Annotated in this window: 49 protein-coding genes; 29 read left to right on the top strand and 20 right to left on the bottom strand. The window is 39.9% G+C overall.

Going from position 1 to position 55881, the window contains the following annotated elements:
- Window positions 1–220: 220 nt before the first annotated feature.
- The 3 genes from JWR87_RS10235 to recF form a co-directional block, all read right to left on the bottom strand.
- Window positions 221–1117 carry a sulfite exporter TauE/SafE family protein gene (locus JWR87_RS10235; protein WP_297819237.1) on the bottom strand — a complete coding sequence of 299 codons (897 nt, stop codon included), beginning with the start codon at window positions 1115–1117 and terminating at the stop codon, window positions 221–223.
- 7 nt (window positions 1118–1124) lie between these two features.
- Window positions 1125–1862: a DUF2490 domain-containing protein gene (locus tag JWR87_RS10230; protein ID WP_297819234.1), complete on the bottom strand. Its 738-nt coding sequence runs from the start codon at window positions 1860–1862 to the stop codon at window positions 1125–1127.
- A 205-nt stretch (window positions 1863–2067) separates the two neighbouring features.
- Window positions 2068–3150, bottom strand: a complete 1083-nt coding sequence (gene recF, locus JWR87_RS10225) for a DNA replication and repair protein RecF (protein WP_297819231.1) — start codon at window positions 3148–3150, stop codon at window positions 2068–2070.
- Window positions 3151–3316: 166 nt separating this feature from the next.
- Between recF and pdhA the strand changes: the two genes are divergently transcribed.
- From pdhA to JWR87_RS10175, 10 genes are all read left to right on the top strand, one after another.
- Window positions 3317–4312, top strand: coding sequence for a pyruvate dehydrogenase (acetyl-transferring) E1 component subunit alpha (pdhA, locus tag JWR87_RS10220; RefSeq protein WP_297819228.1), 996 nt, complete (start codon window positions 3317–3319; stop codon window positions 4310–4312).
- Between the two features lie 98 nt (window positions 4313–4410).
- Window positions 4411–5106: a tetratricopeptide repeat protein gene (locus JWR87_RS10215; protein ID WP_297819225.1), complete on the top strand. Its 696-nt coding sequence runs from the start codon at window positions 4411–4413 to the stop codon at window positions 5104–5106.
- 1 nt (window position 5107) lies between these two features.
- Window positions 5108–5587, top strand: a complete 480-nt coding sequence (gene ribH, locus JWR87_RS10210) for a 6,7-dimethyl-8-ribityllumazine synthase (RefSeq protein ID WP_297819221.1) — start codon at window positions 5108–5110, stop codon at window positions 5585–5587.
- Window positions 5588–5733: 146 nt separating this feature from the next.
- On the top strand, window positions 5734–6453 hold the full coding sequence (locus JWR87_RS10205; RefSeq protein WP_297819218.1) for a (Fe-S)-binding protein: 720 nt from the start codon (window positions 5734–5736) through the stop codon (window positions 6451–6453).
- A 95-nt stretch (window positions 6454–6548) separates the two neighbouring features.
- On the top strand, window positions 6549–6959 hold the full coding sequence (locus tag JWR87_RS10200; protein WP_297819216.1) for an EVE domain-containing protein: 411 nt from the start codon (window positions 6549–6551) through the stop codon (window positions 6957–6959).
- Window positions 6960–7012: 53 nt separating this feature from the next.
- Complete coding sequence (locus tag JWR87_RS10195; RefSeq protein ID WP_297819213.1) at window positions 7013–7705, top strand: Sir2 family NAD-dependent protein deacetylase; 693 nt, start codon at window positions 7013–7015, stop codon at window positions 7703–7705.
- A 243-nt stretch (window positions 7706–7948) separates the two neighbouring features.
- On the top strand, window positions 7949–8707 hold the full coding sequence (locus JWR87_RS10190; RefSeq protein WP_297819210.1) for an ABC transporter ATP-binding protein: 759 nt from the start codon (window positions 7949–7951) through the stop codon (window positions 8705–8707).
- 31 nt (window positions 8708–8738) lie between these two features.
- Window positions 8739–9464 (top strand): FKBP-type peptidyl-prolyl cis-trans isomerase, encoded by a 726-nt coding sequence (locus tag JWR87_RS10185; RefSeq protein WP_297819207.1) that lies wholly within the window; start codon window positions 8739–8741, stop codon window positions 9462–9464.
- A 10-nt stretch (window positions 9465–9474) separates the two neighbouring features.
- Entirely contained in the window at window positions 9475–10014 is a 540-nt protein-coding gene (locus tag JWR87_RS10180) for a YfiT family bacillithiol transferase (protein ID WP_297819204.1), read from the top strand.
- An 8-nt stretch (window positions 10015–10022) separates the two neighbouring features.
- Window positions 10023–10589: an NUDIX hydrolase gene (locus JWR87_RS10175; RefSeq protein ID WP_297819201.1), complete on the top strand. Its 567-nt coding sequence runs from the start codon at window positions 10023–10025 to the stop codon at window positions 10587–10589.
- A gap of 162 nt (window positions 10590–10751) precedes the next feature.
- On the opposite strand, the gene JWR87_RS10170 is transcribed toward JWR87_RS10175, so the two are convergent.
- Window positions 10752–13718 (bottom strand): FAD-binding and (Fe-S)-binding domain-containing protein, encoded by a 2967-nt coding sequence (locus JWR87_RS10170; RefSeq protein ID WP_297819198.1) that lies wholly within the window; start codon window positions 13716–13718, stop codon window positions 10752–10754.
- 291 nt (window positions 13719–14009) lie between these two features.
- Between JWR87_RS10170 and JWR87_RS10165 the strand changes: the two genes are divergently transcribed.
- Complete coding sequence (locus tag JWR87_RS10165) at window positions 14010–14507, top strand: YetF domain-containing protein (RefSeq protein ID WP_297819195.1); 498 nt, start codon at window positions 14010–14012, stop codon at window positions 14505–14507.
- Window positions 14508–14766: 259 nt separating this feature from the next.
- Here JWR87_RS10165 and JWR87_RS10160 read toward each other — a convergent pair whose 3' ends face one another.
- On the bottom strand, window positions 14767–16233 hold the full coding sequence (locus JWR87_RS10160; protein WP_297819192.1) for an alpha-L-fucosidase: 1467 nt from the start codon (window positions 16231–16233) through the stop codon (window positions 14767–14769).
- Window positions 16234–16480: 247 nt separating this feature from the next.
- On the opposite strand from JWR87_RS10160, the gene JWR87_RS10155 reads away from it, so the two are divergent.
- Together JWR87_RS10155 and JWR87_RS10150 are read left to right on the top strand one after the other, a co-directional pair.
- The gene (locus JWR87_RS10155; RefSeq protein ID WP_297819189.1) at window positions 16481–16909 is read left to right on the top strand and encodes a hypothetical protein; all 429 of its coding nucleotides are present in this window, start codon (window positions 16481–16483) and stop codon (window positions 16907–16909) included.
- Between the two features lie 65 nt (window positions 16910–16974).
- Window positions 16975–17142, top strand: coding sequence for a hypothetical protein (locus JWR87_RS10150; protein ID WP_297819186.1), 168 nt, complete (start codon window positions 16975–16977; stop codon window positions 17140–17142).
- An 83-nt stretch (window positions 17143–17225) separates the two neighbouring features.
- Here the strand turns inward: JWR87_RS10150 and JWR87_RS10145 are convergent, their stop codons facing one another.
- The gene (locus JWR87_RS10145) at window positions 17226–18080 is read right to left on the bottom strand and encodes an AraC family transcriptional regulator (protein WP_297819182.1); all 855 of its coding nucleotides are present in this window, start codon (window positions 18078–18080) and stop codon (window positions 17226–17228) included.
- Window positions 18081–18292: 212 nt separating this feature from the next.
- Between JWR87_RS10145 and JWR87_RS10140 the strand changes: the two genes are divergently transcribed.
- The 11 genes from JWR87_RS10140 to JWR87_RS10090 all read left to right on the top strand — a co-directional run bounded on the left by JWR87_RS10140 (window position 18293) and on the right by JWR87_RS10090 (window position 33511).
- On the top strand, window positions 18293–19801 hold the full coding sequence (locus JWR87_RS10140) for an FGGY family carbohydrate kinase (protein ID WP_297819180.1): 1509 nt from the start codon (window positions 18293–18295) through the stop codon (window positions 19799–19801).
- Window positions 19802–20351: 550 nt separating this feature from the next.
- The gene (gene xylA / locus JWR87_RS10135) at window positions 20352–21680 is read left to right on the top strand and encodes a xylose isomerase (RefSeq protein WP_297819177.1); all 1329 of its coding nucleotides are present in this window, start codon (window positions 20352–20354) and stop codon (window positions 21678–21680) included.
- Between the two features lie 280 nt (window positions 21681–21960).
- Window positions 21961–22947, top strand: coding sequence for an arabinan endo-1,5-alpha-L-arabinosidase (locus tag JWR87_RS10130; RefSeq protein ID WP_297819174.1), 987 nt, complete (start codon window positions 21961–21963; stop codon window positions 22945–22947).
- 203 nt (window positions 22948–23150) lie between these two features.
- Window positions 23151–23801 carry a fructose-6-phosphate aldolase gene (fsa, locus tag JWR87_RS10125; protein WP_297819172.1) on the top strand — a complete coding sequence of 217 codons (651 nt, stop codon included), beginning with the start codon at window positions 23151–23153 and terminating at the stop codon, window positions 23799–23801.
- 8 nt (window positions 23802–23809) lie between these two features.
- Window positions 23810–24676, top strand: a complete 867-nt coding sequence (locus JWR87_RS10120) for a transketolase (RefSeq protein WP_297819169.1) — start codon at window positions 23810–23812, stop codon at window positions 24674–24676.
- Window positions 24677–24756: 80 nt separating this feature from the next.
- Entirely contained in the window at window positions 24757–25710 is a 954-nt protein-coding gene (locus JWR87_RS10115; RefSeq protein WP_297819167.1) for a transketolase family protein, read from the top strand.
- Between the two features lie 189 nt (window positions 25711–25899).
- Window positions 25900–27585 (top strand): ribulokinase, encoded by a 1686-nt coding sequence (locus JWR87_RS10110; protein ID WP_297819164.1) that lies wholly within the window; start codon window positions 25900–25902, stop codon window positions 27583–27585.
- Between the two features lie 380 nt (window positions 27586–27965).
- On the top strand, window positions 27966–28661 hold the full coding sequence (locus tag JWR87_RS10105; protein WP_297819161.1) for an L-ribulose-5-phosphate 4-epimerase: 696 nt from the start codon (window positions 27966–27968) through the stop codon (window positions 28659–28661).
- Window positions 28662–28932: 271 nt separating this feature from the next.
- Entirely contained in the window at window positions 28933–30435 is a 1503-nt protein-coding gene (araA, locus tag JWR87_RS10100; protein WP_297819158.1) for an L-arabinose isomerase, read from the top strand.
- Between the two features lie 70 nt (window positions 30436–30505).
- A complete protein-coding gene (locus tag JWR87_RS10095; protein ID WP_297819155.1) occupies window positions 30506–32194 on the top strand; it encodes a sodium/sugar symporter in 1689 nt (562 codons plus the stop codon).
- Between the two features lie 423 nt (window positions 32195–32617).
- Entirely contained in the window at window positions 32618–33511 is an 894-nt protein-coding gene (locus JWR87_RS10090; protein ID WP_297819152.1) for an SDR family oxidoreductase, read from the top strand.
- Window positions 33512–33656: 145 nt separating this feature from the next.
- Here the strand turns inward: JWR87_RS10090 and JWR87_RS10085 are convergent, their stop codons facing one another.
- Window positions 33657–36032 (bottom strand): M1 family metallopeptidase, encoded by a 2376-nt coding sequence (locus tag JWR87_RS10085; protein ID WP_297819148.1) that lies wholly within the window; start codon window positions 36030–36032, stop codon window positions 33657–33659.
- A gap of 21 nt (window positions 36033–36053) precedes the next feature.
- Entirely contained in the window at window positions 36054–36632 is a 579-nt protein-coding gene (locus JWR87_RS10080) for a HupE/UreJ family protein (protein WP_297819145.1), read from the bottom strand.
- A gap of 75 nt (window positions 36633–36707) precedes the next feature.
- Between JWR87_RS10080 and JWR87_RS10075 the strand changes: the two genes are divergently transcribed.
- Window positions 36708–37229 (top strand): DUF6702 family protein, encoded by a 522-nt coding sequence (locus JWR87_RS10075; protein ID WP_297819142.1) that lies wholly within the window; start codon window positions 36708–36710, stop codon window positions 37227–37229.
- Window positions 37230–37365: 136 nt separating this feature from the next.
- On the opposite strand, the gene JWR87_RS10070 is transcribed toward JWR87_RS10075, so the two are convergent.
- The 4 genes from JWR87_RS10070 to JWR87_RS10055 all read right to left on the bottom strand — a co-directional run bounded on the left by JWR87_RS10070 (window position 37366) and on the right by JWR87_RS10055 (window position 40864).
- Complete coding sequence (locus tag JWR87_RS10070) at window positions 37366–38175, bottom strand: hypothetical protein (protein ID WP_297819139.1); 810 nt, start codon at window positions 38173–38175, stop codon at window positions 37366–37368.
- Between the two features lie 48 nt (window positions 38176–38223).
- On the bottom strand, window positions 38224–38712 hold the full coding sequence (locus JWR87_RS10065) for a heavy-metal-associated domain-containing protein (protein WP_297819136.1): 489 nt from the start codon (window positions 38710–38712) through the stop codon (window positions 38224–38226).
- 79 nt (window positions 38713–38791) lie between these two features.
- Entirely contained in the window at window positions 38792–39169 is a 378-nt protein-coding gene (locus JWR87_RS10060; protein WP_297819135.1) for a hypothetical protein, read from the bottom strand.
- Window positions 39170–39682: 513 nt separating this feature from the next.
- On the bottom strand, window positions 39683–40864 hold the full coding sequence (locus JWR87_RS10055) for an ATP-binding protein (protein ID WP_297819134.1): 1182 nt from the start codon (window positions 40862–40864) through the stop codon (window positions 39683–39685).
- 108 nt (window positions 40865–40972) lie between these two features.
- On the opposite strand from JWR87_RS10055, the gene JWR87_RS10050 reads away from it, so the two are divergent.
- The gene (locus tag JWR87_RS10050; protein ID WP_297819133.1) at window positions 40973–41206 is read left to right on the top strand and encodes a hypothetical protein; all 234 of its coding nucleotides are present in this window, start codon (window positions 40973–40975) and stop codon (window positions 41204–41206) included.
- Window positions 41207–41421: 215 nt separating this feature from the next.
- Here the strand turns inward: JWR87_RS10050 and JWR87_RS10045 are convergent, their stop codons facing one another.
- A complete protein-coding gene (locus JWR87_RS10045) occupies window positions 41422–42627 on the bottom strand; it encodes an META domain-containing protein (RefSeq protein WP_297819132.1) in 1206 nt (401 codons plus the stop codon).
- A gap of 416 nt (window positions 42628–43043) precedes the next feature.
- On the opposite strand from JWR87_RS10045, the gene JWR87_RS10040 reads away from it, so the two are divergent.
- On the top strand, window positions 43044–43613 hold the full coding sequence (locus tag JWR87_RS10040) for a DUF922 domain-containing protein (RefSeq protein WP_297819131.1): 570 nt from the start codon (window positions 43044–43046) through the stop codon (window positions 43611–43613).
- Between the two features lie 43 nt (window positions 43614–43656).
- On the opposite strand, the gene JWR87_RS10035 is transcribed toward JWR87_RS10040, so the two are convergent.
- The 7 genes from JWR87_RS10035 to queG all read right to left on the bottom strand — a co-directional run bounded on the left by JWR87_RS10035 (window position 43657) and on the right by queG (window position 51250).
- Window positions 43657–44760 (bottom strand): Gfo/Idh/MocA family oxidoreductase, encoded by a 1104-nt coding sequence (locus JWR87_RS10035; protein WP_297819130.1) that lies wholly within the window; start codon window positions 44758–44760, stop codon window positions 43657–43659.
- A 138-nt stretch (window positions 44761–44898) separates the two neighbouring features.
- Window positions 44899–45768 (bottom strand): pirin family protein, encoded by an 870-nt coding sequence (locus JWR87_RS10030; protein WP_297819129.1) that lies wholly within the window; start codon window positions 45766–45768, stop codon window positions 44899–44901.
- Window positions 45769–45936: 168 nt separating this feature from the next.
- Window positions 45937–47844 carry a DUF294 nucleotidyltransferase-like domain-containing protein gene (locus tag JWR87_RS10025; RefSeq protein WP_297819128.1) on the bottom strand — a complete coding sequence of 636 codons (1908 nt, stop codon included), beginning with the start codon at window positions 47842–47844 and terminating at the stop codon, window positions 45937–45939.
- The gene (locus tag JWR87_RS10020) at window positions 47841–48536 is read right to left on the bottom strand and encodes a 3'-5' exonuclease (protein WP_297819127.1); all 696 of its coding nucleotides are present in this window, start codon (window positions 48534–48536) and stop codon (window positions 47841–47843) included. The genes JWR87_RS10025 and JWR87_RS10020 overlap by 4 nt, the downstream gene beginning before the upstream one ends.
- Before the next feature lie 197 nt (window positions 48537–48733).
- Window positions 48734–49408, bottom strand: a complete 675-nt coding sequence (locus JWR87_RS10015) for an HAD family phosphatase (RefSeq protein ID WP_297819126.1) — start codon at window positions 49406–49408, stop codon at window positions 48734–48736.
- Between the two features lie 169 nt (window positions 49409–49577).
- Window positions 49578–49829: a hypothetical protein gene (locus tag JWR87_RS10010; RefSeq protein ID WP_297819122.1), complete on the bottom strand. Its 252-nt coding sequence runs from the start codon at window positions 49827–49829 to the stop codon at window positions 49578–49580.
- Between the two features lie 497 nt (window positions 49830–50326).
- Window positions 50327–51250, bottom strand: a complete 924-nt coding sequence (gene queG / locus JWR87_RS10005) for a tRNA epoxyqueuosine(34) reductase QueG (protein ID WP_297819119.1) — start codon at window positions 51248–51250, stop codon at window positions 50327–50329.
- Window positions 51251–51342: 92 nt separating this feature from the next.
- On the opposite strand from queG, the gene JWR87_RS10000 reads away from it, so the two are divergent.
- Together JWR87_RS10000 and JWR87_RS09995 are read left to right on the top strand one after the other, a co-directional pair.
- Window positions 51343–53355 carry a transglutaminase domain-containing protein gene (locus JWR87_RS10000; protein ID WP_297819116.1) on the top strand — a complete coding sequence of 671 codons (2013 nt, stop codon included), beginning with the start codon at window positions 51343–51345 and terminating at the stop codon, window positions 53353–53355.
- Between the two features lie 2 nt (window positions 53356–53357).
- A complete protein-coding gene (locus JWR87_RS09995; RefSeq protein WP_297819113.1) occupies window positions 53358–55268 on the top strand; it encodes a DUF3857 domain-containing protein in 1911 nt (636 codons plus the stop codon).
- Window positions 55269–55881 lie beyond the last annotated feature (613 nt).

The following is a 55881-nucleotide window of genomic DNA, read 5'->3' as shown; positions in this document are numbered from 1 at the left end:
CAGCGAAAAAAGAAACTGGCAGAGGAACTGGTTGGTGAAGATGACGGATTTATTAAAACGCTCAGCGAAGAAGATATAACCTACCTGTTTAGTTAGAATTTTTATTTGTAGCAAGCATAATAACTTTTGTCAACATCGTTGTGTCACACACTTGTACTTTCAAAAAAATATCAGCTGGCTTGCATCATGCTTAAGAAGAATAAGTACCCGTGTCGCTAAGCTATTTTAAAAGAGTTCTTAAGCTTAAAAATATAAGTAACAAGCCAACTAAAATTGTTATCGGTTTTCTCGGTATTTTATTCACCAGATATGCGCTCAAGGGAGCGCCAATCAGGCCGCCTATAACCAAACCTGCAATTACCCGCCACCCGCTAATTCCGCCAAAGAGTATAAAAGTAATTCCACTTGCAAACGAAATGGCGAACTCTGCAGTATTTACCGAACCAATCGTATACCTCGCATTTCGTCCCTGACCTAAAAGAGTGGAGGTTACAATCGGTCCCCAACCTCCTCCGCCAATAGAGTCCATAAAGCCGCCAAAAACAGCAAGAAGTCCAAGCCGTTTTGTTTTTTTCTTAATCAAATTTTTTCTTAATCCTTTAATGATTATAATAACAGCCAAAACAATCATATAAACAGCTATATAAGGTTTTATGACTTTTCCGTCTATTACATCAGCGAGAAGATAAGCTCCTACTACCGAGCCAATAACACCGGGAATAACCAGGTTAAGAACCAGCTTTTTATTAATGTTCTTAAACTTGTAGTGAGACAATGCAGAGGCGCCGGTTGTAAACATTTCAGCAACATGTACACCCATACTACTGGTAGCAGGATTTACACCAAATGAAAGAAGAAATGAAGTAGAAGTGGCCCCATATCCCATTCCTAGTGTTCCATCTACCAACTGGGCAAAGACCCCAATGAGCAGGAAAACGATAAACTCGTAGTTAAGGCCCGTCTTCACTTTTTCTATTGTAAAAAGTTCATGATAATTAATTAGTAAAACCAACAATAGTCCTGTTAACAATACTATTGGAATTAGATACCATAAATATTTTTTTGGTTTTGGTTGTGCTGGCGAAACTTGTATTCGTTCTAAATGCTCCGTACTCATATAAACTCTATAATTTAATTTTTTGAAAAATAGTTAAGCGAATTATATCTCTTTCAAAGAAATGGTAAGCGGCCGGCCGCTGTTGATACAAGTACATATATCCCAACTCTACCGAAAAGCTTTGGCTTAAACCTTGTTCCAATGCAGCATATATTCTGTTTTGATCAAAGGTGTTGTAGATGATTTTTTTTCCTGTGTTTAGCATTATCTCATCAGCAACTTTTAGCGTTGTTGATTTTTCAATTTCCTCTTTATTTATTCTAAATGCAGCTTGCATCCTGTATCTGAACCTAAAATTGAAATCATACCCGTCCGTTAGATTGTGGCCGTCGTTCTTGCGAAAAAAACGTTCATCAATTCTAAATCTTTGTTGAAGTTTCCATCTTTTTGAAATTGAATTACTATAACTAATCTCCTGGTTAGGCCTTAGTTCGGGAATGTCGAGCGTTGACATTAAATTGGGATCCTTATTCTTCTGTAGCGAGTACGTAAAGCCTGCACCTAATTCAACCTTTGGAAGAATTTTATAATGCACGCGTGAATGGGCGATTATATGTAGATGCTCGTTATTTTTAAAAAACCTTCGCTCATCAATTTCGTTGTGCCACGTCCATCTATCACCGAAAGCTATTTGATTATAGTATCTTGTCCAATAGAAACTTTCGTGTGTTATTTGCTTCGTTTGCGCTTTTAAAGTAACAGCCACAAAGCCTAAAAAAAATAAAATAATTATCTTCTCTTGCACATTTACTTTTTTTCGAGAGGCGAAAGTAAAGGTTTTTTATCAGTCTATTGATCTAATAGACTTTTTTTGCAAAAGCTTGTCTTCTCAATGGACGTAACAATAGGAGGCGGCTCAAATGGGATGGACGAAATCGGGATTTACAGAAGGAGCCTCCAGGTAATTCACACCAGTGTGTTAATTTTTCCTGAGATGCTTATTACAAAAACTATAACTCCACCAGCTGGTATCGCACACCTAGTTTCCCCAATGCCTGTTCAAGTCTTTCTTTGTGGGTGTCTGTGATAAACACCTGGCTTCGATTTTCCACACAAACATGTTGTAGCAGGTTTTGCATACGGCCCGCATCCAGCTTTTCAAAAACATCGTCAAGCAATAGGATAGGGGCAAACCCTTTAGCTGATTTAAGTTCATCAAACTCTTTTAGCTTTAAAGCAAAAAGCAAACTTTTTCTTTGCCCTTGTGAAGCAATGTTTTTAAAATTTTCGTTGTTTAATTTCAGCTCTATATCGTCTCTGTGTATACCAATAGTAGTTCTTTGCAACATCAGGTCCTTCTGACGGAATGTAGCTAAAAGGCTTTCAAAAGAGTTTTCAAACAAAGGACTATAATAGGCTAGAATAACCCGTTCATGTGTCCCGGCGATTTTTAGGTAGCTTTCTGCTACCTCGGGTAAATAGCTTAAAAGAAACTTTTTACGACAGTCAAAAATGTAATTGCCCGGTTTTATTAATTGCTGTGATAGAATATCAAGAAGTGAATCGTCAAGATATCCACGTTCTCCCACCGACTTTAATAAACTATTTCTTTGCTGCAACACCTTGTTATAGTCAATGAGGTTCTGTAGGTAATTTGAATCCAACTGGCTTAGAAGAGTATCGAGGTATTTTCTCCTTGTTTCGCTGGTGCCGGTAATTAACTCAACATCGTCGGGCGCAATGACCACTGCAGGAAACTGGCCTATATGAGCGCTGAATCTTTTGTAATCTTCTCCATTCCGCTGTATTTCCTTCTTATTATTTTCGCGCAAAATGCATACAACTTTTTCCGTTTCTCCGTTCCTCGTAAAGTTTCCCTCTATACGCAACCCCTGCAGGCCATGATGCACACTTGCATTGTCAGTCTTGCTAAAATAGCTTTTGGTGAAACATAAAAAATAGATTGCATCCAGCAGATTTGTCTTGCCCAGGCCGTTATTGCCACAAATGCCAACAATATTTTCTTTAAACTGCAAGCTTTGTTGCCGGTAGTTTTTAAACTGGTAGAGGGAAATATTGTTTAGCTGCAGCATCTGGGCGCAAGATAATTGTAAAGCCGAAATACTACTGGAAGTTCTAAACCTCGTGTTGTATGCGATACCCCTAACTAAGCATCTTAATATAACGAGTGCTTGTTGTAGCAACCCTGTAATGTGTACATTACTTTTCCCTATATTTGCCGCTCAAAATTTTAGACAAGTGCCAACTAGATTTTCAAAGGAAACATATTTGTACTGGTATGAGTTGATGCAGATGATTCGCCAGTTTGAATTGAAGGCAGAAGAGAAATATAAAATGGCAGGAAAGATCCGCGGATTTTTTCATGCATACGTAGGCCAGGAAGCATTAGCAGCTGGCTGTATGACTGCAACCCGCCAGGAAGATCCGTTTATCACCGCCTACCGCGATCATGGTTGGGCGCTGGCAAAAGGCGTTACTCCCAATGCATGTATGGCCGAATTGTATGGTAAAGCAACCGGCACTGCAAAGGGCAAAGGGGGAAGTATGCACTTTTTCGGTGTTAAGGAATTTTTCTTTGGCGGACATGGGATTGTTGGCGCACAAATAGGTACCGGTGCAGGATTGGCATTCGCCGAGCAATACAAAGGAACTGATAATGTGGTTCTTTGTTTTTTTGGCGATGGCGCCGCAAGGCAGGGAATTCTGCATGAAACTTTTAATATGGCAATGCTCTGGAAGCTGCCCGTTGTTTTTATTTGCGAAAACAACAATTACGCAATGGGCACTTCGGTTGAAAGAACCAGTAACGTAGTGGACATTTACAAATTGGCTGACGCGTACGAAATGCCGGCAGACATGGTTGATGGAATGGATCCTGAAACTGTACACGATGCGGTGGCCCGCGCAGTTAAAAGAGCCAGGGAAAAAGGTGGTCCTACTTTACTCGAAATGAAGACTTATCGTTACAAAGGGCACTCTATCAGCGATCCCCAGAAGTACCGCCGTAAAGAAGAACTCGACGAGTACAAAACGAAAGATCCTATAACGCAAGTAATTAAGACAATACTTGATAACAAATTTGCAAGCCAGGAAGAATTGGATGCGATTGATGCAAGGATAAACGAGGTCGTTGAAGAAAGTGTTCGCTTTGCTGAAGAAAGCCCTTGGCCAGATGATAACGAATTGTTGAAAGACGTGTATGCCGATGAGAATTATCAATTTATAGTTGATTAAAAAAAATAAAAAATAAAAAGTAAAAAGAGGGGGGCTGGAAATGTAGTGTACATTTTGCCTTTTGCCTTCTACTTTTTGCTGAAAAACAAATTATAAAAATGGCTGATAATCAAGTGCAGGAAGTTGTTGATGTAAATCAGAATACTCAAAGTGTAGTAGGTTTTTGGGAAAGAAATAAAAAGATAATACTAGGTGTTTTAGTAGCACTTATAGTAGTTATCGGTGGGTGGCTGCTATATAAGAGTATGGTGGTAGGACCAAAAGAAGAGAAAGCTGCCGAAGCAATGTTTAAGGCAGAAGAATATTTTAGAAACGATAGCCTTGCAGTAGCGTTAAACGGTGATGGTCAGAATAAAGGTTTTCTAAACGTTATTAAAAATTTCGACGGAACGAAAGCGGCTAACCTTGCTCATTTTTATGCCGGTGTTATTTATTTAAAGACACATGATTTCAACAATTCAGTAAAGCATTTAAATGAGTTTCATACCAATTCAAAGCAAATTCAAATGGTAGCTTACGGTCGACTGGGAGATGCATACAGCGAGTTGGGAAAGAAGGATGAGGCAGTCGATTTTTATAAAAAAGCAGGTAAAGAATTCGAAGCCGATCAGTTCAACTCGTCTGAGTTTCTGTTTCGCGCTGGTTACCTGTTAGAAAGCATGGGTAAAAACAAAGAGGCAATAGATATCTACAAAGAAATAAAAGAGAAATATCCTAAAACCGAAAAAGGATTTTCAATCGATAAATATATTTATCGTCTTACCGTAGAAAAAAACGATTTTAGCGTAAAATAATATGGCTACAAAAGGTAATACCGAATTAAACAAAGGCATCCCGTTATTACAGGATGCCTTTGTGATTATAGTGAAAACTGAATGGAACGCACACATCATAGACAGGCTTGAAGAAGGCTGTGTAAAGGTGTTAACTGAGAGTGGGGTAAAGTCAAAAACCGTTGTTGTTCCCGGCGCTTTTGAAATTCCCTTTGCAGTTAAAATGCTCCATGCCAACAGTAGTCAAACTGCCGATGCTTTTATTGCTTTGGGTACCGTAATAAAGGGCGATACACCTCATTTTGACTATGTTTGTAAGGGTATCACCGACGGGGTAATGCAACTTAATGTATCGCTCGATGTTCCCACCATTTTCGGTGTACTAACCGTTAACACCGAACAGCAAGCCGAAGAGCGCATTGGCGGCATTCATGGCCATAAAGGAGAAGAGGCAGCTACGACGGCAATTAAAATGATTGCTTTAAAAAGAAGCATTCAATAGTGAGAAATTTCTTTGTTGGGCCAGGCAGAAGAATGCAGTTGTTGCATTGTTGCGTCGCACACTTGTACTTTTAGTCTTTTATTAATCATTTTTCTTAAGTCCTTTCTACGGATATAAGAGTTAAATTCCCTTTAAGGGTTAAGGACATGAGGGTAGATATATTTATTCCTTGCTTTGTAGACCAGCTTTATCCTGAAACAGCTTTCAATATGGTGAAAGTGCTTGAGAAGGCCGGCTGCGATGTTAATTACAACAAAGACCAAACCTGCTGCGGCCAGCCTGCCTTTAACGCCGGCTTCTGGGAAGAAAGTAAAGCAGTTTGCTCTAAATTTTTAAAAGACTTCAAAGGAGCCGACTACATCGTCGCACCCAGCGCCAGCTGTGTTGGCTTTGTAAGAAATTACTACAGCAAACTTTTCGATAATTCCTCCGATCACAATAACGTAATCAAAATAGCTGACAAGACATTTGAGTTTAGCGAGTTTTTGGTAAAGGTGCTTGGTATAGATAAGTTTGGGGCTAAGCTGGAAGGCAAAGCTACTTACCACGATAGTTGTGCTGGCCTGCGTGAATGCAAAATAAAGGAAGAGCCCAGGCGCTTGTTAAGCAACGTGAAAGGCCTGGAAATATTGGAAATGGAAGATGTAGAAACCTGCTGTGGTTTCGGTGGTACATTCTCTGTAAAGTTTGAGGCAATAAGTGTAGCAATGGCCGATCAAAAAGTGTCACATGCGTTGGCGACAGGCGCCAAATACCTCATTAGTACCGACCTGAGTTGCCTGATGCACCTTGATGGTTACATCAAAAACAAAGGGTACAATTTGCAAACCTTGCACATAGCAGATGTGCTTGCAAATGGTTGGTAGGCGTAATGTGAAAATGCCCCCGAATTTGAAGTTCGAAAGTGAAAGCGACGCCGTATCCTAATTCCTAATTTATAAATTCTTAATCCGTAATTGTTATGGCTCATTGGCTCATAAAATCAGAACCTACAAAATATAGTTGGGATAAGTTTGTTGAAGACAAACAAACCTTTTGGGATGGAGTAAGAAATTATACCGCCAGGAATAATTTAAAGGCAATGAAAAAGGGTGATGAAGTTTTCTTTTATCACAGCAACGAAGGCCTGGAAATAGTAGGTATTGCCAAAATAGTAAAAGAATCTTATCAGGATCCGACAACAGAAGATCCGAATTGGGTGGTGGTTGATTTAAAGCCAGTTAAAAAATTAAAGAAGCCCGTTACCCTTGCTACAATAAAGGCTGATATACGTTTAGAAAAAATTGCGCTCGTTAAGCTAAGTCGTTTATCCGTTTGTCCGATAACCGATGACGAGTGGAGCATAATACTTGAGCTGGGTGAAACGAAGTAATGATAGGAAGTAACGCTTTTTAATTGATTATATAAAAAGACATTAATCTAGAAATGGCTAAAAGGGAGCTTGTAGTACTTACCGGAGCGGGCATTAGTGCAGAGAGCGGCCTGAAGACTTTCCGCGACAGTGATGGCCTATGGGAAGGTTACAATGTTTACGAAGTAGCTACTCCCCGGGGGTTTGCAAAAGATCCGGAATTGGTGCTTGAGTTTTATAATATGAGGCGTAAGAATGTTGCTGAGGCGAAACCAAATGCAGCGCACTTTGGCCTGGCTGAACTTGAAAAAGATTTCAACGTCACTATTATTACCCAAAATATTGATGACTTGCATGAAAGGGCAGGCAGCAGCAATGTCTTGCATCTGCATGGCGAAATTTTTAAAATGCGTAGTGTAACTAACCCAACACTTATTTCAGAGATCAGGGGAGACATACATGTTGGTGACCTTGCAGCAGACGGGGGACAGCTTAGGCCTCATATTGTTTGGTTTGATGAACTCGTTCCGATGATTGAGGTTGCTGTAGAGGTGGTTAGTGCGGCCGAAATTTTTGTGGTAGTAGGCACATCGCTGCTTGTTTATCCTGCCGCCAGTTTGATTAATTATGCGCCAGGCCGTATTCCAAAATTTATAATTGACAAGTCTATTCCATATACAGGTAGCATACCTGGTCTTACCGCAATAGAAAAACCCGCCACTGAAGGAGTAAAGGAGTTGCAGAGACTTTTACTCGCCGGCCAGTAGAAATTGTAAAGTGATAGCAGTAGACGGTGTGGGAGGATGTGGTGATTAAGCTGTACCAACCCTTTGAGGTGTGGCACAGCTGTTTGCTTTTTCGAAAAAAGGTGCAAAAAGTTATAAAGTACACGGGTGCGACGCAACATGGGACGATATGAAAACCAATGCCTGCTACATAAAAAACATTCTATATTTCATTAAAAACCGGGGGCGTATTATAACTTTAGCCCTTTTTAAAACCTGTACTGAATGAATAAAATAATTGAGGTAGAGAAGCTGGTGAAGAAGTACGGTGATTTTACAGCAGTAAAAGGTATTAGTTTTAGCGTTAATGAAGGTGAAATTTTTGGGCTGTTAGGACCCAATGGAGCGGGAAAAAGTACCACACTTGAGATAATAGAAACGCTCAGGTTTAAAACTTCGGGGAAAGTTTTTGTAGATAAAATGGATCTGGATAAACAGCCTAACGATATAAAAAAGATAATAGGCGTTCAGTTACAAACTTCAGGGTATTACCCCGGGCTTAATTTAACGGAGTTGATAGAATTGTTTAACGGGCTATACAATAGAAATGTGGATGCGATGCAGTTGTTGCAGATGGTGAATTTGAAGGATAAAGCAAAAGCAAAATTCAAGGAATTGAGCGGAGGACAAAAGCAACGATTTTCTATAGCAACTACATTAATCAACGAACCTAAGATTATATTTTTAGACGAGCCTACTACAGGCCTCGATCCGCAGGCGCGGCACAACTTGTGGGATTTAATCAGGGACATACGCGCAAAAGGAACTACCGTTATTATTACCACTCATTATATGGATGAAGCTGAGGTGCTATGCGATAGGGTAGCGGTAATAGATTCGGGCGAAATTATTGCTATTAATTCTCCGGATAAAATGATTGATGACCTGGTGGCGTCTGGCTTTGAAAGAAAAAAAGAAGTTAAAGCTGCGACGCTTGAAGATGTTTTTATTCATCTTACCGGCAAAACTTTACGTGAAGAATAATTATTATATAAACAATCACCATTTATACAACATGAAAAAAGTGTTTTTAGTGCCTTCCGTTTTGATGCTGTGTGTTTCGTTACATGCTCAAACAAAAAAGACTACCAAAACGGTAGCCCAAACAAGAAATACTGCATCTGCAGCTGCCGCTTTAAGGACCAGTACAGATAGTATCAGTTATGCCTTCGGTCTTTCTTTAGGACAGTATATAAAAAGCCAGGGACTTACATCGCTAAACTATGCGATGTTGAATAAAGCGATTGACCAGTGTATAAAAGGTCAGAAAACAACGCTTGACATGAACCAGGCAAACCAGGTAATGCAAGGGTTGGCCGAGTCTAAAATGAAGAAAGTTTCTTCAGCTGAAAAACAAAAGGGTACTGCATTTTTAACAAAAAATAAGACTCGCAAAGAGGTGGTGCAAACCCCAAGTGGTCTGCAATATGAAGTCTTAGTGAAAGGCACCGGTCCGGTTCCAAGTAAGTCAGATACGGTTTCTGCTCATTACAGAGGATCTTTAATTGACGGTAAGGAGTTTGATAATTCTTACAAACGAGGTGAGCCTTTAACGATACCGGTGGGATCTGTAATACCGGGTTGGACGGAAGCTTTAACTATGATGCCGGTTGGCAGTAAGTGGAAATTATTTATTCCTTCTTCAATTGGTTATGGTGATGTAGGTGCAGGCCAGGATATTCCCGGCGGAGCAACATTGGTTTTTGAAGTTGAATTACTGGGAATTTCGAACAAAAAATAACACTAAGCTTATGTTTGATCCAGCAGCAGATGTTCGTTATCCCATTGGGAAATTTGAGGCTCAACAATATTCTGATGAGCTAAAAAATAAGTGGATAAACGATATCCGTTTTTTGCCAAACGATATTGAAATGACTATTCAAACGTTTGACGAGTATCAATTGGATACACCGTACCGGGAAGGGGGCTGGACGGTGAAGCAGCTGGTGCATCATATTGCTGATAGTCATATGAATGCTTATATACGCTTTAAGCTGGCACTAACAGAAGACAACCCTACTATTAAACCTTATGAAGAAGCTCAATGGGCTAAACTTCCTGATACATTCAGTGTTCCTGTAAATGTGTCTGTCACTTTGTTGCACGCGCTGCATCGTCGGTGGACGGTTATAAATGAAAACATTAGCGAAGAGCAGTTTCAGAACAGAACCGTTTATCATCCCGAGCACCAGAAGCAAATGACCTTATGGCATTTGTTGGGGATGTATGCCTGGCATGGGCGGCATCACGTTGGCCACATAAAAAATCTTAAAGAACAAAAAGGTTGGTAACTGATACAATGCAAGACAGAAGCCTGAAATGGAAAACTATTTCATCGGAATACTTATTTAATGATACCTGGCTAAAGGCGAGAAAAGATAGATGTGAAAGGCCTGATGGTAAAATTATTGATCCTTATTATGTAATGGAGTATCCTACGTGGGTAACGGGTGTAGGATTAACAACTGATGAAAAAGTAATTTTAATAAGGCAGTATCGACATGCATTGGGAGAAGAGTGTATAGAGCTGCCGGGAGGTTGTGTAGATGCATCAGACAAAGATTACGAACAAGCAGTAAGGCGCGAGTTTTTGGAAGAAACAGGCTTTACTTTTAAAACTACAGAATACCTTGGCAGAACCTCTGCAAATCCTTCTACTAATGCTAATGTATTGCATATGTTTTTACTTACAGGAGGTGAAGAATTGCAGGAGCAAGAGTTGGATCATAACGAAGAAATTGACGTGTTGGTAGTGACGTTTGATGAGTTTAAACAAATGCTGCTGGAGAACAAGTTCATTCAATCAATGCATGTTACAAACATTTTTTACGCCCTGCAGAGGCTAGGCAAATTGCACTTATTGTAGAACAACCGAACAAGCCCGTTGATTTTTATAATACCAGTTCTGCTTTTTTTGATAAAAGCGTTTATCGATACTTAACGGGTAATAAAAAGAGCGAAGGCCAAAGAAAAAATTTTCTTTGGCCTTCGCTCTTTTGTTGGTTTATTAACGCAGGTGTTTTTTTACTTACACTAAAGCTTCGTACAAAACTTCTACGGTGTGCAGTGCTTTTCTCCCGGTTCCGTCTTTTATCTGATGGCGACAACTGGTTCCGGGAGCGGCTATAATTACGTCTTCAGGTTGTTGCCTTACGGTTGGTAATAAAACCAATTCTCCTATTTGCATCGATATATCGTAATGCTCCTTTTCATATCCGAACGAGCCCGCCATTCCACAGCACCCGGATGGGATTGTTTCTACTTTATAATTTTCCGGAATAGATAACATTTTTACAGAAGCCGAAAGGGCAGACCAGGCTTTTTGCTGGCAATGACCGTGAAGCTTTATTAGCTTTTCAGCCTTTGTAAATTGTTCCTTAGCTATATTGCCTTTTGCTGCTTCTTTTGTTAAAAACTCATCTATTAAATACACATTCGACGACAATTCCTGTGCTTTTTCAAGATCTGCATCGTCGACCAAATCAACGTACTCGTCTCTGAAAGTAAGTATTGCAGAAGGTTCAATACCTATTAATGGAGTATCCCCGGTTATAATTGGACTTAGCAGAGCAACATTCTTCTGCGCAATCTTTTTTGCATCCCGCAGCAGTCCTTTTGAAAGCCATGCCCGTCCACTTTCTTCATGTTTTGGAATTTCTACTTCATACCCCAACTTCTCCAGTAATAAAATCGCTTTTATTCCAATTTCTGTATCGTTATAGTTGGTAAACTCGTCGCAAAACAGGTAAACTTTCTTCAGCGATTTAGGGTTTAAGGGGTAAGGTGTAGGGGCAGAAAGGCTTTCGGCCTTATGCCTTTTACCTTCCACCTTCCTATGTTTCTCAAACCAGCTTCTTAATGTGGTTTTATACATAGTCGGCATCGACCGTTCCGCTGCAAAACCGGAGAATTTTTTAACCAGCTTACTAATGCTTTTGTTGGTCATTACGAAGTTGTACATGCCCGGCATAATGGAACCTAGCTTAGCAGAATTGTTGAAATTTGCAATCAGTCTTGAACGAAAGGGTACCCCGTTTGCGTCGTAATAGTGCTGCAAAAACTCTGCTTTCAGCTTGGCCATATCAACATTAGAGGGGCATTCTGATTTACATCCTTTGCAGCTAATGCACAAGTCCATTACATCTTTAATCTCTTCATGATCGAACCTGTTTAGTTTAGTTGAATTGGTAAGAAATTCTCTTAAAATGTTGGCCCTTGCCCTGGTGGTATCTCTTTCACTTCTTGTAGCCATAAAAGATGGACACATAGTTCCGCCCGATAACTCAGTTTTGCGGCAATCTCCCGAACCATTGCATTGCTCCGCATGTTGCAACACATCCTGATTTTGGTAACGAAAAACAGTTTTAAAATCGGGTGTTTTCTGGCCCGGCGTATACCTGAGCATGGTATTCATCGAAGGGGTATCAACAATCTTATTAGGATTGAAAATGTTCTGCGGATCCCAGCTCTTTTTAATTTCTTTCAAAAGCTGGTAATTCTTTTTACCAACCATCTGCTCAATAAATTCGCCCCGCAACCTCCCATCACCATGCTCACCGCTTAGTGAGCCGTCGTATTTTTTCACAAGAGAGGCAATTTCTTCTGCAATTACTCTAAACAACCTGTTGCCTTCTTCTGTTTTTAAATTGATAATGGGACGCAGGTGAATCTCTCCGGAACCGGCATGAGCATAATGCACAGAATGAAGTCCGTGTTTTTTTAGTATTTCGTTAAACTCACGTATGTAAGCGGGAAGATCATTTACATCAACAGCAGTATCTTCAATCACAGGAACGGCTTTTTCATCTCCGGGTAAGTTGCTTAATAATCCCAGCCCTGCTTTTCGAAGCGTCCAAATCTTCTTTGTGTCATTGCCAAACAGTAAAGGAAAATGATAGCCGAGCCCTTCCGCCCGCATTTCAGCTTCCACCTTTTTGGCTATTTCAATCACTTCATCCTGGTTGGTTCTAGCATATTCAATCACGAGTATAGCTCCCGGGTCTCCCTTTACAAAAAAGCGGTTTTGAATTTGCTCAATGTTGTCTTTTGTGCATTCAAGTATGTAATGGTCTATCAGCTCACTTGCACTCGGGTTATATTTAAGCGCTATTAAGTTTGCTCGTAAAGCTTCATCAATACTATTAAAGTGTACACAAAGCAAACCTGCTTCTTTAGGCGGAAGCGGTACCACATTCAGCTTTATTTCTGTCATAAAAGCCAGCGTACCTTCAGAGCCTGCGATTAGTTTACAAAAATTAAAATCTTCACCACCTGCGGTAAAAGGTGCGGCCTCAAGCAACACATCAACTGCATAACCGGTATTTCGCCGCTCCACAGTTTTCTTAGGGAATTCTTTCCGGATCTCTACCTGGTTGTCGTAATTACTCAAAAGCTTTCTTACGGTTTTATAAATGCCCGCTTCTAATGTTTCTCCCTCGCACTTTGCATGGAAATCATCAATTGATAATGTCTTAAACTCAGCCTCAGATCCGTCGCTTAGCAGGGCTTTTATTTCGATCGTGTGTTCGCGGGTACTTCTATACACAACTGAGTTTGATCCGCACGAGTTGTTACCCACCATCCCTCCAATCATCGCCCTGTTAGCGGTAGAAGTTTCAGGTCCGAAAAACAGGCCATGAGGTTTTAAAAACATGTTTAGCTCATCACGTATCACGCCCGGTTGTACCCGTACCCAATTTTCGGCTGTGTTTAGTTCAAGTATTTTCGTAAAGTTTTTCGACACATCCACAACGATTCCGTTCCCTACCACCTGGCCTGCCAGCGAGGTGCCTGCTGTACGTGGTATTAGCGAAGTGCCTTCAGCACGCGCAAAAGCAATTAGTTTTTTTAAGTCTGATACTGATTTGGGTAACGTTACCGCCAACGGCATTTCCCTGTAAGCTGATGCATCTGTAGCATATAAAATCCGCATCCTTTTATCATCGTATAATTCCCCCTCCAATTCACGAGCTAATGTTTTTAACTTCTCTGTCATTAGTGTAGTTGTCGCTTTCATAAATCGCCGTAAAAATAAGCTGTTTTTAAAGAAAGGGTAAATATTGCCAGTCGTTCAATAATTAGGAAAGGATCAATGCTTACAAAAACAATTTTATTAAGCAGGGTGAAGTACTGCTATTAAGCCCCCTTGCGTCGCACTCTTGTACTTTTCGTACTAAATTCGGCTGTTAAAAACGTATAAGACATTGAATCAGGAAGATCATTGCGGGTATAACTTTTGAACTGAACGGTTAGCAGGAAATACATTAAATATTAAACAAAAGCTTAAATGATGAATATTATAACCGAAATATTCGGAGAGGGTAAAGAACTGAATGCAGTGCAGATAGGTAGTCGAACATTTGTTATGTACATAATTGCCGTTATACTTATTCGTATTGCCGGGTTAAAAACGTTTGGAAAAAGTTCTTCTTTCGATAATATCATTATAATTATGTTAGGAGCAATACTTAGCCGGGGAGTCGTAGGTGCCTCTCCATTCTTTGCCGTTGTAATATCTGGCCTTGTAATGGTTCTTATGACGCGGTTAGTTTCGTGGCTTTCTATCCAAAATAAAGACTTTGCCATTCTTATAAAAGGACAGCATAAAAGTTTGTATCAACAAGGAAGAATTGACAAAAAAAATTTGAGTGAAAGTCTTTTGAGTGAAGATGATCTTTTAGAGGGTGTAAGGCTGCAAGGTAACACCAACTCTCTCGACGATGTTGAAGAGGCCTTTTTGGAATGTAGTGGAGATATTAGTGTCATTAAAAAGAAAGCCAAGTAATAGTTTAAAGAACAAACTACGCAGATCGACTTGGGCTATGCGTATAACAAAAAAAGCTTCCTGGAAAGGAGGCTTTTCATTAGGACATTAAAAAACGTCGGGCATTAAATAGATATTGGATGTGGTTGTTAGGTTAGAACGGCCACTGGTATTACATCGCAAATATCATCCCAACCAAATACAATTATAACCCATAATAGTTTTACTGATAACCCAAAAAGACAGTAAAAGTATTTTTTTTTAATTTAAGTGGAAGCTGTTAGAATATTTCAACGTTTGATATTACAGGGCATGCCTTAGCATTTTTGATGTTTATTCTAACCTTATTCGTGCTTACCTCATTAAGCTTTAAAATACGTTTGTATCCAATTGTGGTTCCCGCTGCAACTTCTCTCCATCGATTATCGCTCAAAACTTCTACTGTAAATGATTTTACTCTCTGGCCCAACCGAATGTATTCCTGCAGCATTATATATTTTAATGGTTGTGTCTTATTCAAATTAATTTCAATCGAACCGCTCGTTACATTATCGTCCGTGGCCCAATAAGTAGCTTTTTTTCCGTCGGTTACATTCGAAGGCGAATAATTTGGATCATTACCTCTGAACGCGCTTCCTTTTACAACGGCATTCTTGGCAACGTTTGTTTTAAACTCCTGATCAAGCAATTTCTTAAATCCTTGTAAAGCCTTTACATCGTTTTCATGAAACAGCCCTCGTTGATCCGGCGGTACATTTAGCAACAGCGTTGAGCCACGGCCAACAGTTGTAAGGTAAATATTAAATAAAGTTTCCGGAGACTTTACCAGGGTATCTTCTTGAGGGTGATAAAACCATCCTTTCCTGATGGATACGTCTACTTCAGAAGGAATCCATTTAGTTCCATTTTCAGACCCTGTATTCAGTAGTTTCTCAATTCCCGGTTTGCCTGCGTAAAGCGTATCATTTGTAATGGTGTTCCAGTTGGTTTCTCCGGCAGTCCCCCTTTCATTTCCGCACCAACGCAAATCAGGACCTGCATCGCTAAAAAAAAGTACATTAGGTTGAATTGCTCTAACTACATTAAGCGTAGTAGGCCAATCATAGTAAGTGGCTCCGTTAATCTTACGTGTTTCATTGGCGCCGCCATAAAAACCATTTCCTCCATTAGCTCCGTCAAACCACATTTCGAAGACAGAACCATAGTTGGTAAACAATTCCTTCAATTGATTGCGGTAATACTCCACGTAAGCGGGCTTTCCATACTCCGGATGGTTCCTGTCCCACGGCGAAAGATAAACGCCGAACTTTAAACCTTCTTTTTTGCATGCATCAGCAACATCTTTCACAACATCTCCTTTACCATTTTTCCATGGACTATTTTTTACAGAATGTTGTGTGTATTTGCTTGGCCATAGGCAAAAACCATCGTGATGTTTGCTAGTGAGAATAACTCCTTTGAAACCGGCGTCTTTTAAAGTTCTCACCCATTGTGTCGCGTTAAGAGATGAGGGATTAAAGATGGAATTGCTTTCATTTCCAAAGCCCCATTCAAGTCCCGTAAAAGTGTTGGTGGTAAAATGAATGAAAGCGTTCATCTCCATTTCATGCCATCCCATTTGCTTTTCTGTAGGCAAAGGATAGAGCGGCGCCGGCGGACCGGCATTTTTGTTTAAATAAGGCGGGTTGAAGGCAAATAAAAAAATGGCTAATGCAATGATTACAGATGCAACGATTTCCTTTTTCATTAAACAGTTTTTGGGTAAACTCATGGTAAATATCTGTTTAATTAATGAATGAGGCTATCATTGAATTACGCATGTAATCAGGCGAAATAGCGTTCTATTGAAGTTTTTATAATTAATTATTTAAAACTATAAAACGGGTTAAGGAAGAATTACATCCGGTTCAACTAGGTAATTTTTTGGTCGATCTTTTTGTAAACGTTAGGTGCTATAAAGACTTTCTTACTTTTGTCTGAATAGCTCAACAAGAATGTTACAGAAAAAACAAGGACTTGATATCATAAACGAGGTGTTGGAAGAGTGTGTTCTTGCCTACCCGGTTTCATCGTTCGTTATTAGTTTATATAAACAATACCAGGAACGGGGAAGTCTTAGTAAAAAGCAATTACAGGGGCTGCACAGTAAAGCATCCAAAATAAAGAACATTGCGCCAGGCAAGCTCGCTACGGTGGAAGCAATCATAAATAAGATGCCGACAAGAGATAAGTCTGAGCTTCCGGCACAAAAACCAATGTTTGAAAAAGAAGAGGGTACCGGCCAAATGATCGAAGAAATTTTAGCAAAGTATCCTCAACATAAGCGGGTATTATTTTTTAAAGCGAAGTATGAAAACAATGAAGTATTATCACCCCTGGAGATTGGAGAGTTGAAAAAATTCAATCAATTAATAAAAAAGTAGTCACACTCTTTTGTTTTTTGCTGGTATGCCAATTGCACTAACTATACTTTTAAAAACAAATAAAAATGAAAAATATTTTAATTTTTGCAAGCATCGCAGGTATTGCTTCAGCTATAGCAATTTATTTTGTGTCTGAAAATACTAAACCTTCAATTAAAGACAGCTTTGTGACAAATAATGACATTGAAGCTTACGACTATATTGAGAACGTTGGGCGGCCAACAATAGTGTAATGAACTTTACAGTTATAATGATAGCCTGCAATTGTTATTGCAGGTTTTTTTATACTGTTTTTTTAAGACTCTTGCAGAAAAAACTACAGTTGACGCAGTGAAAAAACTTTTCTGTATTTGGATGGCGTCATGGCCTTCACCTTTAAAAACTGTTTATTGAAATTAGCAATCGTACTAAAGCCACTTTCATAACAGGCTCCCTCTATCGTTATACTTGTATCATTGGTTAACAGTTTGCACGCGTATCCTATTCTAACTTCATTTAAAAAGTCTATATATCGTTTCCGTGTGCTTTTTTTGAAGTAATTGCAGAAAGCAGGTATGCTCAGGTCTGCTAACCTCGCAATAGTTGATAACTGAATCGACTCTCTGAAATTTTCCATGGTAAAGTGAAATATCCGGTCTATCCGTTCCCTGTTTTTATTATTTACCTCTTTCACTTCCTGTGTTGAAAGCGTGTCAAACTCTTCTTGTTTTGCAAGCAAGTCCAGGCATTCGCATAAAGTAATAATTCTTCTAAATCCTTTCTCCTTTTCCAGCGAGGTAATTAATGCATTGAGCAGTTGTTTGCTTTTTCCTTTTATTTTCAGTCCATGTAAAGCGTTTTTCAGAAGGTGCCTGATTTCTTTGCTCTCCGGCAAATTCAAAAATTCATTTCCCCAAAACTCTTCGCGAAAATGAACAACAATGGCGCTGGTAATAACATCGCCGCTTTTTTTAAAAGTATGAGGCACATTGGCTCCCAGAAAGAAAACATCTCCCACTTCAAACTCACCTACGTAATTTCCTATGAAGCTGAGGCCTGCACCTTCTGTAAAAAGTATCAGTTCATACTCTATATGCTGATGCCAGTTCACTTCAAAATTGGGTGTACGATGGATGCGCGCAACAAAAGAGGTGTTATCGGAAAGTGGAAGTTGCTCAATTAAAGGCTTCATAATACAATATTAAGTAAGATAGGTTTTTGAAGGTGGCCTTTTAGTTAAAATAGTTTAGGTAATATATAAAAAAGTAGTAGAAGTTTTCTTTAATTGAATTTAAATTGCAGCCCGTTGCAATACTGTAAAGCTTGCCAGTTTCGATAGTTCTCCGCTTTCATATATGCAATTAATAAGTAAACAAGTTTGTTTTATTATTAATCCAGGTAACCATGCTATTATTAGGTATTGACGTTGGTACATCTTCTATTAAAGTTTCAGTGGTCGATTCTCAAACACAACAATGTGTGGCATCTGCACAGTTTCCAGAAACTGAAAGTGAGATAAAATCACTTTACCCAGGCTGGGCAGAACAATCGGCAGAAATGTGGTGGGAACACGTACAGCAGGCAATTAAGCTTGTAGGCAATAATAGTAACATAAAGCTCATTGATATTGGCGCAATCGGTATTGCGTACCAGATGCACGGGTTAGTTGTTGTAGATAAAAACCAGCAAGTGCTTCGCGATTCAATTATATGGTGCGACAGCCGTGCAGTCCCTTTTGGTGAAAAGGCTTTCGAGGCTATCGGGGAGCAGAACGCTTTATCACACCTGCTCAATTCACCCGGCAACTTCACGGCTTCTAAATTGGCGTGGGTAAAGGAAAATGAACCTGGAGTGTACGATTCCATCGACAAAGTCATGCTTCCCGGCGACTATATAGCGATGAAGCTTACAGGTCAAGTGACCACAAGCGCTTCTGCACTTTCTGAGGGCGTTTTCTGGGACTTTCAAAAAGATGGCTTATCGGATGATGTGATAAACCATTTTAAATTTGAATCATCCTTTATCCCAAATGTAAATCCGGTATTTTCTGAACATGGTTATCTTCAAAAGGAAATAGCCGTGTCATTGGGTTTAAAGCAGGGGATACCTGTAACTTACAAGGCGGGTGACCAGCCTAACAATGCATTATCATTAAATGTGCTTAATCCAGGGGAGGTAGCTGCCACTGCCGGCACTTCGGGTGTTATTTACGGTGTAAGCGATCAGCTTGCCTATGACAGACACTCACGTGTAAACACTTTTGCGCATGTAAACCATGCAAGGGATGAGAAGCGTCTTGGTGTGCTTCTGTGTATTAATGGAACCGGAATTTTAAATCGTTGGGTTCGCGATAACATCGCTCCCGATCTGTCTTATAAAAAAATTGATGAGGCGGCTTTGAAAATAGCTCCGGGAAGTAACGGACTATATATACTTCCTTTTGGAAATGGTGCGGAAAGAATGTTGAACAATAAAATAATCGGTTGTCACTTTCATGGCATCGACTTAAATATTCATACCCGTGCACACATATTTCGTGCAGCCCAGGAAGGTATTGCTTTTGCCTTTAGGTATGGTCTCGACATCATGCGCGAAAATGGAATGAACCCTACCATCATCAGGGCTGGAAAATCGAATATGTTTTTAAGTCAACTGTTTACAGAAGCTTTTGTAAATGCCACAGGTGTTCCTGTAGAGTTGTATGAAAGTGACGGAAGTATTGGTGCCGCAATTGGTGCCGGAATAGGAGCGAAGGCTTTTGCAAATGAGCAGGAAGCGTTTAGTAAAATGAAGCGTTTACAGTTAGTTGAGCCAGGCAACCAGGAAGGTTATAATAAACTCTACCAGGAATGGAAAAAAGTATTGGAGATGCATTTGCACAAGGTGGAAGAAGGCATAGGGCATAAGGCGTAAGGCATTTTAGTTAATAGGTTATTAGGTCATTAAGATTAGGAATCAGGAGTGTGCATTTAAATAATATGTCGGAAGCAGGCGGCTAGCGGCTAGAAGCTGTTTGGTTTTCAGCTATCCTTCATTAATAATATTGGGGTGCTCCCTGCTCGGTCTTGTGGGGTTAATTAGTGCAGGGTTTTGGAATTCTATTGAAAATAAAAGACAGAAAAGAAAAGGTGGAATAGTAAAATATTGGTGAAGGTGAAGGGTGATTTTTAGAGTGCTGTTAAAGATTGAAGTTAGGTGATGGGGGTTACCAAAAGCTTGAAATCAATACTGTTTCTCAATTTTCACCCCTAGCCCAAACCATGTAATTGTGGAAATAAAATAAAAAGTACAAGTGTGCGACGCAACAGATGCTTAATAGTAGCATTGAAGCTTAGTACATAAATATTATAAAGACTGAATCAATAATTCGTTGGTAAAAAATATAAATCAAAAGTTGAAAAGCTTGCAGCTAATAGCTTTCCTCACAATATTCTCTCATTAAATAAAATAAAAACAGATAGCTATGTCAGTCTTAATTGGTGAAAAAGAATTTTTTCCGGGCATCCAGCAGATTAAATATGAAGGGCCTGAAAGCGATAACCCGATGGCGTTTCGCTGGTACGATGAAAATAGAATGATTGCAGGTAAAACCATGAAAGAGTACCTGAAGTTTTCTTGTGCTTACTGGCATTCGTTCTGCTACGACGGTGCGGATCCTTTTGGAGGCCCAACGTTTTTTCATCCCTGGAATCAAAAAGGCGATGCTGTTGAAAGGGCAAAAGATAAGATGGACGCAGCATTTGAATTTATGACCAAATTGGGGGTTGACTATTATTGTTTTCATGACCTGGACGTGGTTGAGTACACAAATGACGTGGTAGAATATGAGAAGCGTTTGCAGGCAATGGTTGAGTATGCAAAACAAAAGCAGGCAAAAACAGGGGTTAAATTATTATGGGGTACAGCTAATGTGTTTTCACATCGTCGTTATATGAATGGTGCATCTACCAATCCTGATTTTCATGTGTTGGCGCATGCAGCTACACAAGTGAAGGGAGCTTTGGATGCAACTATTGCACTGGGTGGTGAAAATTATGTGTTCTGGGGTGGAAGAGAAGGTTATATGAGCCTGCTTAATACCAATATGAAAAGAGAGCAGGAACACTTAGCAAGGTTTTTACACACTGCGAAAGATTACGCAAGAAAACAAGGGTTTAAAGGCACTTTCTTTATAGAACCTAAACCTATGGAGCCTACAAAACATCAGTATGATTATGATGCTGCAACTGTTGTTGGCTTTTTACGTCATTTTGGTTTGGCTGATGACTTTAAAATCAACCTAGAGGTGAACCACGCAACTTTAGCGGGTCATACTTTTGCCCACGAGGTGCAGGTTGCAGCTGATGCGGGAATGTTAGGTTCGATGGATGCTAACCGCGGCGATTACCAAAACGGTTGGGATACAGACCAGTTTCCAAACAGCGTGGAAGAGCTAACCGAAGCGATGCTGATAGTATTGGAAGCCGGTGGATTACAAGGCGGCGGTGTAAACTTTGATGCTCGTATCCGTAGAAATTCTACTGACCCTGCAGATCTTTTTTATGGTCATATTGGTGGCATGGATGTATTTGCAAAAGCCCTGATTAGCGCAGAAACAATACTGAATAAATCAGAATATAAAAAGCTTCGTGCTGAACGCTACGCTTCGTTTGATAGCGGTAAAGGGGCCGCCTTTGAGCAAGGGCAATTGTCACTCGAAGACTTGAGACAATATGCTATCGAAAATGGCGAACCTGAAGTAAGAAGCGGAAGACAAGAGTATATGGAAAACATGGTTAACAGGTATATTTAACTTGATAGCATTTGTAAGAGCAAGATGAAAACAGAAGGCTTTCTGTCTTGCTCTTACAAATGCTTCTTTGCATTAAGATTATTTTTGTGTTTTTACTTCATAACCTGGACGCCTGACTTCCGATATTTGGTCTGCTGCTCGCTAATATAGAAAAACCTATTTCTTAAGCTCCTTGTATCACTTATCTTCAGCCTTGTTTGTTTTAGCAGATTGAAACAGAGAGGAATAACAACCAGTTAATGCCTGAACAAATAAGCAGTTGAATTAAAATATTTACATCATGAAAGGTTTTACAGGTGTTTTTGTACTACTTTTTTGGGCATCTTGTTTATATGCTCAGCAAGTGGATATTAAAATTCCTGCTCACGATCCTGTTATGATTAAGCAGGGAGATACTTATTATCTTTTTTGCACCGGTTTTGGAATTACCGTTTATTCCTCAAACGACATGAAGACCTGGAAGCGCCGGAAATCGGTTTTTTCTAAACCTCCCGACTGGGCAGTTAAGGCAGTCCCCGGGTTTAGAGGACACGTATGGGCGCCCGACATCAGTTTTCATAATGGTAAATATTACCTCTACTATGCTGTTTCTGCTTTTGGAAAAAATACCTCTTGTATTGGTGTCGCAGTAAACAATACGCTTGATAGTGCCTCTGCAGACTATGAATGGAAAGATCTTGGAAAAGTAATACAGTCAGTACCCGGACGAGACTTGTGGAATGCAATAGACCCTAATCTCATCGTAGATGAAGACAATACGCCGTGGCTGGTTTTTGGCTCGTTTTGGGAAGGAATGAAGCTGGTAAAGCTAAATGCAGACCTGGCAACTGTAGCGCAACCAGAGGTCTGGCGTACAGTTGCCCGCAGACAAAGAAACTTTTCTGTTACTGATAGTTCAGCAGGAGATGCTGCCATTGAAGGACCTTTTATTTTCAAAAAAGACAAATATTATTACCTTTTTGTATCGTGGGATTATTGTTGTCGGGCGGAGAAAAGCGACTACAAGGTGGTGGTTGGCCGAAGCGAAAGAGTTACAGGGCCTTATATTGACAAGACCGGGAAAAGTATGGTTATGGGAGGTGGCTCTTTAGTACTCGAAGGTGATAATAAGTTATGGTACGGAGCGGGCCATAACTCAGCATATACTTTTAATGAGAAGGATTATATTATTTATCACGGTTATGATGCGCAAGACAAAGGCCGGTCAAAACTTATGATAAGGGAGTTAAACTGGAGCGATGGGTGGCCTAAAGTGGCAGTTCAATAGGAACATGAATTGCGGTTTTCTTTACGCGTTGCAGAATTTTTAAATAAGGCAGTTAAAACACCATTAACACAAATACAAGGAAACCAATTAAGTAGTTGATCTATGAACAGAAAGGTTTTGTAGAACAAATAAATTTATTTGCATTATTTTGACCCTTCAGAAACCCATCAACTGCTTTCATTAATTCAGAAACAAATCATGCTATGAAATTTTTTATTGACACAGCGAATCTTGCCCAGATAAAGGAAGCCAATGAGCTAGGGATATTGGACGGAGTTACGACTAATCCATCTCTTATGGCCAAGGAAGGAATCCGGGGCGAGGAAGCAATTAACCAGCATTACAAAACCATTTGCGAAATGGTCGATGGAGACATCAGTGCCGAAGTCTTAACTACCGAATTTGCAACCATTGTTGAAGAAGGTAAAAAGTTGGCTGCACTGCATCCAAACATTGTTGTGAAAGTTCCGATGATCAAAGAAGGTATAAAAGCAATTAAATGGTTTACTGATAATGGCATAAGAACAAACTGTACACTGATATTTTCCGCCGGGCAAGCTATTCTTGCAGCAAAAGCAGGTGCCACATACATCTCCCCATTTCTTGGCCGTATAGACGACAGCGGCTGGGACGGTATGCAACTCATAGAACAAATTGTTCAGATTTTTGCAATACAGGAATATAAAACTGAAATTTTAGCAGCATCAATCAGGTCTCCAAATCATATAATTCAAGCTGCCCAGGCCGGTGCTCATGTATGCACCTGCCCCCTCGAACCAATCTTAGGTCTACTCAAACATCCGCTTACTGATATTGGACTTGCCAAATTTTTGGAAGACGCTAAAAAAATGTAATTAAACTTATGGAAATACAAGATTTAAAAAATGTAGGTGCACAGGTACGCAGAGACATTATTCGCCAGGTGCACTCATCTCAGTCCGGTCATCCGGGTGGGTCATTAGGATGCACCGATATGGTCGTTGCTCTTTATTTCAATGAAATGAAGATTAATGAAAATAAGAATGCCGAAGGATTTCTGGAGTTTGTTAGAGAAGGAATGGGTGAAGACCTTTTCTTCCTTTCAAATGGTCATATTTCACCTTTGTTTTATTCGGTATTGGCAAGAAGAGGATATTTTCCTATAAGTGAGATGAGCACTTTCAGAAAGATTAATTCCCGTCTTCAGGGCCATCCGGCTACTCATGAACATCTTCCCGGAATCCGTGTCGCATCTGGTTCTCTTGGCCAGGGCTTGTCAGTAGCCTGCGGAGCTGCCTTTGCGAAAAGATTAAGAAAAGACGATCGCTTAGTATACGTGATGATGGGCGATGGTGAGCAACAGGAAGGGCAGGTTTGGGAAGCCGTTCAGTTTGCGCCGCATCATAAACTCGATAATCTCATAGCTATTATAGATTGGAACGGTCAACAAATTGACGGACCTACAGAAAAGGTGATGAACAACCTTGATCTCAAGGCAAAATACCACGCGTTCGGCTGGGAGACTGTTGATCTTGATAATGGTAACGACATGCAACATGTTGTTGAATCTTTAAAAGAGGCAAAAGAAAAAACAGGAAAAGGAAAGCCAGTGGTTATCTTAATGAGAACCGGCATGGGCTACGGCGTAGACTATATGATGGGTACTCATAAATGGCACGGTGCTGCGCCAAATGATGATCAATTACTTGTTGCATTAAATCAATTACCTGAAACTTTAGGAGACTATTAGAGTTTAAAGTTGAAAGTATAAGGTTGAAGAACTTTACACTCAAAATTTCAAACTCGAAACTTCAAACTCAAAACTCATTCATGAAAAAATACACATACACCGATAAAAAAGATACCCGTTCAGGTTTTGGTGCAGGCATAGCAGAATTAGGAAGATCAAATCCTAAAGTAATTGCTTTATGTGCGGACCTGGTGGCTTCTTTAAAGTTAGATACGTTTATAAAAGAGAATCCTGAGCGTTTTATACAGGTCGGAATTGCTGAAGCTAATATGATTGGTGTTTCTGCCGGTCTCGCGCTCAGTGGTTACATTCCCTATGCAACTACGTTCGCAAACTTTGGTTCAGGTCGTGTGTACGACCAGATCAGGCAAAGTGTTGCTTACTCAGGCACGAATGTAAAAATCTGTGTTTCGCATGCGGGTCTAACATTGGGAGAAGACGGTGCCACCCACCAAATCCTCGAAGACCTTGCAATGATGCGTGCTATGCCTGAAATGACTGTTATCAATCCTTGCGATTATAACCAGACCAAGGCCGCCACCATCGCTATCGCTGATTATGAAGGCCCTGTTTACCTGCGTTTTGGTCGTCCTGTTATGCCGATTTTTACTGCCGATGACCAGAAGTTTGAAATTGGTAAAGCATGGACTGTTAACGAGGGAAAAGATGTAAGCATTTTCGCCACCGGTCATCTTGTTTGGGAAGCAATTCTTGCAGGAGAAATTCTGGAGAAAGAAGGGATTGATGCCGAAATCATAAACATACACACCATTAAGCCATTAGACAATGAGGCAATTCTAAAATCAGCGTCCAAAACAAGATGTGTGGTTACCGCCGAAGAACATCAATTGAATGGCGGGCTAGGCGATGCAGTTTGCCAATTACTAAGCCGAAATATTCCAATGCCGGTTGAAATGGTTGGAGTAAATAATTCTTTCGGCGAAAGTGGAACACCTGCTCAATTAATGGAAAAGTACGGTCTGAATGCAAAAAGCATTGTTGAATCTGTTCGTAAAGTGATGGCAAGAAAATAGCCCAATAAATAACCAGTTACACAAATAACCCTTTTTAAACCAAACAAATTATCAGTTGATGTTTTGGTAACCGGCAGCAGGGCTTACTCAAACATCGTTGCGTCGCACACGTCTACCGCAACAAAAAATCAGCGATTTTGAATTGAATGGTTTAAAGCCCCTTTAGGGGTCTGGGGTAAACCTTTTTATATGATTGCTTCCGAACAATATGTAATCGGTGTTGACTATGGTTCAGACTCCGTAAGAACCATCATCGTCGATGCAGCCAACGGCCGTGAAGTAGCTGCTTCCGTTTTTTACTATCCCCGCTGGAAAGAGCAGCTCTATTGCAATGCTTCCCTTAACAGGTTTCGTCAGCATCCTTTAGATTATGTTGAAGGGCTGGAAGAAACGATTAAAAGATGTATTGTACAGGCAGGACCCGAAGTTGCTGCAAAAGTAAAAGCCATCTCCGTTGATACCACCGGCTCAACGCCTGTAGCTGTAGATAAAACCGGAACACCACTTGCTTTGCTTCCAGGGTTTGAAAACAATCCAAACGCCATGTTTGTGCTTTGGAAAGATCATACATCGGTAGATGAAGCCGCAGAGATAAATGCCCATTCAATAAAATTTGAGACCAACTATCTTCAATTTGTAGGAGGCATTTATTCCTCTGAATGGTTCTGGGCAAAGCTGTTGCACATACTCCGTGAAGATGAAGAAATCAGGAGTAATATTTATTCTTTTGTCGAACACTGCGATTGGATTCCCTTCTTATTATCAGGAGGCAACAATATCCATCAAATGAAGCGAGGCGTATGCGCTGCCGGCCATAAGATATTATGGGCAAAAGAATGGGACGGACTACCACCAAATGATTGGTTTGCTGCACTTGATCCTCTTTTAGACGGTTTTACAGCCAAACTTTTTAAAGATACTTATGCCTCCGACAAGCCCGCAGGAACCATCAGCAAAGAGTGGGCTGCACGCCTCAGTTTACCTACAGATGTAGTTATAGGAGTGGGCGCTTTCGATGCACACATGGGCGCAGTTGGCGGACAAATTGAGCCTTACCATTTAAGCAAAGTGATGGGGACATCAACTTGCGACATGTTGGTTGCACCAATTGCTGAGGTGGAAGACAAACTGGTAAAAGGAATTTGTGGACAGGTTCCCGGATCTGTAATTCCCGGTATGATGGGAATGGAGGCGGGGCAATCGGCTTTTGGTGATGCTTATGCCTGGTTCAAAAACGTACTCATGTGGCCTTTACAAAATATACTTTCAAAATCATCGGTAGTAAGCGCAGCTGTAGTAAAGCAATTGGTAGATGAAACGGCTGATAAAATTATTCCTGAACTGAGCAGGCAGGCAGCCGGTTTACCCCTTCAGGAAGATGATGAGCTAGCGATAGATTGGTTCAACGGACGGCGAACACCGGATGCAAACCAGGCACTCACCGGTGCCATTTCAGGTCTGGCATTAGGAAGTGATGCTGCGAAAATTTTTCGTGCAATTGTTGAAGCAACCTGTTTCGGAGCCAAAGCAATCGTTGACCGGTTCAACCAACAAGGGGTTACTGTAAAAGGTTTGATAGGAATGGGCGGTGTAGCGAGGAAATCGCCTTTTATCATGCAGATGATGGCGGATGTAATGGACATGCCAATACGCATACACAAATCAGAACAAACATGCGCTTTAGGAGCGGCTATGTTTGCAGCAACTGCTGCGGGCATTTTTAGCAAAGTAGAAGAGGCAATGGATGCCATGGGACAGGGGTTCGATGCAGAATACCATCCTAATCATGAAAATGTGACGATTTATAAAAAGCGCTATGAAAAGTATAGGAGGCTTGGAGGGTTTTTGGAGCAGGAAGTAATGAATAATGAATAGTAAATAATGCTTCCTGGGGATGAACAATGAATAACGGAGTTCGTTAAAATGAAACGAATTTTATGGGAATTAGGGTTATTTTAAATAGCCTTAGATGAAGGAAAATATTTTAAAAATAAAAAGCTACGACTTTGCTATTAGAATTGTGAAACTCTCACAGTTCCTACAACATGAAAAAAAAGAATTTGTGTTGTAGGAGCTGTTATGAAGAAGTGGTACAGCAGTGGGAGCGTTAATTAGGAAGACCGAGTATGATTGCCACGAGTTATTGAAGTTGCTGATTGCACCGGTAAAAACCACTAAACAAGGAATACAAGATTGAATGATTAATAAAAGAATAGCCGAAATTTTTATTATTTATTATTCACTATTCATTAATTATGAAATATAAAGAAATACGCGAGGTGGCATTTGAAGCAAACATGCAGCTTCCGAAATTAGGGTTAGTACTTTTTACATTTGGAAATGTAAGCGCTGCTGATCGTAATTTAGGTGTGTTTGCTATTAAGCCGAGTGGTGTTCCTTATGAAGAATTGTCTCCCAAAAAAATGGTGATTGTCGACTTTGAAGGGGTAACTGTAGAAGGTAAACTTCGTCCATCTTCTGACACACTAACCCATGCTGTTTTGTACAAGCATTGGGAGAAGATAGGCGGCATTGTTCATACACATTCTACTTATGCTACCGCATGGGCACAAACACTTCGCAATATTCCTAATTACGGAACTACGCATGCTGATCATACCACCGCTGACATTCCCTGCGCTCCTCCAATGAGCGACGAAATGATACAGGGCAATTATGAGTATGAAACAGGGTTTCAAATAATTAATTGTCTTAAAGAAAAAGGCTATAGTTACGAGGAAGTGGAAATGATTTTAGTAGGAAATCATGCCCCTTTTACATGGGGTAAAACGCCGGGTAAAGCTGTTTATAACAGTGCGGTTCTCGAAAATGTTGCACAAATGGCTTATCTGAGTGAACAGATAAGACCAAACAATCCTAAAATGAAAGATGCATTAATAAAAAAGCATTTTGAAAGAAAGCACGGCCCTGGTTCTTATTACGGGCAATAGAACCTGGATTTATTGGATTGGAAGGATTGGGCGGAAATTAGATATTCCGCGGGTTTGGATTTGTATGAAGCAGCACTAACTGATGACGCGGAATATAAAATGCGCGGAAATGTTCCGAATTACCGCTCCTGCTCCTTAAGGAGGAGAGGTGGAGGATGAGGTGGAAAAGATGCCTTATAAAAATCGGTACAAGTGTGCGACGCAACGATGATGCTATAAAAACTAAAGCAGGGTAACAAAAAGAATTTACTAAACTATAACCGCAGTATTAATGATAGATTTAAAACAGCTGGAAATCTGGTTCGTAACCGGTAGCCAACACCTGTACGGCGAAGAAACACTACGGCAGGTTGCTGAACACTCTCGAACCATCGCTACATCTTTAAATAGCGCTACTCAAATTCCTGTAACGGTTGTTTTTAAACCAACTGTAAAAACAACCGAAGAAATTTATGGTATTTGCCAGGAGGCTAATGTGGCTACAAATTGTATCGGTATCGTTGCCTGGATGCATACATTTTCTCCTGCTAAAATGTGGATCGGCGGATTGAAAATTTTGAAGAAGCCTTTGCTGCATCTGCATACCCAATTCAACAGGGACATTCCGTGGAGCGATATTGATATGGACTTTATGAACCTGAACCAAAGCGCGCATGGCGACCGCGAGTTTGGGTTTATGATGACACGGATGCGCATTAACCGAAAAGTAGTTGTTGGACATTGGGAAGATGAGCAGGCACGTGAACAAATAGGTGTGTGGGCAAGAGCAGCAGCAGGTTGGAACGATTGGCAAGGTGCAAAATTTGTTCGCTTTGGTGATAACATGCGCTACGTGGCTGTAACCGAAGGAGATAAAGTAGAAGCTGAATTGAAATTTGGCTTTTCAGTAAATACGCATGGAATTGGTGATTTGGTAAAGGTGATAAATGCAGTAAGCGACGCCGACATAAATACTTTGATTGAAGAATATAGCGACAGGTATACACTTTCGGCAAATTTGAGAAAAGGCGCAGAAGGGCATCAATCGCTGATCGAAGCAGCCAAAATAGAAATTGGTTTGCGAACATTTTTACAGCATGGAAACTTTAAAGGTTTCTCAGACACCTTTGAAGACCTGCATGGAATGGTTCAATTACCGGGAATAGCTGCACAACGTTTAATGGCGCAAGGTTACGGGTTTGCGGGCGAGGGTGATTGGAAAACCGCCGCTCTGGTGCGGGCAATGAAGGTGATGGGAGCGGGGCTTCCGGGTGCAAATGCTTTTATGGAAGATTACACTTACCATTTTGATCCGTCTAACCCGATGGTATTAGGTTCTCATATGCTTGAAGTAGATGAAAGTCTTGCTGAAGGTGAGATCTCTATCGAAGCTCATCCATTAGGAATTGGTGGCAAGGCAGACCCCGTTCGAATGGTCTTTAACTCAGGTGCCGGTGCGGCGCTAAATGCTTCTATGGTTGATATGGGCAACCGTTTTCGGTTGATTGTAAATGAAGTGGAAGCTGTAAAAGCGCCTCATGATTTACCAAAACTTCCTGTTGCACGTGTACTTTGGAAACCGTTACCCGATATGAAGACGGGATGCGCTGCATGGATTTATGCTGGCGGCGCTCACCACACAGGTTATAGTCAGAATCTCACGGCTGAACATATGGAGGATTTTGCTTCTTTTGCAGGTATAGAATATGTTTTGATCGGAAGGGAAACTAATCTTTATCAACTGAAGAATGAGCTTCGCTGGAGCGAAGTTTATTACCAGATAAATAAATCTTAGAAATAATTAACAACGTAGTAATTTAACCTTTTTTAAAAAAATAAATAAGTTTTAACCCTGCTATCTGCTTATGAAAAATGGCTTAACAAACCTGGACATTGCCGTATTTGTGATTTACTTCATCATTGTGTCGGCTTATGGCTATAGTATCTACAGAAAACGAAAAAAAGACGAACACGATGCAAAAGCTTATTTCCTTGCTGAAGGAACGCTGACATGGTGGGCGATCGGGGCTTCTTTGATTGCCTCTAACATCTCTGCAGAACAATTTATTGGAATGAGTGGAGAGGGTTTCTTTCTCGGTATAGCCGTGGCGGCGTACGAATGGCTGGCAGCGGTAGCACTTATTATTGTGGCTGTTTGGTTTATCCCCGTTTATCTTAAGAACCATATTTATACAATGCCTCAATTTCTTAAAACGAGGTACAATGAGTCGGTTGCATTAATCATGGCGATCTTCTGGCTGTTTCTATATGTATTTGTTAACCTGACTTCTATTTTATATTTAGGGGCTGTAGCAATTAACGGACTTGCGGGTGGCGAATATCTACACGTCATTATGCTTGGTCTTGCCATATTTGCATTACTGATTTCTCTGGGGGGTATGAAAGTAGTTGCATACACCGATGTTATCCAGGTAGCGGTATTAATCGTGGGTGGACTCGTTACTTCTTATATTGCCTTGTCTGTAGTGGGCGAAACTTACAATGGTCCCGGAAGCGGCGCTATTGCAGGCTTTAAAACCCTACTTACTAATGCTCCCGAGCATTTCAAAATGATTATACCAAAGCCAACCGCTACATCTACTCAAAACGACATAAATAAATACCTTACGTTTCCCGGACTTGCATCTTACGCTGCCGGTATCTGGATTATAAATCTTAACTATTGGGGATGTAACCAATACATTACACAACGGGCGCTTGGTGCAGATTTACAGACAGCAAGAAACGGAATTTTATTTGCAGGATTTTTAAAGCTAATGATGCCTTTGATAGTAATGCTTCCTGGTATTGCTGCTTTCGTTTTATATAAGGATGGTCATTTGCCACAGTTGGTAGGCGGAAAAGATGGAGCATACTCTGCAGTACTTACTTTTCTTCCAACAGGTTTAAAAGGTTTGTCTGTTGCCGCTTTAACCGCAGCCATTGTTGCTTCTCTGGCGGGCAAAGTAAACAGTATCTCTACCATTTATACTTTAGACATACATAAAAAATATTTCGGTAAACAAGCTGATGAAAGAAAGCTCGTATACATTGGAAGAGCGGCGGTGTTCATAGCTATGATAGTAGCTGTAATATTTACCTGGGGAGACATTCTCGGCATCGGTGGAACTGGCGGATTTACCTTTATTCAGAAGTACACCGGCTTTTTCAGTCCCGGCGTATTTGCCATGTTTTTCTTAGGTATGTTCTGGAAAAGGACTACAGGCGCCGCTGCAGTTGTAGGGGTCATACTAGGCTTCCTGTTATCTGTATTCTTCAACGAACTTGCCCCCGGCATTACAGGGCCGGAAACCTTCTTATATACTGCTTATCCAAATGGTAAAGGTGGGTTCGAAATTCCTTTTCACATCTGTATGGGTTTATCATTCTTTTTTACAATGATAGCTATGATAGCTATTAGCATGGCTGGTCCTAAAGTTAATCCTAAGGCATTCGAGCTAGACACAACAATGTTTAGACTCAAGCCTCAAACGCTCGCATTAATTGTTGTTATGTTATTGTTGATTGCTACATTATATATCAGGTTCTGGTAAAAAGTAAGCATTCAAATAAGTCTGAAAGGGTTGGCAAGTTGCCAGCCCTTTTTTTATTTCATCTATATAATGGAAACAACCACTAGTGTAAGTAAGTTTTTTGATACAGACATTTAGCACCTTTCAGCTTCGGTTGCGTCGCACACTTGTACGTTTTTACAACAGCTCAACTTTCGCACGCCACCATGATTGCACTGGTACTGCGAGGCAGTCTGCCATCATTCATTTGTCAGCACATGATCTAGTATATATTCTTGTTTTTTTACAGTTTCCAGGATGTAGATCGTTTACATGTTTTGGGTACTAAATTGCAAAACAGCAACAAATAACTCCACAGGTTAAAAGACGGCAACCGGTCCGCACGTCAATGAACCCAGCTGGCATAATATATGAATTTGATTTCTCGAATTAAAAATATTTATTATGAGTTCAGCAGAAAATAGCAATATGCAAAACCCGGTAGAGCAGTACGACAAACCTCCTTTCCCTGATCAAAAGCAACAACCACCTGGTACAGAAAGTGAAATGACACCGCAAGCAGATCACGGCGAGACTTCTTATAAAGGTTCAGGCAAACTGGCCGGAAGAAAAGCCATAATTACCGGCGGAGACTCTGGCATAGGACGGGCAGTGGCCATAGCATTCGCCCGCGAAGGAGCAGATGTCCTGATCTCTTATTTAAATGAGCATGATGACGCGAAAGAAACCGCAAGGTACATTCAGGATGCAGGGCGAAAGGCGGTGTTAATGCCGGGTGATATCCAAAGCGAGGAGCATTGCAAAAGCATTGTAAATAAGGCGCTGGAAGAATTTGGACAACTAGATATTTTGGTCAATAACGCCGCTTACCAAATGTCTCACGAATCGTTGCAGGAGATCACCGCCGAGGAGATAGACCGCACTTTTAGAACCAACATTTTTGCGATGTATTATTTATGCAAGGCAGCCGAACCACATTTAAAACCTGGAAGTACAGTGGTAAATACTACCTCAGTAAATGCATATAAGCCTTCGCCTGGTTTGTTAGCTTACGCGCCCACCAAAGGAGCTATTCAAAACTTTACCGCAGCTTTAGGGCAGCTATGGGCAGAGAAAGGTATTCGTGTAAATTGCGTTGCGCCAGGCCCAATCTGGACCCCTCTGATACCTTCTACAATGCCCCCCGAAAAGGTTAAAAGCTTTGGGCAGGATGTTCCTTTAGGACGGGCAGGTCAACCGGCAGAGCTTGCACCAGCTTATGTTTTGCTTGCATCGCAGGATTCGAGCTACATGACAAGTTCCACTATCCAGGTTACAGGTGGTACACCCACTATTTAGACCTGTACAGCCAGGCGGTATCACTTTGGCTTGTTCCGTTATCAAGCGGAATATTAAGATGAGTGCTTGAAATATCGAGTATATAAAAAAGCTCTTGTAAGAATATTACAAGAGCTTTTTTATATACCATTAGAGCGTTTACCTATTACAACGATTTGTTTTCCCTTGCTTTTTGCATCGGAGTTATTCCAGACGATTGTCCACGTCCCGCGCCTTGTTTTAATTTAAATAATTCAAAGCGAGTAGGAGGTGTAGCAGTTGCCCCCCACCTATTATTCGTCTCATCAATATCTGCAGTCTCTTTTAAAGGATCTAACTGTATAGATGCAACTTCCTTATTTTTCATAAATGATTTTACCACCTGTTTTTCGTTTAACCTCCATATTTGTGCAGGTACCCGATCTGTTTCTTTGGTGCCGTCTTTATAAGTCCATTCTACTATGATTGGCATTACCAGCCCGCCCTTGTTAGTAAACGTGAGCTGGTAGAAATATTTGTTTGCAAACTTAGCTTTTGCTGCTTCATCCAACGGCTCGAACCTGCCAGGCACTGGCACCGCGTATTTCACAGAGTCATATGTTTTCATCCCACGGCCATAACTCCAATAAAAATCACGTAAAGAAGTATCTACGTCAGTATAGTAATGAATACTGGTATCCTGCCGGTTCCTGATTTTAGAAATGTCTTCGAAATCGTTAAGGATAGGCTTTGCCAACGCCGTCATCGTTGTAGAATCGCCTCCTTTTGGGATCGAGTTAATGTCTGGTCTCATAAACTTAACCGAGTCAAGAGAAATGTCAGTCACATCGGTACTGTAAAACCAGCCTCTCCAAAACCAGTCTAAATCTTCACCACTTGCGTCTTCCATTGTTCTAAAAAAGTCTGCAGGTGTTGGATGTTTAAAAGCCCAGCGCCGTGCATACTGCTGAAAAGCATAGTCAAATAATTTACGCCCCATAATAGTCTCCCGCAAAATGTTTAAACCAGTTGCAGGTTTTGCATAGGCATTAGGTCCAAACCCTATAATGTTTTCTGAGTTGGTCATTATCGGCTCCAACTGGTCTTTGGGTAGTTTCATGTAATCCGTGATTGCCCAAGCTGGCCCTCTTCTGCTAGGGAACTTATTATCAAACATTTCTTCAGTAAGATATTGAACAAAAGTGTTCAGCCCTTCGTCCAACCACGTCCATTGGCGCTCGTCGCTGTTTATGATCATCGGAAAGAAATTGTGTCCCACCTCATGAATAATAACTCCAATCATCGCGTTCTTAGTCTGCTCCGAATAGTTACCATCTTTATCAGTTCTGCCATTATTGAAACAAATCATCGGGTACTCCATACCATTACTTGCCTCTACACTCTGCGCTACCGGGTAAGTATAAGGAATACTAAAGTGAGAATAAGTTTTTATAGTGTGCGCTACCACTTTTGTCGAATACCTGCGCCACAGTGCATAAGCTTCCTTACCGTAAAAACTCATACACATAATTTTTTTACCTTCTACTGTGGTCGGCATTCCGTCCCAAACGAATTTGCGGGAGGATGTCCACGCAAAATCCCGTACATCTTTTGCTGCAAATACCCATGTTTTTGTGGCAGCAGATTTTTTGATTTCCCTTTCTTTCGCTTCTGCCAGCGTCACAATTTCTACAGGTTCTTTTGCTGTTTGTGCCTTTTGCCACCTGGCTAATTGTGCCGCAGATAATACTTGTGCATAGTTTTGACACTCACCTGTTGCACCTACTACATGATCAGCAGGAACGGTCATTTGAACTTTATAGTTACCGAACGTTAGTGCAAACTCTCCCCGCCCTGCAAACTGGTGGTTTTGCCATCCCTGGAAATCACTATAAACACATAGTCGCGGGAACCATTGCGACATCGTAAACAGATAATCTTTCGTATCGGGGAAAAACTCGTAACCTCCACGTCCTCCCTGCACCATCCTGTCGCTAATGTTATAGTTCCAATCGATTGAAAAGATAAATTTTTGACCCGCTTTTAAAGGGGTTGGCAAATCAACCCGCATCATTGTTTTATTTACCAGGTATGGCAAAGCCTTTCCTGTCGCATCTGTTATTTTAGTAATGTTTATACCAAAGCCGTTGTCTTTGTTAGGATCTTCCAAAGCAGACAATGCCTGTGTGGTAACTTGTGATGAAAGACGATTGCTGCTTTGATAGCCCGCATTTTTTATTGAGCTATGCTCATTCTCATCTAGCTGTAACCATAAGTATGACAGGACATCCGGTGAGTTATTGTAATAAGTAAGAGTTTCACTGCCGGTAAGCCGCAAATTCTTTTCATTTAGCGTTGCTTTTATATCGTAGTCACATCGCTGTTGCCAATAACGGTTGCCAGGGGCGCCGCTGGCGGTTCTGTATTCGTTAGGTGTTGGAAGAACCGTACCTAGCTGCTCAAATTTGTTAGCATGATTAGAGCCGGGGTTATTTTCTGTAATTTGAGCCTCTGCTGTACACAACCATCCTGTTGCAAAAAGGAATATGAAAAGTTTTCTCATCTGTTATTATTAAAGGTGTTTTTATAATGGAAACCTTTCGATAGCCATTTTTAGTGATACTAGTAAAACCGCTGCTGATATTGAAAGCATCCAGTACCTGCGATTCAGTTTCAAATTATCAATTAAAACATAGGCAAGCAAAAGAATAAAGATCAGTAGTACAATTTGACCCGCCTCCAGGCCCAGGTTAAACGACAGCAGCGACCATCCTAAATGCTGATCTTTAGCAAGCATGAATTTTAAAGCATTTGCAAAACCCAAGCCGTGAATAAGGCCAAAAAACAGGGCAAAAATATAGTTTAATTGTATGCCTTTTGGGGTAGAAGCAGGTTTAACAATATTTGCAGCAGCTGTAATAAAAATTGTACACGGTATAAGAAATTCAACTAAATCAGATGGAAGTGTAAAGATGTCAAGGGTACTTAGGGCGAGCGTTATAGAATGACCAATAGTAAAAGCGGTAACAAGAACTAGTACCTGCTTCCATTCTTTGAAGGTATATAGAACCGTAAGCACTAGAATAAAAAGTTGGTGATCGAGCGCGTCCCAGGCAACAATGTGTTCCCATCCAAGGGTAAAATAAAAACCAAAATTACTCATTAGTTAAAAAATATCTTTTACGATAATAGGTTCAAAATAAAACAGAGTTTTGTATACCATTAAAGAATTTTTCTGATGCACTCAATCGTTCACAAGTTTCTTTTATTCGTAAGTCTTAGTATGGTGCTTTTTCTTACTTCCGCAAATACTTACAAGTTTCATCCTTTTTACGTAAGCGTTACCGAGATGAACTACAATGAAAAGTCACAGTCGTTTGAGATAAGTTGCAAGATGTTTGCAGAAGATATAGAAGACGTTCTGAAACAAAATTACAAAACCGCTATTGATCTAAGCAACAACAAGTTGCAGTCGCAAAACAATCGTTTGATGAATGATTATATGACGAAGCACATTTCATTCAACATAAACGCAAAACCCTTGAACTTTAAATTCGTAGGATTTGAAAAAGATAAAGAATCCATTTATTGTTACCTCGAAGTGCTGAATGTGCCTGCAATAAAAAAGCTTTCTGTTACCAACTCAATTTTGCAAGATTTCAAAAAAGAGCAGATAAACATCATACACGTACTTGTAAATGGTAAGCGCGAAAGCACTAAAATAGACTATCCTCAGAACCAGGCTAACTTCAGTTTCTAAGTGAAGGGATTAGGCCTTTTTAATTAAATTTTGCTCAACTTCTCTTATTTGCAGTACGCTACTGTTCACTCCTTATAAACATAGTCTACTAACAGCCAAAAATGATCTTACTCATTTTTTCATCTTCAAAAAAGTGTCAATAAACGTTAAAGAAGTTGTATTCTAATCTTACAAACAGTCCATTCGGAGCTGTCCTTTGATAAGTGCTGTTTAATTGTTGCCTGTATCCGACATCTATTCTGGCAACGCTGTTGAAGATGAGTTGTACCGACGGAGCAACATCCATATAATATTTCCCCGATCCTACATTGTATTGATTTAAGAATTCGAGCATCAGGTTCACGTTGGTCTGCTTATAGTCTGTATACTCTTTTGGTAACATTAACTTACCAACAGAAAGTGTATAATTTAAGGCTTTACTGTTACCACTGCCATACGGATATTTATGCTTGTTTCCATTGTCTCCGGCGTTTAAAAATGATATGGCTGATGATAAAGCTACCTTATGTAGTAGTTGAGTTGCAACTACCCCCGTTTCGAACCCTGTATTGTGGCCGTACAGATTTACTTCCTCCTGGTGAATATCGCTATTGTTGAAACTGTACCTGCTAAAAGCAGCCATACGAAAATGCTTTTGAATATCATCGCTGCTAAGAAATCTATACTTCATATAAACACTGCCGCCCTCCGTTATCAACCCTCCGTTTCGATTACTTAAAAAACCGTCTACATGTATCATTATTTTTTTTGATACACCTATCATTATTTCAGGAACGGAATGGTAGGTGATACGGGAACCGATGTTTTGTTTCATCATGAAGTTATTCATCCTTAACCCTACGCTTTTAGCCGCCATGTTACTTGCAGGTTCGGTAAAAGTATACAGCTCCTGGCCGATCGCCGTTATCGATAATAACAGCATCGCTACTAATAGTTTAGTCTTCATTATAAGAATTTAAAGGGTTTTACAGAATTAGTAAAACCCTTATATGAATTAGATGGTTACGTTATACACGCCGTTGCCTGTGGCTGTAGTTGCCAGTGTATATTTTTTAAATTCCTTACCCGACACAAAACCTTTGTCAACTATTTTCACTTGTGTGTTCCCGTCTAAGGCTTGATCTTTAGCATTTATTATATAAAAAGTCTTGTCACCGACTTTGACCGGCTGATTGTTTTTTACCTGGACGTTATTGAAATTTACCGCCGCTACAAAATTTGCCACAGTAAAGCCAGCATCTTCCACCTTCTTTTTCAATTGATCAAAGTCTACTTTCGCACCTTGTTTAAAGGTTACTTCAAATGTGGAAGTTTTGATGTTTGGTTTTACATTTTCTACAAAGTCTATTGACTTTAAAGATTTGTTTATAGAATTACTGCACATACTGCAGGTAAGACCGCTTGCCTGAATAGATACTTTAGTGACTTGTGCCGTTGATGCAAATGATACAACGATGGCTATTAGAAAAAAAACTGTTTTCATTATATTTTGTTGAATTATTAATAAGAATGGTGATTAAAAGCCATGGAATTACCCATGCCTCACAATTAATAATTCAGTTCTATATTCTAAAAACACAGTTTAATATGCACAGGGAAGTGCCGGAAGCATTTGGGGGAGAGTTATTATAAGTTCTTGAAGCTGCGGCTATACCCGAAAGATCGGGTTCAGCAAGTTTATACTGCCTTTTTAAGATGGCAGAAGCTGGAGCAAAGCTTATTTCATTGCTTGTATGCTGATGATTGTCGTTTACTTTAATAACCTTAAGCTCATCTGAGCAGCAATCCTCGCCAGGCTGCGTTCCACATTTACTACAGCCGTCTTCTTTAACAAGATTCACAGAAGAGGCCTTACCCATACAATAATGGGTATAAACCGTAGCCCCTGTTGTAGTGGCTAAATAAATAAAGGTTAATATGGTAACAAGAAACTTTTTCAAAACCGATGCTCTAATTTATAGAACTATTTTTTGCTGCTGATATTGCTTTTCGTAGCTTATTGAGGCACGTTAGCATACGCGAAGTTAATATTTATGAAGGGAAATGAACGTCCCCTCATCTTTATAACATTTCTTTTTTGTGAGCTACAAAGTTATCCCGCCAGGTTTGTTCTGGGGTGCTCGTTTAAAATCTCTCAGTTTACAAAACCGGCGAACTATTACCTGAAAAAGCAATCGCAGAAGCTCTAAAGCGTAAATAATATTCTATTTTACCAATGTTCAACTGCGAAATAAATCGTGTTAGCCTTTTGTAGTGTAAAGCCTTCTATGTTTAATAAAGAACAGAAGAAAGTTTTGGGAATTGAGCATCAGCGCTACTATAAACCTTTGTTGCGTCGCATACTTCTACGGTTGTAGTCGCATTAGCAGCCTAACTTCTATTTATTAACTCGCCATCAATTTTATGATACCACCCGGTTTAAATTTTTGAACCGAAAGGGATAGGTGTATCACTTAATCAATAGGGAGAAGCGCTTTAAAACTTGCTCCTTCCCCTGGTTGGCTTTCCGCCCAAATACATCCCCTATGATTTTCGACTACTCTTTGTACAATGCTCAGTCCAACTCCTGTACCCGGGTAGTCGGAGGTATTGTGTAAACGGGTAAATACTTTAAAGATTTCTTCAGCATATTCCTGCTCAAATCCAATTCCATTATCTTGTAATTGAATCAGGTGATACTTTTTATCTGCCTCTGCAAGTGGCTGACTTGCCTTTACTTCACTGCCACTTACTTCATCTGACGAAATCTGTAAAAGCGGGGGCAAATCCGGCTTTGTGTACTTTATTGAGTTACTTATTAAATTCTGAAAAAATTGATGCATTTGTCGGCTATTCCCGCGCACCTTGGGTAGACTTGCAACCGAAATTTTTGCAGCTTTTTCTGCGATCTCCAGCTCCAGGTCTTCTAATACGTCTTTGACCAACTGATTCAAATCGATCTCCGACATTTCCCCCGTGCCCTCACTAATATTCGACAGGGTTAATAAATCTTCTATCAGCTTTTCCATCCTGCTGGTCGAATTTTCAATACGTGTAATAAACTCCAAAGGCTTCCCGTTAAGTTGTTCCCCCAACTCCGTTTTTAGTTGGTCGATAAAATAATTTATCTTTCTTAAAGGTGCCTGCAGGTCGTGCGACGAGGCGTAGGCAAACTCCTCGAAACTTGAGTTTGATCTTCTCAGTTCATTATTAAGATCGCGAAGCTTTAAATTAATATTGTTTAATTCTTCCATCTTGCTTTTTAGCTGGTCCTCGTAGTTTTTCTTGTCAGTCTGATCCTGCGTTATTTTTACAAATCCTACCAGGTTTCCTTGCTCATCCGTAATTCTTGTTAAAACGACAAACGCCCAAAACAAGTCCCCGTTCTTTTTTCTTCGCCAGTTTTCAGATTCATATCTGCCTGTTTCTTTTGCCAGTTGTACCTCTTTTTCAGGCAGGTTTTGTTCTCGTAAGAACTGAGGAAAAAGAATGCTGAAATTTTCTCCTATCGCTTCCGCTTCAGTATAACCTTTCATTAATTCGCAGCCTTTATTCCATGTTCGAATAATTGCATTAGTATCAATCATAAAAACCGCAAATCCTTTGATTTCTGCTACTACCTTCGGAAAATAAGTTTCCAATGACCTCTCAATCATATTTGTTACAGGTTTACTTTACATAGGTTGAATAAATTTGCATGCCAGTAACAAAAAACATTGTATGCTATCAATGATGAACCTTCTCTCCAAATTTAAAATGGTATTGTGTTTTTGTCACTACAACTGGTAGCATGTAGACAGGAAGATGAAAAAGATGAAAAAGGAGAAAAAGGAGAAAAAGGTTATGTCGTATACATTTTTCCCGGTAACATAAGATTTGTGGAAACAAAGGATTCTTCTGACGCTAACAATAAAAAGAACTTTATAACAATAATTTTTCACGGGCATTTTCATTTACCCCTGAAAATGCATTTTGGAACGAATACTAACAAAAATTAGTTCGGACAAGTACTGTTAAAAGTCTTCGGCGCAGGTAAGAGGCAGCGCAAGATTGCGCCGAAGCAAGAATTGTTGTCAAACTTATGAGTAAACCAAAGACAGGTTCAGGTTAAAACCATTTTGGTATAGTTACGTTACAACGTAAAAAGAGGTCGCCTCAACCTTAGTTTTGAGACGACCTCTATCTATTTATAATTCCTATATCCTTTGCTTATTTATAATGCATTTTTCGAAAAAATCATTAACACCTGGTCACCTTGTTTAATACGGAATTGATTATTAGTGACGTCGTATGAATCTGCACGACGTAAACGATCCATAAATGCAGCCTGGTCGAAGCCACCTATACATTCAACATTTGTAGAAGGAGTCGTCTCGTCGAAATGTAACTGGCTTCCATTAACCACGATACTTCCAACTGCACTGTTGCAACCTGTATATGCTGTGAAGCTTCCATTATCGATGTACATATTTAAGGTTGGCAACATAAAATTGTTACCGTTAACTGCAGTTAAGGCAAATGGAATAGTTACATTACTATTTGCCCCTGCTTCGGTTCCTACCGTTGAGTCAGTGGCTGTTGTTGTGGTAGCTGCTGTACCTCCTGTACCAACTGTTCCGGTTGTACCTGAGCCTGATGCCACGGCAGTAGCATTAGTTGCTGCTGTCATTCCCTCTGACCCTGGTGCTCCTGTCGGTGTTCTTCTTCCCGTGCTACCTGTTGTGCCGGTATTGATGTTCGCTGTTGCATTTAATGCTGCAATAGAATCTTGTGTCCTTGCTGCTGCTGCCATGTTAGCTTGATAACGGGCCATAACTGCTTCGGGAGTCCAAAAACTTGCATATGTTTCAGGCCTTCTTGTATCTGGCAACCAATTAGCCGCTACTTCTGGTGTTAAAACTAACTGCCATTGGCCTACGGCTTCAGGTGTAAAGTTTGTATTGCGACGCCAGTCTTTGTTGTAAGTCCATCCACCCGCTTTAGTCATTTGATCGGGGCGCAAATACTTCTCAGGGTTTTGCATGTAGTTGTTTGGATCATACACGTCCCAATTAATTGCGCCTGGCTTAGATGTGCTGCTATTGTTCCAGCTAGCGGAAGCCATACCCGACTTAGATCCTGAATTTGCCGAACCTGAAGCAGATGTCGTCGTCGAAGAAGAAGCAGACATGCCGCTATTATCGGTTGTTGAAGTGCCTGCCGCTGTGGTTGAGGCTGAACCGGTAGTAGTAGCTGTACCTGACGATGATGCTACGGAGCCCGAAGTTGTTGCATCAGCAGTAGTGCCGGTACCTGTTGTAGATGCAGAAGCATTTATCCCTGAATTTGCAGATGTACCGGAGGTGCTACTTGTGTTCCGTGTGCTGCTACAATTTACCAATAGGATGGCAAGAGGTAACGCTAAAAATGTCTTTTTCATAAAGTGGTCTTTTTATTACTTGCATCCCATACAAAATGGTGCCAAAAATGAAAGAAAATGTTAAGGAGTTTAATTCGAGGGGAAAAACTGGCAGGAAAAATTTTGTATAGTAGGTAAAGCGCTTTTGTTTTTAAAAAGCTAGCGGAATGTTAAAGCTATTTTGCATCGTCAAAAGCAACGTTCTAATACTCTCTTTTATCATGATTGCCGGTTCTTTCGCTGTTGGTAATGGCCGTTGCCTTCTTTTATTTTTTGCAGGAGCTTTCTAAAACATTAAAATATTATTAAGGTCTGTTTACAATACTGGTAATTTAGTATTATGCATAATAATCAGGTTGAAAAGATTAAGACGCGCGGAAGTTGTTAGACTTCATTTTGTAACGATAGCATTAATAATTAGATTTAAGGAGGGGCAAATGAGACTTGTTCTAATCGCTGTTATTTTATTTATCACAACGGGAGTTTTCGCCCAGGAGGGCATTCGATGGAGGGACAGCCAGCAATTGACCTGGGATGACTTCCTCGGTAAGGTTAATGATACAAGTAGATATGATGCCGAATGTTACGCCGAGATTCGTTACAACTATAAATTCTATACTGAAGGAGATTTTGAATTTGAGGTTTATGCCAGCTTCGACAAAAATAGCTCGTGGAGCCGTAGACAGAAACAGTGTGAGGCTTTACTAAAACATGAGCAGCTTCATTTCGATATCGCTGAGCTCTTCGCTCAAAAATTGAAAAGGGAGTTTGACTCGTATAGTTTTACTGCTACTGATAGTTACGATACCCAAATCCTTGAACTTTTTAACCAGAAGAAATCTGAGTACCAGGCAATGCAACTTCAATACGATGAGGAAACAAACCACTCCTTAAACAAGGCTAAGCAAAAACAGTGGGATGATTTTATTTATCTAGAACTAAGAAAACTCAGGCTTTCACTACAGCTTGCCCAAAATAATAAAAAGGATACAGGAAAAGCTGAATAATGCCTTTTCTATATCCTTTCAATCTTCTTGCCGCTTAGAACTCCTATAATTTAATATCCACCTTTTTACCGGTTCTTGCTGCTAAATATAAGGCATCAATTATTTTCAAGTCTTTTAAACCTTCTGAACCATCTACAGGCACAACAGGTTGTTTTCCATTAAGAATAATATCTGACATCTCATCCATTTGTACTGTCTGGTGAGTAACATGAGGAAAGTTTAATTCGCCTTTGTTGGTACGGCCTTTAATAGGACCATAGCCAGTAGATGGATTTAACTCAGCAAATCCTTTTGTACCATTTAAGAAAAATCGATCAAGATTGTTCATACTATAAGTTGATAAACAAGAGGCTACAGCTCCGCCCGGGAAGCCTAACTGAAATTGAATTGTTTCATCAACTCCCTCTTTAAACTTTACGGGATCCGTTTTGGTTTCCTCTGCTGTCACCCAAATCGGGTCTTCTCCAATCATATATCTCGCTCCGTTAATGGAGTAGACGCCAATATCCATCATAGCTCCGCCACCGGCTAGTTGCTTATTTAATCTCCACTGCGTTGGGTCTCCTATGGTAAAGCCTGATAACCCCTGGAAAAACATAATTTTCCCAAAATCACCCGCATTGCGCATCCTGATGATCTCCAAAGTATTCGGTTCAAAATGCATACGATACCCCACCAACAATTTTACATTTGCCTTTTTACAAGCATCTACCATCTCCTGTCCGTCTTTAGCATTTACCGACATTGGTTTTTCGCAAATCACCTGCTTGCCCGCTTTAGCTGCCCGGATAACAAAATCTTTGTGCAATGAATTCGGTGTAATGACATAAATAGCATCGATGTCAGGATTGTTTTTAACCTGGTCAAAGTTTTGGTAGCTATAGCAGTTCTTTTCTGGTATGTTGTACTTGCTTTGCCAGTTTGTAAGCTTTGAAGGCGTTCCACTGATAGCTCCAACCAACTTCGCTTTTTTGCATGTTTGCATAGCATCAGCAACCCGTGTGCCATAGCTTCCAAGGCCAAGTATGGCAACCCGAAGCAACGGTCCCTGGTACACTTCAGTGCTTGCTTCCACTGCTTTCGGAAAAAAAGGTACAACAATAGACGCAGCGGCAATTTTTTGTAAAAAGTCCCGACGTGAGTTCATAATGGAAGTTTTTTTAATGTTGAAGTGAGTAAAGGGTACAAGTTATGTCTAAAAATAAATATGCGTTGTAAATAAATGCCACATTTCGGAAGCCCTATTAATCGGCTCTAGACGAAAAATTAAACCCCGATACCACTACTAATCCAATAACGCCTGCTCATCTCCGAATTTGCCGTTTTTCATGTCATCATAAGCCTGCATAATTTCCTCTCGCGTATTCATAACAAAGGGACCGTAGGCAAAAAAAGGTTCATTAAAAGGAGTGGCATACCCAAATAAAATAATTGAGTCTGCTGTTGCCTTCATTTCAACGGTTTGTCCATCACGGTTAAATTCTACAAGATGATGTAGTCTTGCGATGTCACCATTTACTTTCATTTCACCTTTAACAATGTATAAAAAAATGTTTTGTTCTTTCGGTACCTGCGTGGTGTATTTACCTCCTACCTTAAAATACATATACGAAAGGTGGATATCTGTTAATGTGTTGAATGGTCCTTTTACATCATTCCATTCTCCTGAAACAATATGGGCTGCTACTTTTCCATTGTCATATTCAGCGACTGGTATTTCAGTTTTTTGTAATCCAATGTACTTTGGCTCTGTCATTTTATATTTAGCAGGCAAGTTTACCCAGAGCTGTAAAATTTCGAGCGGTCCGCCTTCAGTTTTAAATTCAGGAGAAGATATTTCAGCATGTATCAAACCTTTGCCGGCCGTCATCCACTGTACACCGCCTTCTTTAATTACACTTACAACACCTGTTGTGTCTTTATGAGTCAAGTCGCCTTCTAAAATAAAAGTAATCGTTTCAAAACCCCGATGTGGATGAGGGCCAAAAGGCAAACCGTTGTTATTTGGTTCGTACTGCTGCCACCCATGATGATTTAAAAAGATAAAAGGATCTATTAGGTTCATAGGTACAGTATGGGTAGGCATTGCCCTATATGTAACAAGATCACCTATTGGCTCACAGACTGCTTTGTGTTGGGCTTTGATTGTTTTCATGATTTCTTATTTATAAATTGATTAAGAAACTGCTGCTTTTATTAAGTCCGGATTATCAACCTTAAAATTAGTTAAAGATATTTTTATAGTTGAACTGGAACGGGCTGTTGCTCATGATGCAAAAAAGATCGAAATAAAAAAGTAGTGATTAATAATTATTGAAAAATATTATCCGAACAGATTATTAGTAAAATAAATGCGAATCCTTGACTGGAAGTTTGTTATTGTCTTAAAGATCTCTATTAATGTTCCCTGCTCAATCTTCGTCAAGGCGTTCAAGTCAATATAATTGTCAGGATCTTTTTTATCATTCATAATTTGGTTTGCCTGGCTTTTCAAACGCATGCTCATCAAAAAATAATAAGACTGCTTCAGTTCATTAAAGGCAGTTTCCGTAAATACATTAATTTCTTTAAGCGCTTTAAGTCGTTCCCCGGTATTCACTTCAAAAATTCTGTTTTGAAGTGAATATACTCTCACCAGGTCTACAATTGGGGTCATTGCTTTTTTAATGTCAAAAACTTCCTGAGAGCCAACAGTGGTGGTACGAATGTTTTTAAAAAATGTTAATGGAGGCTCATATTGCAACGCATTTTTTGCCATGAAGTAAAACAGCTTTTCCAACGGTTTTTGTAACTCCTCGTCCAGGAACGTTTTAAGTTCGTCCATCAACGATGCTTCACCATATATATACCGGCAATCAAAGAATGTAGAAAATTTTATGGCTGTTTCGGCTAATGCGTCTTCTATCCAACTAGCGTAATTTCTTTTCCAATGCGAAAGGGAGTGCGTCCAACCAGGATTTTTTGCCATAAATCCACCTTCGCAAAAACTAAATCCAATATCATTTAATCTTCCCGACACCTTATCTGCAAATTGTAAAAAGTACGCTCTTACTTCTTCGCGGTGTTCATTCGCTTTGTCTTCATAAATAATGGCATTGTCCTGGTCGGTTTTAAGTGTTTGCTCTTTTCTACCCTCACTTCCCAGTACCATAAAAACAAATTTTGCCGGTGGCATTCCCAGCTCATCTATTACTCCTTCTATAACTTTTATTGCTATGGTATCGGCCACTGTTGTTATTACCTGGTTAGCTATTTCTGCATTCACACCTCTTTCAAGCAACTGGGTCACTATCTCAGGTACTTTTTCCCATTTTCTCTTCAGTTCGTTTACTGTAGACGCCGATTTAACTGACTGTATAAATATCAATGGTGACTGCGCCTGTTCACTCAATAACTTATTACGACTTTGAAACCCTACATATTCACCCTTATTTTTTATTAATAGATATCTTGTCTTTGTTCTAAACATCATAAGTATCGCCTCGTAAACATACGCGTCTGTACTTATCGAAACGATCGGTTTATCTATAATACTTACAACCGGGCTAGTGGCATCTGACATATTTGCTACAACCTTATCACGTATTGTAATGTCTGTAACAAAGCCGGCTATTTTACCACTCTCATCGGTTACAAACAGGCAGCTAACCTTATTTTTCGCCATCAATTTCGCCCCTTGATAAATGGGAGTGGAGCCGGGGCAGGAAACAATGTCGCGATATTGAATGCTTTCAATCTTTTTCGAATACAATTGGTCCGCTGCTATATAACTCTCTTCGAAAAATGTTGGGCGTTTTACAAAATGAGCAAATTCGTCATCCAACATCCTCTTTCCAAATTGAGCAGTAAAGTAGTGGAAGAATTTTTCGAACGTCATGCACAACTCAACAAAATCCTTACGTCCTAAAGCATACACAACGGTCCCTTTTTTTGCTACCGCGGTTTTTAGAGATCGCTTTCGGTTTAATAAAATAGATATTCCCCCATAAGAAAAACAAAAGGTATGATGCTCTATGTATCTTTTATTTTGGGCGCTGTCGTAGAAGAACGATTCGTATTCACCTTTTGCAATAATATCAACCCTGTTCATTTTGGTTACTTCCTGTTGATATATTACCGTTTCCTTATTGTATTTTATTTCTTCCAATAAGCCCGAAACTTCCTGCAATACATCTTCAGGTAATAAATTAAAAGGAGCGGTTTCTTTTAAAATCTCTACACGTTGGTTCATAAATAACAGATTAAAAGTGTCATTGAGATAATAATAAGCATTGGTAAAAGGCAACCATCCCGAGCCGGCACAGTTACGTCTTTTGCAACTTCTCTTTGCTGGCGTGCAATTATTTCTTCAGCTATTTCGCCACGTTTTATTAATTCAAAAAAACAGGAGGCTGTTGCACGTGCATCTACTATTGCATTATGGTGATCTTCGAGCGTGGTATCGAACAGGGTTTTATACAATTGTTCTAACCTCAGAAATTTTACAGCAGGGTTTTTAATAAGACCGGTAGACCCAAGCATTGTGCAGAAAGTCGCTTCTTTTTTTATTGGATCTTCCAGTCCTTCACGAAAAAAATCGGCACCCAGCATATGAATATCGAACTGCATAAAATGGCCAACCACAAGCGGCTTAAATTTAATAAGGTCATCTGCAAGCAGCTTTAATACGTCTTTCCTGTTTTCACCTTGAGCATCTAAAAATTTTCTTGTAATTCCATGTACTTTAATAGCCGAATCTGCTATTACAAAATCGTTATTTTTTATGTAGTGGTTCTCTGCTTTTACTTCTTTCTGCTCCTTACTATAAATAACCCATGAAATCTGTACACAGTGGGGCCAGTTCCCAGGTGTATTATAAGGCAGCTTCCAGTTTTTAGGAAGTCCGGAAGCTTCTGTATCAATAAATAAAACGTACTCTTTCACGGCAAAAGTTAGAACTTGAAAGCTGTTTTTCGGTCTAAAATGGTTTTACCTCTTTAACTAACGAGGTGAACGATCATTTATGCTGCATTGCATGTTGTGCTTTATAAGAGATGAATGTATGGCTTTACCCGTTTGTTTTCCATTGATACATTGTTGCGTCGCATTACGTTCATCGGTAAACCTTTGTGCATCTTTTTTCAATCGTGCTTATTGGCATCGTTTAACAATTCAGAAAAAAAAGGATCAGCATAATCTTTTACAAAAGCGACGATATTATTGTACTGCGAAAACGCTTCCTTTTCATGCATCGTAGTTAGAACAACTGTTTTCATGCCTGCATTTTGTGCTGCCTCAACACCTTTGGGAGCATCTTCAAATACAAAACAGTTTTCGGGCGGTGTATTTAATAGGGTAGCAGCCTTTAAAAAAGTTTCAGGATGAGGTTTACTGGTAGTTACGTCGTCTGCACTTACTATTGCGGAAAAGAAATGCCGTATGTGCAGGTTATCAAGAACAAAATCTATATTGAAAGGAATAGCAGCTGAAGCAATAGCCATTTTTATATGCTTACGCTTTGCTTCTGCTAAAAATTGATTTAGTCCGTCTATAAGTTTTAACTGGGGGAAGAACTCTTTCTGGTAGCGTTTTTCTTTTTCTATGGATAAAGCATCCATTTCTTCTTCTGTAAATTTATTATCTCCAAATACCCTTATCAATACTTCAGAGTTTTTTCCATACATCTCTTTTCTCACGGCTTCTATTGATAAGTTTGCCTTTAAGTCGTTATTAAGAATATTAAACCACGCTCGTGCGTGATATTCCATATCGTCAATCATTGTTCCATTAAGGTCAAATAAAATAGCTTTATTCATAAATAGGTTTAAATAAGATAAGCAAAACCGGCAGGCAAACGATACATAAGAAAAAACCCTTCAGGTAAATGAAGGGCCGCAAAGATATAAAGATGTGGATGGTTACTAGTACTTGTTAAAAAGTCAGGCACAAAAGCTCCTAGCTAATGGCTAACAGCCGGCAGCTTTCTTACTCTTTCTTTTTCCTGGCCTCGTTAGCTTTATTAATAGAGTTCTGAACGTTCATCGCAGCCGTGTCCGTACTAATCACGCTGCCATTGATGATGCCATCCGGGTGCTTTGTGGTATCTATTGCGGTTGGATTAGTAAGGCCAGGATCATTAGTTGTAGCGCCGCTATCGGCATTACTATTTGTAGAACCGCTACCGCCACAGCTTGTAAGTGCAATAAACAGGGCCGAAGCCATTATGATTTTTCTCATTGCTGATCTTTCTGGTAATATATCAATTTCGCTGCCAACGTTGTAGTAAGAGCTAATCTGCATATATCTTCTATAGGTAGTAAGTTCACTTATTCTGTCCCCCCTTTAAGACCTTACTTTTTCTTTGGCCATAATTTTACAACGGGCGAAAAAAGCTTTTCAATGAGCCATAATACAACAATGAAAAAACTACCGATGAGATATCCGATAAAACCAGGCAGTTTTTTTAAGGGATTTGAAATCATTACTGTAAAAGTTTGAGACTGTTATAAAGTTACTTTTTTTAAAAATCAGAAACAATGGCAACTTTTGAATTTAAAAGCTCACCCCCCTTAATTGTTGCTAATAATTTAAAGAGCTTGTTGTTTTAATTTGTTGAAGGGAATGTATTTGTGGGATGAATAGAACTTTAAAAGTACAAGAGTGCGACGCAACCGCTGTTGCGTAAGAATTATAAAGGCTGGTACCAAATGAAATTATCATACCCAACCAATGCGTTAACTTTTAATAAAGCGCAGATTTCTTTTTATACCTTCAAACCTTCTTCTTTTGAGGGGCGAATTTTTGAAGATGAGTTTAAAGCTTTCTTCTGTGAGATCTTCCCAATCGTTGCTGCTAAAATTTAATACCTGTGGGAGAGGGGTAAACTGGGTTTCGTTGTGTGGTTTGCTGAAACGATTCCACGGGCATACATCCTGGCAAACATCGCAGCCAAACATCCAGTCGGAGAACTGGGATTTTAGATGCTCGGGTAAAAGGGCATCTTTTAACTCGATAGTAAAATAGCTGATACACTTGCTGCCGTCTACTACTTTATTCTCTAGGATAGCATCGGTGGGACAGGCGTCTATACATCGGCGACAACTGCCGCAATAATCTTTTGCAAAGGGATCGTCATAACTCAATTCAATATCGACAATAAGTGTAGCAATAAAAAAGAAAGAACCGGCCTGCTTATTTAAGAGGTTGCCATTTTTGCCGATCCACCCAAGCCCGCTTTTAGTAGCCCATGCCCGTTCGAGAACGGGCGCACTATCTACAAAGCCACGACCGTTGATTTCCCCGAACTCCTGCTTCATCAACAACAACAATTGCTTCAACTTCTCTCTTATCACTTCATGGTAGTCCTGGCCATACGCATATTTAGCAATTTTAGGCACTTCCAGGCTTTGCTGCTGATGGGGGAAATAATTAATTAAAACTGTGATTACACTTTTTGCTCCCGGTACCAACTTAGTTGGATCTGTTCTCAGATCGAAGTAGTTTTCCATGTACTGCATTTTGCCGTGCATACCCTTTGATAGCCAAGCTTCTAAACGCCGGGCATCGTCGTCAAGCTTTTGGGCGCGAGCAATTCCGCAATAATCGAAGCCTAATTGGCGGCATTTGCTTTTAATCCATATAGTACGTTTTTCTATCAATTAATTTCCTTTAGTGCAATATAACCTGGTAAAAATAGTTCTTGTATTTGCTACAAATGTTCATCAAATTTCTACAACCACACCTTTAAAAAATGCGAAAGTTTATTAGGGGCCTTTTGTTGCCCTCCCTTTTGGGTTTATCTATTACCGGGTTCTCACAAAAAGCAGTAGTCAAGTTTGGTGATATAAAGCCATCTGACTTTTCTCCTACAGCATATGCTGTTGACAGTAGTGCAAGCGGTGTTATTTTGTACGACGTTGGCTCTTCTACCTATCAAGGAAATACATCGGGCGGTTTTTCGATTGCCTTTAAAAGACACACGCGTATCAGGTTACTCAATCGTAACTCATTCGACCTTGCAACCATATCTATTCCGTTGTATGCATCAGGAGCCGCTGAAGAAAGGATTGAAAGCCTGGAAGCAAGCACCCACAATTTTGAAAACGGGAAAGTGGAAACTTTTAAGCTGGACAAAGCTTCGATCTTTAAAGACAGGCTAAACAAAAATTATACAGTTAGAAAATTTACCCTGCCAAACATAAAAGAGGGCAGCATTATCGAGATAAAATACAGTTTTGTATCCCCTTATCCTGGTGATTTGCGTTCATGGAATTTCCAGGGAGCGTACCCGGTTGTATGGAGCGAATACCAGGTGTCCATTCCCTCAGTGTTTAACTTTGTGACACTCACACAGGGCTATACTCCTTATAAGGTAGATGAAGGTTCAGTGGGAAACGAGATCTATAATATTTTAGACGGCGATATAGCAAGAAAAAGTGAACTGTATTCATTTAGAACAAGTACCGTGAACCATAGATGGGCGATGGAAAATATTCCTGCGCTTAAAAAAGAAAACTTCACTACCACTTTAGATAATCATATCTCTAAAATTGCTTTTCAACTATCCAGGGTGAAATATCCTAATTCACCGGAGAAAGATATAATGAGCAACTGGAATATGGTATGCGAAGAGTTGTTGAAAGACGAGGACTTCGGCGCCAACCTTGCCCAGAACGCAAGTTACTGGAACGATGAATTAAAGAAAATTACTGCCGGTGCTACCACACCCATGGAGTCGGCAAAAAAGATTTTTGAATTTGTGCGCGACAATATGAGTTGTACAAATTACAGTGCAAAGTATTTGTCTAACCCTTTGAAAAAAGTATATCAGACTAAAAATGGTAATGTAGCCGATATCAACCTATTGCTGACAGTGCTCCTAAAGAACAAAGGTTTCGATGCGCGTCCTGTTATGCTTAGCACCCGCGATCACGGTAAGGCACTGGAAGTTTACCCCATATTAGAAAGGCTGAATTATGTAATATCAAAAGTTATTATTGGCAATGAAAGTTACCTGCTGGATGCTTCGCAAGACAAGTTAGGTTTTGGTCATTTAGACCTTGATTGTTATAACGGCTACGCCCGAATAATTGATAAAGATCTTCCGGAACTAATTAACCTAAGCGCAGATTCAATACATGAGAATAAGCTGACGACAGTTTTTATTATAAATGATGAAAAAGGTGGATTAAAAGGAAACTTTGTTTCTTACCTCGGCGATTATGAATCTGCGAGATTTCGCGAGAAGATTGTAAAAACAACCGCAGAGACATTTTTTAAAGAAGTAAAAAAAGGCTTTGCGTTTGATGTTGACCTGTCTAATCAACATATCGACTCATTGAAAATCTACGAGGCACCGGTAACAGTCAGCTACGAGATTAGGTTTAAGCCGGAAGATGAAATGATATATTTAAACCCCGTTTTTGGCGAAGCTTATAAAGAAAATCCTTTTAAATCAGCAGAACGCCTTTACCCGGTAGAAATGCCGTACGCAATGAACGAAACCTTTGTATTGAAAATGGAAATTCCCAAGGGCTATGCAATAGAAGAATTACCAAAGTCAAGCAGGGTTAAATTTAACGACGATGAAGGTATGTTTGAATATCTCATAGCTAAGGATGAAAATGAAATACAGTTGAGGTCAACAGTAAAGTTGAATAAAGCTACTTTTTTGCCTGACGATTACCAGAGCTTAAGAGACTTCTTTGGTTACATTGTAAAAAAGCATAGTGAACAAATAGTACTGAAAAAAATTAAGCCGTAAACATGAGGACGAAAATATTATATACGCTGTTGCTGTCATTTTTTGTATCGCTGTGTTTTGCCGGCGAAGACAATAAGTACGCTGTCGCTAAAATAGATCCTTCACTATTAAAAGATGCTTCTGCAGTTAAACGTGTAGAATACGTGCGTTATGAAATAAAAGATCCGGGTAGCGCGGTTTATTATTATAAAACAGCCGTAACTATTTTAAATGAAAATGGCGACAAGCACGCAGGTTGGTCAGAGGGCTATGATAAGTACACCGCTATTCGCTCCGTTGATGCTTCTTTGTACGATGCAGAAGGCAAAAAGATAAGGTCATTAAAAAATGCTGAAATCAGCGATCGTACTGCTACCAGCGAGAGTAGCCTTGCGGATGATAACAGGTATAAAAGCCACAACTTTTTTTATAAGGTCTATCCGTATACTGTAGAGTATGAAGTTGAAATAAAGAGAAATGAACTAATGTTTATGCCCTCGTGGATGCCGGTGGAAGATGAGGAATACACGGTAGAGAGCAGCATCTTTGAAATTGTATGTCCGCTTGATTATAACATACGTTACAAGGCTTTTCATTACGATAAAGAGCCGGTAATTACAGGTGCAAAAGAGAAGGTGTATCGTTGGGAAGTTAAAAATCTTTTGGCAGTAAAGGATGAGTATGCCGGACCTGAGTGGCAAAAAATAACTCCAACAGTAATTGCAGGAGCTACAAATTTTGAGATAGACGGCTTTAAGGGAAATATGAGTAACTGGAAAGAGTTCGGAAAGTTTGTGTATAGTTTAAAACAAAACAGGGACAATTTGCCTGCCGCCATTAAAACAGCTGTTCACGAAGTGGCAGACAAGGAGCCTGACGTGAAAAAGAAGATCGCCATTTTATATAACTATATGCAGAAAAATACAAGATATATAAGCATACAGTTGGGCATTGGCGGATGGCAGCCTTTTGATGCTGCATATGTTGCCGAAAAAAAATACGGAGATTGTAAGGCGCTGACCAATTACATGTTTTCATTGTTGAAGGAAGCCGGAATAAGATCGGTATATACCCTGGTTAAGGCGGGTACTTTTAAAAGATCAATTGTAGAAGATTTTCCCGCCCAGCAGTTCAACCACGTTATCTTATCGGTGCCCATGCAAAAAGATACGGTCTGGCTTGAGTGTACAGATCAAACTTTACCGGCAGGATACCTAAGCGGTTTTACAAGTAACAGGTACGCACTTATGGTAGATGAAAATGGAGGCCACCTGGTTAAAACACCCACCTATAATTTTAACGACAATCTGCAGGTAAGAAAAGTTAGTGCAACGCTCGACGAAAATGGAAAGTTGAATGCAGATATTGAAACCCAATATTCGGGCATGCAGCAGGACGACCTTTTTTCGATGATAAATTCTTATTCAAAAAAAGAGCAACTTGAATATTTAAAAAAAGAGATCGATCTGCCAACTTATGATATTACTTCTTTCGATTACAAAACCATTCATTCTCAAATACCTGCTATCGATGAAAAGCTAAACGTAGTTGCAGAAAATTATGCCCAGGTTAGTGGTAAGAGAATATTTATTCAACCTAATCTTTTAAGCAAAACAACATTAAAACTAAATGATGCCGAAAGGCAAAACGATATAGATCTTATTTATGAATACCGCGATGTGGATACGGTAGAAATTGCTTTGCCTGCAGGTTTTGTTACCGAAGCGCTTCCACAACCGGTTGCTTTTACAAACAAGTTCGGTCAATATAAAATCAACTATAAAGTTGATGGAACGAAGGTTGTGCTAACCCGTTTGTTCGAAAGAAAAGCAGGCAAGTTTCCTGCAAGCGACTATAAGGAACTGGTTAAAATGTATGCGGATATGTACAAAGCAGATCGCGGTAAAGTGGTGGTGGTAAGAAAAGAAGGTTAGATATAACAGTAAACATTATAACCTAATTACATAAAAACAAAAAAAGCGTCTCATCATTTTGAGGCGCTTTTTAGTTTATCTGATTTTTGTGGAGTGAGCATTTTACCTGATGTCATCATCGTTGCGTCGCACACTTCAGCTGACCTCTTCGAATTCAGCCAGGATAAAATAATTTTATTGTAACAACAGTTCTTGCATAAGCGGCATTAGCCGGTGCGGTGCCAGGCGAAGTCATTTGAAAACATGCGCAGCAGTTTTCAAATGAAGCGGGTGAGTCCCGTTGTAAGAACGAAGCCCGGCGGCGTGAGCCATATAACTAGCAAATGAAGTTGTTTGCAAGAAGCAAACTTTTAAGCCCGAAAACATTCGCCCGTTTAACACATCCATTCAGCCTGTCTAAGTTTTAAAAACTTCCACTCACATATTCATTCAAACTATGCTTAGTCCCTACTTAAAAAAAAATTAAGCAGGAAGCTTTTGCTCAAGAATATATTTTAGATTTGGACAGAATATCTAACAATTGCAATAGCACCATGAAATTTACCCCCTTCTGTTTTATTTGTATTCTCCTTTTTTCTAATGCTGTATTAGCACAAAATCGTAAAGGCTGGCA

The sequence above is a fragment of the Segetibacter sp. genome (assembly GCF_025963695.1).
Lineage (GTDB): Bacteria > Bacteroidota > Bacteroidia > Chitinophagales > Chitinophagaceae > Segetibacter.
The sequence above is the reverse complement of the archived record's forward strand: the minus strand, read 5'-3'. Positions and strand labels throughout refer to the sequence as shown.

Bases quoted from the DNA above. Each gene is read 5' to 3' on its own strand.
- JWR87_RS10025 (WP_297819128.1), bottom strand. From the start codon at position 47,844: ATGAACCAACGTGTAGAGATTTTAAAAGAAACCGCTCCTTTTAATTTA.
- JWR87_RS10095 (WP_297819155.1), top strand. From the start codon at position 30,506: ATGAAAAATGGCTTAACAAACCTGGACATTGCCGTATTTGTGATTTAC.
- JWR87_RS10080 (WP_297819145.1), bottom strand. From the start codon at position 36,632: ATGAGTAATTTTGGTTTTTATTTTACCCTTGGATGGGAACACATTGTT.
- JWR87_RS10120 (WP_297819169.1), top strand. From the start codon at position 23,810: ATGGAAATACAAGATTTAAAAAATGTAGGTGCACAGGTACGCAGAGAC.
- JWR87_RS10205 (WP_297819218.1), top strand. From the start codon at position 5,734: ATGAGGGTAGATATATTTATTCCTTGCTTTGTAGACCAGCTTTATCCT.
- JWR87_RS10140 (WP_297819180.1), top strand. From the start codon at position 18,293: ATGCTATTATTAGGTATTGACGTTGGTACATCTTCTATTAAAGTTTCA.
- fsa (WP_297819172.1), top strand. From the start codon at position 23,151: ATGAAATTTTTTATTGACACAGCGAATCTTGCCCAGATAAAGGAAGCC.
- JWR87_RS10215 (WP_297819225.1), top strand. From the start codon at position 4,411: ATGGCTGATAATCAAGTGCAGGAAGTTGTTGATGTAAATCAGAATACT.
- JWR87_RS10195 (WP_297819213.1), top strand. From the start codon at position 7,013: ATGGCTAAAAGGGAGCTTGTAGTACTTACCGGAGCGGGCATTAGTGCA.
- JWR87_RS10090 (WP_297819152.1), top strand. From the start codon at position 32,618: ATGAGTTCAGCAGAAAATAGCAATATGCAAAACCCGGTAGAGCAGTAC.
- JWR87_RS10010 (WP_297819122.1), bottom strand. From the start codon at position 49,829: ATGAGAAAAATCATAATGGCTTCGGCCCTGTTTATTGCACTTACAAGC.
- JWR87_RS10150 (WP_297819186.1), top strand. From the start codon at position 16,975: ATGAAAAATATTTTAATTTTTGCAAGCATCGCAGGTATTGCTTCAGCT.
- JWR87_RS10115 (WP_297819167.1), top strand. From the start codon at position 24,757: ATGAAAAAATACACATACACCGATAAAAAAGATACCCGTTCAGGTTTT.
- JWR87_RS10040 (WP_297819131.1), top strand. From the start codon at position 43,044: ATGAGACTTGTTCTAATCGCTGTTATTTTATTTATCACAACGGGAGTT.
- JWR87_RS09995 (WP_297819113.1), top strand. From the start codon at position 53,358: ATGAGGACGAAAATATTATATACGCTGTTGCTGTCATTTTTTGTATCG.
- JWR87_RS10065 (WP_297819136.1), bottom strand. From the start codon at position 38,712: ATGAAAACAGTTTTTTTTCTAATAGCCATCGTTGTATCATTTGCATCA.
- JWR87_RS10200 (WP_297819216.1), top strand. From the start codon at position 6,549: ATGGCTCATTGGCTCATAAAATCAGAACCTACAAAATATAGTTGGGAT.
- JWR87_RS10165 (WP_297819195.1), top strand. From the start codon at position 14,010: ATGATGAATATTATAACCGAAATATTCGGAGAGGGTAAAGAACTGAAT.
- JWR87_RS10055 (WP_297819134.1), bottom strand. From the start codon at position 40,864: ATGATTGAGAGGTCATTGGAAACTTATTTTCCGAAGGTAGTAGCAGAA.
- JWR87_RS10085 (WP_297819148.1), bottom strand. From the start codon at position 36,032: ATGAGAAAACTTTTCATATTCCTTTTTGCAACAGGATGGTTGTGTACA.
- JWR87_RS10170 (WP_297819198.1), bottom strand. From the start codon at position 13,718: ATGACAGAGAAGTTAAAAACATTAGCTCGTGAATTGGAGGGGGAATTA.
- JWR87_RS10030 (WP_297819129.1), bottom strand. From the start codon at position 45,768: ATGAAAACAATCAAAGCCCAACACAAAGCAGTCTGTGAGCCAATAGGT.
- JWR87_RS10075 (WP_297819142.1), top strand. From the start codon at position 36,708: ATGCACTCAATCGTTCACAAGTTTCTTTTATTCGTAAGTCTTAGTATG.
- JWR87_RS10160 (WP_297819192.1), bottom strand. From the start codon at position 16,233: ATGAAAAAGGAAATCGTTGCATCTGTAATCATTGCATTAGCCATTTTT.
- JWR87_RS10175 (WP_297819201.1), top strand. From the start codon at position 10,023: ATGCAAGACAGAAGCCTGAAATGGAAAACTATTTCATCGGAATACTTA.
- recF (WP_297819231.1), bottom strand. From the start codon at position 3,150: ATGCTGCAGCTAAACAATATTTCCCTCTACCAGTTTAAAAACTACCGG.
- JWR87_RS10155 (WP_297819189.1), top strand. From the start codon at position 16,481: ATGTTACAGAAAAAACAAGGACTTGATATCATAAACGAGGTGTTGGAA.
- JWR87_RS10000 (WP_297819116.1), top strand. From the start codon at position 51,343: ATGCGAAAGTTTATTAGGGGCCTTTTGTTGCCCTCCCTTTTGGGTTTA.
- JWR87_RS10190 (WP_297819210.1), top strand. From the start codon at position 7,949: ATGAATAAAATAATTGAGGTAGAGAAGCTGGTGAAGAAGTACGGTGAT.
- araA (WP_297819158.1), top strand. From the start codon at position 28,933: ATGATAGATTTAAAACAGCTGGAAATCTGGTTCGTAACCGGTAGCCAA.
- JWR87_RS10235 (WP_297819237.1), bottom strand. From the start codon at position 1,117: ATGAGTACGGAGCATTTAGAACGAATACAAGTTTCGCCAGCACAACCA.
- JWR87_RS10110 (WP_297819164.1), top strand. From the start codon at position 25,900: ATGATTGCTTCCGAACAATATGTAATCGGTGTTGACTATGGTTCAGAC.
- JWR87_RS10180 (WP_297819204.1), top strand. From the start codon at position 9,475: ATGTTTGATCCAGCAGCAGATGTTCGTTATCCCATTGGGAAATTTGAG.
- JWR87_RS10130 (WP_297819174.1), top strand. From the start codon at position 21,961: ATGAAAGGTTTTACAGGTGTTTTTGTACTACTTTTTTGGGCATCTTGT.
- JWR87_RS10105 (WP_297819161.1), top strand. From the start codon at position 27,966: ATGAAATATAAAGAAATACGCGAGGTGGCATTTGAAGCAAACATGCAG.
- JWR87_RS10185 (WP_297819207.1), top strand. From the start codon at position 8,739: ATGAAAAAAGTGTTTTTAGTGCCTTCCGTTTTGATGCTGTGTGTTTCG.
- JWR87_RS10070 (WP_297819139.1), bottom strand. From the start codon at position 38,175: ATGAAGACTAAACTATTAGTAGCGATGCTGTTATTATCGATAACGGCG.
- JWR87_RS10045 (WP_297819132.1), bottom strand. From the start codon at position 42,627: ATGAAAAAGACATTTTTAGCGTTACCTCTTGCCATCCTATTGGTAAAT.
- JWR87_RS10145 (WP_297819182.1), bottom strand. From the start codon at position 18,080: ATGAAGCCTTTAATTGAGCAACTTCCACTTTCCGATAACACCTCTTTT.
- ribH (WP_297819221.1), top strand. From the start codon at position 5,108: ATGGCTACAAAAGGTAATACCGAATTAAACAAAGGCATCCCGTTATTA.
- JWR87_RS10035 (WP_297819130.1), bottom strand. From the start codon at position 44,760: ATGAACTCACGTCGGGACTTTTTACAAAAAATTGCCGCTGCGTCTATT.
- xylA (WP_297819177.1), top strand. From the start codon at position 20,352: ATGTCAGTCTTAATTGGTGAAAAAGAATTTTTTCCGGGCATCCAGCAG.
- JWR87_RS10015 (WP_297819126.1), bottom strand. From the start codon at position 49,408: ATGAATAAAGCTATTTTATTTGACCTTAATGGAACAATGATTGACGAT.